This window comes from Affinirhizobium straminoryzae (genome assembly GCF_007004135.1).
In the GTDB taxonomy this organism is placed as follows: Bacteria; Pseudomonadota; Alphaproteobacteria; order Rhizobiales; family Rhizobiaceae; genus Neorhizobium; species Neorhizobium straminoryzae.
Genome location: NZ_VJMG01000008.1, coordinates 115,344 through 171,358, shown reverse-complemented (window position 1 = coordinate 171,358; position 56,015 = coordinate 115,344). Strand labels below are relative to the sequence as shown.

Below are 56,015 nucleotides of genomic sequence, written 5' to 3'. Positions count from 1 at the left end.
GCCGTTGGCGTTGCGATAGGTCGTGCGCGTCATGCCGAGTGCGCGGGCCTTCGTGGTCATCATCTGGGCAAAGCGATCTTCCGAACCGCCGACCCGTTCGGCCAGCGCCGTTGCCATGTCGTTGGCGGAGCGGGTGACCAGCGCAAGGATCGCCTGCTCGACGGTGACGGCCCCGCCCGGACGAACACCGAGCTTAGACGGCGGCTGGGACGCGGCATGGGCGGAAACGGGAACCGGCGAATCAAGGCTCAGTCGACCGGATTCGAGCGCCTCAAAGGTGAGATAGAGTGTCATCATCTTCGTCAGCGACGCGGGATAGCGAAGCGAATCGGCATCCTCGCTGTAGAGGACCTTGCCGGTCTTCGCATCGACCACGATGCCGGCATATTTCGGATCGGCAGCCGCAGGCTCTATGCCGAGCAGCAGCATTGCCATCAAGACTACGACCAAACCAGCGGCATTTTTGATTATCGAGGCACCATCCCGGGACCAGGATGTTGTGTTGACCCTATTCAGCACAGCGGCACTCACTCATTGCATGTTATTGTTATCCGGGCGCATCCCCGGCAGCATCCGTTTGCGGCACCTTAAGGGGACAGCGTTACCAAGTGGTTTATGATGAACGCCAGGTTACGATTTTCGCCGGCAATTTACCGCTCGTTGGCGTGCGTCCGGATAGGCTTGCTCGCCTTTTGCGTGTCGAAGGCGGCGTGAATGTGGTGAGGTCGGGATTTTCGGGACGGGAGCCGGGTGACGCGCTCCCGGGCGGAGCGCGGTGAGGCGCCCCCAAACGCAGATGCGGCCTCGTGGCCGCATCTCACAGTCTCGTTCATGAACTTGGGCGATCAGTCAGCGGCGCACGCTGCTGACTGCCGTGGCGCGGCCGTCCTGCAGACGCACCCAGCGTGCGGGATCATCCGCTGACTGGCGCTTGAGATAGGTGTATTCCGTTTCAGACCAGAGCATCACGCGGTTGCGCATGTTGTCGAGCACGAAATCGCCGCGATCGGTGCGGACAGTCAGGACGGCATGGCCTTCGCCATTCGGCTGCAGAACCACGGTCATCAGCAGGTCCGAGGCGTCAAAGCCCTCTTCGATCAGCATCTTGCGCTTGAGAAGGGCGAAGTCCTCACAGTCGCCGGCGGTTGTGGGATAGGTCCAGCGCTCCTCCACCCCGTAGAGTTCCTGGTCGGTCGCCGGCTGGATGGTGGTGTTGACGGTGTAGTTGACGTCGACAATCTTGCGCCACTTCTCTTCGGTCAGAACCAGCGGCCCGGCATCGCCCGAGGTGCGCCGGCACTCGCTCGGATAGTTCTGACAGAATTCGTAGTGGCCGATCGGCGGGTTGGCTGTGGCGGTAATGCGCATGCTGCCGGCAAAGGCAAAGGCCGACTGGCTGGACAGAAGTGTCAGGCACAGGGCGGCAATGCCAGTGCCGATGGGTCGTATGTGCAACATGCATGGTTTCTCCGTGGGTGGGAAAACCATGCCATACGGGGTTTGACTGACCGCCAAATTCCATAGTCAAAACAATGGCTTGTTTTAGTCGAATACCATTCGAAACAGCGCAAAATTCGCCTCGATTGCGCTGAAAATCCAATCTGTATTCGCCTAAAATGCGGAGCGAAATTTCGGCAAGTTTGAATCAGTTTGCGATGATTTGCGCCGAAGGACCTGATTCTCTTTCGCTTTTTTCATGCGAGGCCTCGTTGCCGGACGCCCTGTTCTGCCTTCCGTCGCGGTGGTGGTCAGCCTTCCGAGGCCATGCCGGCGACATGTCAGGCGACAAGATGGCGATGCCTGCCGCTTTTTCCGGCCTTTTCCGCCTTCAAAAAAATGTGCTGGATCGGGATCATTTGGGGGAGGGCTGGCGGATGTTACGGTCAGCGAACGCAAACAGCCGGCAGACAAGGTCCGCCGGCTGCCCATTCTGGTTATCTCCGTAAAATCAGAAGAAGCCGCGCAGGCTTTCCCGCGTCTGGACGCTGGCGAATTCCACGGCCACGCCTTCCGCGAAATGTCTGACCACGCGGCCGCGCAGATGATTGAGCGAAACCGGTGTGCCGATCGGCGGGCGAACGTCGATGTCGAGCGCGGCACCCGACAGCGACAGGTCGACCAGACGGCAGGGGTAGCGCATGCCATCGGGCAGCGTCAGTTCGGCGCGGGTGATGCGGGGCGCCAGGCGATCGTGACGGCGATCCTCGGCCAGGCCAAGTTCATGCCGATTGGCAAGCCAGGTCAGTTGTGCGGCAAGCTTCTCGCGCTTCCGGTCCGTCGCATTGATCGACATGATGAAGCCATCATGGGTCAGTTGCAGGACATGACCCTCAATGCGGCCAAGATGGTCAAGATAAGCGATGACGCGCTCGGCGGGCGAGGGCGTGCCAACGCAGGACATCACCACATCGCCCGGCGACATGTCGCTCGCCGTGCAGGGATATTCCTCATGGTTCGCCAGCATCAGGCGGCCCGGCATGTTGACCGAGACCCGCTGGAACTGTCGCTGCGGCATCGTGTGTGCCGTCGCCGGGGTGTTCTGGGCCGAGAACATCGCTGACTTTCGTCGGTTGCATCGATCCGAACAGATAGCGCTCGATACGTTAACATCCGGTTCCGTGGGCGAGGCAGGTGCTCGCATGCAACCGACAAGATCGGTCAAGGACAGCAAGCGGCCCGCCCGGGCGTCATTCGGGCGGGCCGTATGCGAGGATGCCGTGCTGCGTTCGGCAGGATCAGCCTTCGATGCGCACCGACAGCCCATCAGGACGATAGACAGGCGTCAGCGTATGCCCGTCGAGTGTGATCTTGTCGAAGGTGCCGACGAAATTGGCGGCGCGGATGACCGGGATTTCATCGCCCTTGGTCGGCTTGTAGCCGGCAGCAGGGACAAGTTCGAGGGTGCCGCCTTCGATTGCGGCGCCATTGGCGGCTGTAATGCCGCCATCCTTGCCGGAAACGGTGACCTCGAGGCGGCCTGCCTTGCGCACCGTCAGGCTGCCGCCGAGCCAGAGATCCCTGCTCGCCACAGCGAGGCCGCCGCCGGCGATGTAAAGGTCACCCTTGCCGAAGGCCGTCGGCGATGCGGCGACCAGCAGCCCGCCGTTGACGACCACGCCGCCGGCAAAGCTGTTGTTGCCGGACAGGATCAGGCTGCCGCTGCCATCCTTGGTCAGCTTGCCTGCGCCGGAAATGTCGTTTTTCCAGCTGTCGGCGGCGTTGAAGCCGCCCTTGGCCGCGTCCATGACCACCGCTACATCGCCGTCGAAGCTGGCATAGCCGTCGGCAGCGGCAAACAGGTTGAGGCGGCCCCACCCTTCCGCATCGCTCATGATCGGGAATCCGGAAGGCAGAGCGGTGCTCTTCAGCACGACGCGGCGCTGTTCGGCGGTGAGATAGGGCAGGCGGGTTTCCAGCAGCACTTCCGCTCCCTTCGGCACCACGACCGGCGCCCCGCTTGCGCCGATTTTCGGCAGGCCATAGGTGAATCGGGGCTGGACGAAGGCGGCGTTTTCTTCCCGATCCGCGAAGCGATCAGCCGATGCAGGAGCGGAGTGGGCGCGTGCCAGGAGGTCGGCGAAGCCCGTCGATCCGGTCTGTTTCTGCAGGAAGCTCTGCGTCTGTGCATAGGCTTCCTGCTTGAGTGTCGCATAGTCCGAGCGGTTCAGATTGTAGGAGACGACGGCAAGGGCCTGCATGCGACCGCCGATCACGTCAAAAGGCTGGTGCATGCCGGCATGGATGCGGTTCTCGCCCATGCGAACGGCGCGGGTGATCATTTCCTGATAACGCTGCGGCACGAGATAGGCCATCACAAGAGCATCGCGCCAGGCTTCCGCAGTGTGACCGCTCGGGAAGCCCCCGTCACCAGCCGGCTTGTCGCTCTTGGCAGGCACCAGCTGCGGTACGACGCGCACCTTGTCGCTCCAGCGATAGGGGCGGGCATATTTGAAATAGCGCTTTGCCGGTTCGGTCGAACCATCGGCGCTGCCGGCATCCACAAGATCCACGGCCTTGCCCATGTCGGTATTGCCCTTGGCGCTGCCGACGCCGCGATTGTTGCCCTTGTCGTCATATTTGACGGTCGTCGCATCGGCCGGCATCCCGGTGATCGTCGTGGTTTGCTGAACGCCCTTGCGCCACGCATCCGCCAGAGGGCCAAGACCATCGGTCATGCTGACGCTTTTGCCGCGGCGATCGTCCAGATAGGCTTCCAGATCGTCTTCCGGCGTGTTGGCCGTTGTGGTCTTTATCACATAATCCAGATTGGCGGCGTGCACTTCCGGATGCTTCATCGTGCCGTCGGTTGCGCTGCGCGGCAGCCCGTCCCAGTCGGACTTCGCCACCGCGGGGCAGCCGTCCTTGGCTGGTGCGTCCTGGTCCGCATCAACGAAGGGGCTGCGCGGCGTCCAAAGATCGAGGAAGCCGGACAGCAGGCGTACGCCGGCATTGGTTTCCAGCGTGGCGTGGCAGGCATCACCGCGCTGGTTGGTGGCGCCGAGATCGACATAGGCCGGAACACCGGCCGGCGGCGGTGCGCTGTCGGCATGGCCGGCACCTGCCGGCGGGGCCGGCAGCACGATCGAATCGGCAAACGCCGGGGTCAGGGCTGTCGCCAGCAACAGGCTGGCCGTGAGGGACAAGAGAACGCAGCGGTTCATCAAGAACTGTTCCTTCAGGTTTGCGGGTGCCGGCAGGTGGCAGCCTCGCGGAGCATCAGCGTCGAACCGAGCGGCGCCGGAGGGAGGAGGCCGCACGGCCGATGGCGTCCGCATCAATCTTGTGCGCTGCGGCATGGCGCTTAGTGGATGGCTGCGACAGTTTTCTGACAACCCCGCTGTTTTCCCCGATTTCTTTGGGCAAGGCCCACTGCCTTGTGATGCTGTCCGGGTTTTCGCTGAAGGGGGCCTCATGTATGTCTGGGTACTGAAGGAAAGGCTGAAGGCTCATGGATGATTCCCGTCACACCTCGCCGGACGGCGGTGAACCGCCCCGTCGCAACACGCTGCCGGAGGCCGGTGCCGACCACAGCGGACAAAGCGAGCCACCGCGCTGGCGTCCGCCGCCACAGCCGGCCTTCAACCTTCCGACCGCGCTGACCGTAACGCTTGCCCTGCTCATTCTGCTCTATTTGGTCGACGCTTACGTGCTCAACGAGGACGCGCGCGGCCTTGTGCTGTTCGAACTCGCCTTTACTCCTCTGCGCTATGTCTATCCGCTCGGACAGCAGGGGCTCGAATGGCTGTGGACGCCAGTGACCTATTCCCTGTTGCACGGGGGTGTCGAGCATATCGTGTTCAACAGCCTCTGGCTGACGGCGTTCGGGGCACCTGTGGTGCGCCGCATCGGCACGGTTCGCTACGTCCTGTTCTGGATGACATCCGCGGCGGCGGCCGCATTTTTCCATGCAGCGCTCAACTGGGGGCAGGAGACGCTGCTGATCGGTGCCTCCGGCGTGGTGTCCGCACTCATGGGAGCGGCCTGCCGTTTTGCCTTTCCGAAGGAGGGGGGCGGCATGCGGCGGATGAAGGCCCATGTGCTGCCGCGTCAGGGCATCGTCGGGGCGCTTCGCAACCGTACCGTTCTGGTCTTCACGCTGCTGTGGTTCTTCGGCAACGTGCTGATTGCGTTCGGTCTGCCGCTCGTCGGATCCGACATGGGGGCGATCGCCTGGGATGCGCATATCGGCGGTTTCCTGTTCGGCTATCTGCTGTTTGGCCTGTTCGATCCGTTACCGTCTGAATCAGAAATTGCTTAAACATCCGGAAAACCCCGGCTTTCAGCTGTTGCAAAGCCGCACGACTGCGCGCACCATCTTCTGACGGAGGGGCGGCCTTGGGTGGGAGTTGAAGGGGCGGCGCCTCCAGGACACTGGCCATAGGAGGAATGAATGCCTGTTTCCGTCAAAAACATGCTGGATGCCAAGGGACGCAACGTCGTTTCCGTCTCGCGTGAGAAGACGATCGCCGAAGTGGCGGCGATCCTGCACGAAAACCGTATCGGTGCGGTGGTCGTCACCAGTCTCGAAGGGCGCATTGCCGGCATTTTCACGGAGCGCGATCTGGTGCGGGGCGTGGCGGAAGGTGGCGCTGCCGTACTGGACAAATCGGTCTCGTCCGTCATGACCACCAATGTGACGCGCTGCCGCGAGGAAACCACCCTCAACGAACTGATGGAAGTGATGAGCAGCGGCCGCTTCCGCCACGTCCCGGTCGAGGATGCCGGCAAGCTCGTCGGCATCATCTCGATCGGTGATATCGTCAAGGCGCGCATTCGCGAAGTGGAGGCCGAGAGCGAGCAGATGCTGGCCTATATCGCCGGCTGAGGCTGCACTGCCGTCCATAAGACACCTGTCGGACGCGTCGCGCCGACAGGTGTTTGGGTTGCCGTTCATGAGACACGCGGTCTGGAGCAGTTCCAGCGAAAGTGGGGACCGGTTTCGCGTCAGGAATTGCGTAAAGCGAAAAAGATAGAGGGTTTCGGGCGATTCCGTTTTCGCCGGAAACGTTCTAGGTCGCGAAAACGTCCTGCATCCGCTTCAGCTCGGTGATCCGGGTGCGGGCTTCCTGGTACCCACGGTCGATGATTTCGCCGGCGCGGTGAAATTCCGACAGGCCGATATCGCTGAGCCGCGGATGCAGGGCAAGATCCGGCGGATCGCCGGCGAGGCGTGCCCGCGAAATGCGCTCCTGGATGATGTTGAAGGCCTGCACCATCACTCCCGTCATGCCGATATTGGCTTCGCGCACCCGCGTATGCTGCCCCTGCACGATGGGCTGCACGCTGGCACTGTGCTTGACCACGGCAGAGCGGCCGAAGATGTCATAGTTGAGGTTGACGGCGACGACGAGCGGCTGCTCGTAGGCGCGGCAGACGGAGGTTGGAACGGGATTGACCAGCGCCCCGTCCACAAGCGTGCGGTTGTTGCACTTCACCGGCTCGAAGATGCCGGGCAGCGCGTAGGACGCGCGCATGCCCGTGATCAGCGAACCATTGGTGATCCACACCTCGTGGCCGGTATTGAGCTCGGTGGAAACGGCGACGAAGGGCCGGTCGAGATCCTCGATCGCAATGTCTTCGAGATCCTCCTGCATGCGCTTGGTGAGCCGCATGCCGCCAAACAGGCCGCCGCCGCCAATCGTCAGATCGAGAAGCCCCGCGATACGCCGCATGGTGAGCGAGCGGGCAAAGCCTTCGAGCTGGTCCAGCTTCCCGGCCAGGTAGCAGCCCCCAACGAGTGCGCCGATCGAGGTGCCGGCGATCATGCCGACCTCGATGTCCGCTTCCTCCAGGGCACGCAACACACCGATATGGGCCCAGCCGCGTGCGGCACCGCCGCCCAGTGCCAGGGCGAGCTTGGCACGGCGTGGCGGGGTCGCGACTTGCGCCGGTGTTGCCGGCACGGCGGAGCCTGCCTCTGACTGTGCCAGTTGCGGTTCGGTTCTGTTCCAACTCCAGCTCAGCATGTGATGCCCCGCTCCTCCGGCTGAACGTCTCCCAGAGAGACATTCAGCGCCCGTTCCGGTTTAGAAACCGTTGATGCTTCGACGGTTACCGGAAAGGAGGCATTTTGCCTGCTCAGTGGGCACCCTCGCCATAGACGGCATGGGGATCAAAATGTCGCTGTTCATCGACGACTTCAAGGAGGGGGGCTCCGTCATCGATGCGGACGGCGCGATAAAAGCACGAGCGGCGGCCGGTGTGGCAGCTGGCATCGTGGCCGGCGACCGAGACCTTCAGCAGAACGGCATCCTGGTCGCAGTCGGTCAGGACCTCGACGACCTTCTGCAGGTTTCCGGAGGTTTCGCCCTTCTTCCAGATCTTGCCACGGGAGCGGCTGTAATAATGGGCAATGCCGGTTTGAAGCGTCAGCGCCAGCGCCTCGCTGTTCATGTGCGCCAGCATCAGCACGGCGCCGTCGCGCGCGTCGGTCACCACGGCGGTCACCAGCCCCGCCTCATCGAAGCGCGGGGTGAAGGCGCCGTCGCCTTCGAGCACCGTCTTGTCGGCGGAGGGCGCGAGAAACTCGATCGTCATGCCAGATATCCTGTCAGTCGAGGAGGCGGGCGATCACCGCCGGATCATGGTGAGGAAGCGTGCCTGTTCCGCCGCATTGTTCTGGAACTCGCCCGTGAAGGTGGTGGTCAGGGTGGTCGAGCCCTGCTTCTGGATACCACGCATCGACATGCACATATGCTCCGCATCGATCATCACGGCGACGCCGCGCGGCTGCAGCACCTCCTGGATCGCGTGGGTGATCTGTGCCGTCATGGCCTCCTGCGTCTGAAGGCGGCGGCCATAGACATCGACCACACGGGCGATCTTGGAGAGGCCGAGCACGCGGCCCTTCGGCAGATAGGCGACATGCGCCTTGCCGATGATCGGCACCATGTGATGTTCGCAATGCGAGAAGAACGGGATGTCGCGCACCAGAACCATGTCGTCATAACCGGCAACCTCCTCGAAGGTGCGGCCCAGAATCTCTTCCGGCGTCTGCTCGTAGCCGGAGAACAGCTCCCGATAGGCGGCAGCCACACGCTTCGGCGTGTCGAGAAGGCCTTCACGGGTCGGATCGTCACCGGCCCAGCGCAGAAGCAGCCGCACGGCCTCTTCCGCTTCCTGCTGGGTGGGGCGAGCCTGTTTCTGGCCGGCAGGAAAATTCTTCACGATGGCGTCCATTTTATCGTCTCCTGATGCGGTTCAAGGCCGCACCTGACCAGCCTTCGGGTTGGCATGCGGATGGGCATGTCTGGCACCCCGATGAAGCGTTACGGGCTATCTGACCTGCCGGATCTTTTTTGACAAGACAGGCTTTCCTGCTTTCGCATGGCTTTGGGGCAAAACATTGCGTCTTGATGCCTGCGTGTTCGCCCCTCATATAGAGCGGAGTTCAAGCTTGCGCCAGCAGGGTGCAATTGACACAGTGTTCGCCTTGCGCGCCCCGCGCGAACCATTACGCCCGGCGCCAGAGACCCGTGAAGGCAGACCCGCATGGACGATATCTACAACAGCCGAATCCTGGAACTCGCCGGAAACATTCCGCTGACGGGCCCAATGGATGGGGCCGATGCCAGTTCGGAAAAGCATTCCAAGCTCTGTGGCTCCAGGGTGCGCGTGTTCCTGAAGATGCAGGACGGCGCCATCGCCGCGTTTTCACATCAGGTCCGCGCCTGTGCCCTTGGTCAGGCCTCGTCTTCGGTCATGGCCCGCCACGTGGTGGGCGCGACAGCCGAAGAGGTGCGGGCGGCCCGCGAGGCGATGCTGGCCATGCTGAAGGAAGGCGGCGAAGGTCCTGACGGTCGCTTCGAGGAGATGCGGGTGCTGAAACCGGTCAAGGACTACAAGGCGCGTCATGCCTCGACCATGCTGACCTTCGATGCGGTGGTCGACTGTCTCGACCAGATCGAGGCCGGGCAGGTGGCAAGGGCGGGCTGACCCATGTGCGAGCATTGCGAGCGGCTGGAGGACGATGAAGAGGAGCGGCCGCGCAGACGCGGGCGAAACTATGCCGGCCCCTTTCGCAAGACACCTGACCGCCTGATCGGCATGGGGCTGATCCGTCTCTACCAGCTGACGCTGTCAGGCTTTGTCGGCAATTCCTGCCGTCATATCCCGACCTGTTCCGAATTCGGTTATGAAGCGGTCGCTCGCCATGGACTGTGGTTCGGCGGCTGGATGACCGTTTTCCGGGTGATGCGCTGCGGGCCCTTCGGCTCCTCCGGTCTCGACCCTGTCCCGGACAAGCGCCCGCCACTGCAGCGCTGGTTTATGCCCTGGCGTTACCGCGCGGGTTCTGGCGCTCCCCGAGGCTGAAGCGGGGCGCTCCAAAAATCTGATTAACGCTCTGTTAGTGACGTTTGCGGATTCTGCCGCGGGCCGCCCGATTCGACCGAGTCCGTCCGGATTTGCGTCGCGATTGGCGGCCATCGCGCAGGATATACAAGAACATCGCCAGGACAGGGTTTATGCAGATCTGGACATGGATGGCGCGCCGGCTCGCGCTCGGTTTGCTGCTTGCCGCATCACTCACCGCCACCGCATCGGCCGCGGGACATCAGGTGTCCTGGGCGGTCATGGATGCCCGCACGGGGCGCATCATTGCGGATGAGGGCGGCAGCACGCTGCATCCGCCTGCGTCGCTCGCCAAGATGATGACGCTCTATCTGACCTTCGAGGCGCTGCGCTCCGGCCGGTTGCACTGGGACGACAGGATCACGATGTCCAGCAACGCCGCCTCCAAGGTGCGCATGAAGCTGAACGTCAAGGCCGGCACGACGCTGACCGTGCGCGAAGCCGTCAATGGCATGATCATCATCTCCGCCAATGATGCCGCCACGGCAATGGGCGAACACCTGGCCGGCTCGGAAGCCGCGTTCGGCCGCATGATGACGGAAAAGGCACATCGGCTGGGCATGAAGAACACCATTTTCGTCACGCCGTCCGGCCTCACGGCCAAGGCCCGGCAGGTGACGACACCGGAGGACATGGCGCGGCTGGGGCTGGCGCTGAAACGCGATTTTCCCGCCCAGTATCCGCTGTTTGCCCAGCGCGCCTTTACCTTCCGCGGCCGCCAGCTGCATGGTCACAACAATCTGATGTATCGCTATGGCGGGGTCGATGGGATCAAGACCGGCTATACGGACGCATCCGGCTACAATCTGGTGTCCTCGTTGAATGCAGACGGCCACCATCTGATCGGTGTGGTGTTGGGTGGTGCGACGGCGCGCAGCCGCGACGACAAGATGGCTGCACTGCTCACCAAATATTCCAAGGCATCGGGCGCTGTTGCCCGGGCCGAAGAGGAGGACGAGGACGACCAGCCTGATGCAAAGCCGATGACGGTCGCGTCGACCTCGGCGCCGAAGGCGCATTCGGCGAAGATCCGCGGCAAGGGCAAGCGCGGCGATGCTGTCGAACTGGAGCAGGGCGACGGTGGAGAGCCGTTGGAAAAAGTCGAAGCCGGACGCTGGAAAGTGCAGGCCGGAACCTCCGCCACCCGTGACGGGGCCAATGCGCTGAAGGACAAGGTCGCAACCGTCCTGAAGAGCAGCAATCCCAAGGCCAGGGGCGAGGTGGTGCGCAGCGGCAAGGGCAAGCAGCAGATATTCAAGGTGCGTTTCGCGGGTTTTGCCTCCAGCGCCGATGCCAACAAGGCCTGCTCCGCCCTGAAGAAGAAGAAGCTGGATTGCCTGGCAATCGCCGCGCAGGGATAATCGTGCGCGGTCGGCCGTCAAGGAGAGGGTGATTCATGCCGATTCCCATGGAATACCATCACGCCGGCCGCGATTTCGAGGCCTTCATGGCTGATCTCATCGAGATTTCGATGCTTCAGACCCGCCATCAGGCCTATACGATGCTGCAGGCGGTGCTGCAGGTGTTTCGCCGCCGCCTGACATTGCCGCAGGCCATTGCCTTTGCCGATCTGCTGCCGCCGGTGGTGCGGGCGATCTTCGTCAGCGACTGGGACACGGCCGAGCCGCAGCGTCCGTTTGCCGATCGCGACACGCTGATGGCCGAGGTAAGGCTGCTCCGCCACAACCACAATCTCTCGACGCCGACGGCCATCGAGGACGTGACGGCCGCCATTCGCCGGCATGTGGACGATGCGCGGCTGGAAGCGATGCTTCGGCAACTGCCGGACGGCGCGCTTGCCTTCTGGGGTTTCAGGGCCTGAATCCGCCCCTATCACCCTCGCGTCCTTGCTTTACTCCGGCGCGTTTCGCGCGTATCAACGCGCGCGTTGGACGCCGTCTGCCGACGGCAAGATTAAACCACCCGCATTCGTTGGCGGGACTGGATGACAGGAGCACACAATGTCCGTTTCCCTGACTTTCCCCGATGGCTCGATCCGCACCTATGATGCCGGCACGACCGGCCTTGCGGTCGCCGAATCCATTTCCAAATCGCTGGCCAAGAAGGCGGTCGCCGTTGCGATCGACGGCGAACTGCGCGATCTCTCCGACCCCGTCACCGAGGGCCGGATCGAGATCGTCACCCGCACCGATGGCCGTGCGCTCGAACTGATCCGCCACGATGCCGCCCATGTGATGGCCGAGGCCGTGCAGGAGCTTTGGCCCGGCACGCAGGTCACCATCGGTCCTGTCATCGAGAACGGTTTCTACTACGATTTCAAGCGCGTTCATGCCGAGAGCGGCGAGGACTGGCCCTTCACGCCCGACGATCTGCCGAAGATCGAAAAGAAGATGAAGGACATCATCGGCCGCAACAAGCCGTTCATCAAGGAGGTCTGGTCCCGCGACAAGGCCAAGCAGGTGTTCGGCGAAAAGGGCGAACGCTTCAAGGTGGAACTGGTCGATGCGATCCCGGCCGACCAGGACGTGAAGATCTATAGCCAAGGCGACTGGTTCGATCTCTGCCGCGGTCCGCACATGGCCTCCACCGGCCAGATCGGCACCGCCTTCAAGCTGATGAAGGTGGCTGGCGCATACTGGCGCGGCGACAGCAACAACCCTGTCTTAAGCCGCATCTACGGGACCGCCTGGGCGACCCAGGAGGAACTCGACCAGTATCTGCACGTGCTGGCGGAAGCGGAAAAGCGCGATCACCGCAAGCTCGGCCGCGAGATGGATCTCTTCCATTTCCAGGAAGAGGGGCCGGGCGTGGTCTTCTGGCATGGCAAGGGCTGGCGCATGTTCCAGACGTTGACGGCCTATATGCGCCGGCGTCTCGCCAATACCTATGAGGAGGTGAATGCGCCGCAGGTGCTCGATTCCTCGCTTTGGGAAACCTCGGGTCACTGGGGCTGGTACCAGGAGAACATGTTTGCGGTGAAATCCGCCTATGCCTTCACCCATCCCGACGACAAGGATGCCGACAATCGCGTCTTCGCGCTGAAGCCGATGAACTGCCCCGGTCACGTGCAGATCTTCAAGCATGGCCTGAAGTCCTACCGTGAAATGCCGGTTCGCCTTGCCGAATTCGGACTGGTGCATCGTTACGAGGCTTCCGGCGCCCTGCATGGCCTGATGCGCGTGCGCGGCTTCACGCAGGACGATGCGCATGTCTTCTGCACCGAGGAGCAGATGGCGGCGGAATGCCTGCGCATCAACGATCTCATCCTCTCCGTCTACGAGGATTTCGGCTTCCACGAGGTGGTCGTGAAGCTCTCCACGCGTCCCGACAAGCGCGTCGGCTCCGACGCGCTCTGGGATCGCGCCGAAAGCGTGATGATGGAGGTGCTGAAGACCATCGAGGAACAGTCCGGGGGTCGCATCAAGACCGGCATCCTGCCGGGCGAGGGCGCCTTCTACGGTCCGAAGTTCGAATACACGCTGAAGGATGCGATCGGTCGTGAATGGCAGTGTGGCACCACGCAGGTGGACTTCAACCTGCCGGAACGCTTCGGCGCCTTCTACATCGACCAGAATTCCGACAAGAAGCAGCCGGTGATGATCCACCGTGCCATCTGCGGCTCGATGGAGCGATTCCTCGGCATCCTGATCGAGAACTTTGCCGGCCACATGCCGCTGTGGTTCGCGCCGCTGCAGGTCGTCGTCGCGACGATCACCTCGGATGCCGATGATTACGGCCGCGAGGTCGTCCAGACGCTGCGTGATGCGGGCCTGATCGTTGAGGAGGATTTCCGCAACGAGAAGATCAACTACAAGATCCGCGAGCATTCGGTGACCAAGGTGCCGGTCATCATTGTGTGCGGTCGCCAGGAAGCGGAGAACCGCACGGTGAACATCCGTCGTCTGGGCTCCCAGGCGCAGACCCCTATGGCGCTTGCCGATGCGGTCGCCGCCCTGACCGACGAGGCAACGCCGCCGGACGTCAAGCGGCGTCTTGCCCTGCGCAAGGCCGCTGCGGAGTGATACAGAAGACAGCCCCGGCCTTGGAAAAGGCCGGGGCTGTCAGCATTCTGACATGAACGTGCAATAATAGTGTCATCCTCATTTCGTCTGCCCGGAGAGAGGCAAGTTGCGTTTCAAGGAACTGTCTTACGCCAATGAACGGGATCCGCGCCTGAAACGGTGGCTGATCCGCTCCATCGAAGGTCTCTCCGGTCGCGACCGTTACATCCGTCTCTACGACATCTGGCGCAAGGATGTGGTTGGCAAGTCGGAGCGTGTGTTCGGCGAGATGCTGGACCTCATCAAGGTGAGGCTTGCCGTCGACGGCGCCTGGCCGCCGAAAGACCTTCCGGACACGCCTCTGGTGATCGTTGCCAACCATCCTTTCGGGATCGGCGATGGCATTGCGATCCTGGCTTTGGCCGAGCAGCTTGGTCGCCCGTTCAGGGTGCTGATCAACAACGAACTGCTGAAGGTGCCGGAAATCGCGCCCTATTCGCTGCCCGTCTGCTTCGAGGAAACGAAGGAGGCGCTGGCCATCAACATGGAAACACGCCGCGAGGCCGTGCGGCTTCTCAAGGAAGGTGTCACCATCATCATCTTTCCGGCCGGCGGGGTGGCGACGGCGAAGAAAGGGTTCGGCCGGGCCGAGGATCTCCCGTGGAAGATGTTTCCGGCCCGTCTCATCCAGGCTGCCCGGGCCAACGTGATTCCTGTGTATTTCCACGGCCAGAATGGCCGGCTCTTCCATCTGGCAAGCCGCGTGTCGCTGACGCTCAGGCTTTCCCTGCTGATCCGAGAGTTCAAGCGTCTTTCTGGCACGACGATCCGCGCGAAGATCGGTCCGTTGATGACATGGGAACAGATGGCCGCCTTTTCCGACCGCAAGGATCTGCTGGCGCAGCTCTATCACGCCGTGTTCGTGATGCGGGAAAGCCCGAAGCCGCGCTTCCGCAAGGCGGGCTGACTCCCACAAGGGAGGCTGGCGACGCCCGGAGCAATTCCGGCGAAAGCGGGGACCAGCTTCCTGCCCGCGCGATCGCCTGAAAACGGGCCGATAGAACGTTTGGGGTGATTCCGTTTTCGCCGGAAACGCTCCAGATAAGGGCGGTCAGTCGGCGTCGATGCCGCTTACCTGCTGGGCTTCCTTCATCAGTACCTCGACATCCTTGTTGCGGCCGGGGGCCACGGTGAAGTCGCGCTGGTAGATCTTGTCCTTGTTGCGTGCAATCGCGGTGTATTCGCCTTCCGCCAGCACCATGGTGGTAAAGGCGCGCACGCTTTCGCTGACCACGTCGCCGCCGGAGGTCAGCACCGACCAGGCGGTATCAGCCACCGCCTCGCCGCCTGGCTGGGACACCAGTTTCAATGTGATCTGCGCCGCACGGTGCTGCAGCGTCGCTTCCGTCAGTTTGCCGGCCTCGACCTGGATATCGGCGCGGGCGACGGAATTGACGGTGCCGTATTCGGAGACCACGTGATAGGTGCCAGCATTGAGCCGCACGATGGTATTGGCCTTGACGTCCGACATGATCAGGCCGCGCTCGCCGTCTTCCCGCGCTTCGGCGGTGTAGATCGAAAATTTCAGCTTGTCGGCGGGAATGCGCTGGTCGGAGCCGGCGACCGCGTTCAGCACGAAGCCGCCCGCATCGAGCACCAGGGTCTGCTTGACCACATCGCCATTGGCCGGCACCTGCAGCCTTTTCGTGACACCGGCCCGGCCGAAGGCCACGTTGACGAAATAGTCTCCGGGCGGCAGCAGCAGATTGGCAGAGCCGCCTTCGGCACTTGCCACCACCGGCAGCTTGCCATCCGAGCCGGGGATCGGGCTGAAGACGCGCCAGTTGAGCCCCGTCTGCATGATCGGTCCGCCCTGGGTGAGCGTTGCCTGCAGCGTGACGTCACGCACGACGGGTGCCTTGGGGGCTGGAGCGCCGGCAAAAGCGTTGAGCTTCGGCATCTTGACCGTGCCGTCCAGCTGCTTGAACGTCTTGAAGGCGTCCTCGGCGCGGGCGCCCGCAGGCACGGCACAGGTGGCGCCCAGCGAAAGCAGGAGCGTGGCCAGACGTGCGACCGCGAGGGGAGAAGATTTCATGCCGTGGCGACCGTTGACTCTTTGTTGCACAGCAGCCACTTGAAGACCAACGAGGCGGCAAATTCAAGGCCTAAAGCACGCTCTGGACGTCCATCCCGACCTTGCAGTGCGCGGGCTCCTTGCATTTGCACCGGTTGCGACCGCCACTCCCGGTGGCGTGACCGGCGGATCGCCTTCCGTTTCCGTGACCGTCAGCAGGGTGCCCATCCAGTCATGACCACCGATGTTTCCCTTTTCCAGTATCTGTCCACCCGTCGTTCCATTCCGGCCCCGCAGATGACCGAGCCCGGCCCTGACCGCACGACGATCGAATCGATCCTGACGCTCGCCTCGCGCGTGCCGGATCACGGCAAGCTCGCGCCCTGGCGCTTTATCGTCTATCGCGGCGAGGAGCGGGCACGGCTTGGTGCGGCTCTGTGCGACCTTGCTGTTGCGAAGAACCCGGCGCTCTCCCCGGAGATGCAGGCGGTGGAGCGCAGCCGGTTGACCCGCGCGCCGGTGGTGATTGCCGTCGTCAGCACCGCAGCCCCCCATGTGAAGATCCCCGTCTGGGAACAGGAGCTTTCGGCGGGCGCCGTCTGCCTCAACCTGTTCATGGCCGCCAATGCGCATGGCTTCGCCGCCAACTGGCTGTCCGAATGGGTGGCCTATGACGACGATGCCAAGGCAATCCTCGGCATTGGTCAGGGCGAGAAGGTGGCCGGTTTCCTCTATATCGGTTCCACCACCTTCCCGCAGACCGACCGGCCACGCCCGAACCTGTCCGACATCGTGACCTGGACCGGGGAAGAGGACGCCTGATGTTCTACGCCACGGATGAAAACCGCCACGGCATGGCGCATGATCCCTTCAAGGCGATCGTTGCGCCGCGGCCGATCGGCTGGATCGGCACGAAGGGCAGGGATGGCTCGCGCAATCTTTCGCCCTATTCCTTCTTCAACATCGTCTCGGATCACCCGAAGATCGTGATGTTCTCCTCGAGCGGCAGGAAACACAGCCTGAAGAACGCCGAGGAAACCGGCGTCTTTACCGCAAGCCTCGTCAGCCGTTTCATCGTCGAGAAGATGAACGCTTCCTCTGCGCCGGTAGAATATGGCGTGGACGAATTTGCGCTGGCCGGTCTGACGCCGAAGGACGGCGAACTGGTCGATGCGCCCTATGTGGCCGAGGCGCATGCGGCGCTCGAATGCCGGGTGACGCAGATCGTCGTTCCGCACGGACTTGATGGCGAGGCTTCCGAATCGGTGATGGTGTTTGGTCAGGTCGTCGGTATCCACATCAGCGAGACGATCATCCGCGACGGGCGCATCGACATGGCGCTTGCCCGCCCCGTGGCGCGCATGGGCTACATGGACTATGCCGATGGCGGCGCGGATGTGTTCCAGATTGCACGGCCGCGCGGCTGAAACCTAGACTGTCGCGGACGGACCGGGAATGGTCCGGATGGCTTTCGCAGATCGCGATCCGACGATGACACCGTCAAACCCGAGCTGCATTGCCTTTTGGCTTTGCGGCAACAGTGTTACGGCGTCCGCGCCAAACTCCACATCCTCAGGCAGGGTAGACAATGCCATCAGTCCTGCGGCGCGCGCCGACAGGAGAAGCTGCGTGCGGGCAAGCATTGTCAGATCTTGGCCGTTGCTGTCGCTGGCCGGTGATAGACTGAGGTTCTGCCGCAGACAGGCCTCATCCCAGATCAGGCCCCTCAGGCGAGGCGTCAGATGGCGCAAATCCGGCGGGAAGGCCGCACCGGCGGCCGTGTCCGCCGTCTGCGCCAAAATGGCAATCTGCCCCTCTGGCAGACCTGCGTCCAGTTCGGCGACGCTCAGAGCGACCGCCAGATTCTGGATGTCGGCCCCGCAAAGGACACTGCGAAGAATCACCGCCTGCGGCCGGTTGCGAACAGCGATATAAAGCGCCACTTCGAAATCCGGATCATTGAGCGGCGGCAGATCGACAGCAATGAAGGGCGCTTGCGCCCGCGCAGGAGGTGCGGCCGTGTGCTCATCCATTGGCGCGAGGCGAAGCCAGCAGGAGAAGGGCGACGGAGACGTTGAGGCGGTGGTGATGTCTGGCAGAGGAAGCCCCTGATTCCTAACGAATATGGTGAACGGAACATAAACCATTTCTGCCTAGCCTGTCTTGTGGGAGCGTGATGCTGCGGCATGGGTGGCTTCCCGGATATGGGACGTTGTATCGGTGATCGTCAGGGCATTTCTTCGTTGGGCGGAAACGGCAGGCGCGCATGACAGGGCGCGGGCGGCCGTCGCCCTGGCACAGGCTTTCCTGCGCCTCGGCCCGGAGGATCCGCAGCGGCGCGAAGCGGCGCTTGCCATGCTTCACCTCCTGGATGATCCGGCGCCTTCCGTTCGCAGGTCGCTTGCGGAAACGCTGGCTGCCTCGTCGCTGGCGCCGCGCGCGATCATTCTGGCGCTGGCGGAGGACCAGCCTGACATCGCCTGCCACGTGTTGACCCTCTCGCCCGTCCTCACCGAGCGTGATCTGGTCGACCTTGCCGGGCGCGGCAACCGTCTCATCCGGGGTGTCATCGCGGCTCGGCCGAACCTTGGGCCGGGAACGGCAGCCGCCATCGCCGAGATCGGTGACGCCGGCGAAATTCTCGTTCTTCTCGAAAATCCGCGAGCAGCCATTACCCGCTATGCGCTGGGCCGGATCGCCGAGCGCCTGGGGCATGATGGTGCGGTGCGCGCGAGGCTGCTGGAGCGCCGCGATTTGCCCGCCTTCGCCCGCGAAATTCTCGTCAGACGGGTCGGTGACCTGCTGGGACGCTGCCCGCTTGTCGCGGCGCTGGTCGAGCCTGCGCGCCTCGGGCATCTGCTGCAGGAGGCGGGCGACGGTGCGGTTCTTCGGATCGCAGGCGGGTGCGGTCCGGAGGATCTTGACAGACTGGTTCAGCATCTGGCGGCAAGTGGCCGATTAAGTATCGTTTTTCTGTTGCGTGCGCTGGTCGAAGGCTGGATCGATGTCTTCGCGGCCTGTGTGACCGCGCTGACCGGGCTGGAGGATCGTCGCGTGCGGTCGCTGATGGCGACGGGCCGGCATGCCGCGCTGCGCGCACTTTACGAATCCTGCGGCCTTTCCCGGGAGGTCGCCGAGATCTTCGTGCAGGCTACCCTGTTCTGGCGCCGGCGTGCGGCAGAGAAGAATCCGCTGGCGGAAGGAAGCTTGCTGGAGGAGCTCGAAAACTGCGTCCCGCGGCCGGCCGATCCCTATGCGCCCGTCAACGAGCTTCTGCAGTTGATCGAACGCATGGAGGCGACGGCCGAACGACGTCGTGGGCGGTTGATCCCGCAGCCGGATCGCTTCGCCGCCTGATCCCGCTCAGCGCAGTCTGCGCGCTACCCAGGCGTAGCCATCCTGGACCATGCGCACAGGGCTCGTCACCACATTGCCGACAGCTTCACGGCTCGGCAGGATATCCTTGACGCGGTTTATGGCCGTTTGCGCAAGGGTCTGTTCCTGCTCGCGCTCTTCCGCGGGGGTCAGCGCCTGCTGGGGTTGCTTCGGCTTTGCGGTCGGTACCGGCGCCTTGCCGGCCGGCGGACGCGCAGCCAGGGTCGGATCCTGGCATACCGCGATGACGACGGGATAGGAGACATTGGCGAAGGAGGCCAGCTCCTTCGCCGAGACGGCATTGCACAACTCGATCGTCGGCCAGCGCTGCTGCAGCGTGGCGATGTACTGGCAGTCGTTTCCGCTGTCGTCGCAGCCGAGAATCGTCATCATCACAAGGGCAGTGCGCATGGAGCATCCTTGGCAAGGTGTGAACAGCACCTTATGGGAAGGATCATGACGATCGCAAGGCGCGACAGACGACAGGAGACGCCACCATGGACGAAACCATTATCATCGGGCGCGAGGCGCCGCGTCAGGAGGGCGTGATCCGGCTGCTGGAGCTGTCCAATGCCTATGTTGCCGCGCTCTATCCCGCCGAAAGCAACCACATGCTGCCCCTGGAGGATCTGGAAAGACCGACGGTTTCCTTCTTCGTCGCGCGCAGGGGTGAAACGATTCTCGGTTGCGCTGCGCTGGTCAGGCAAGGCGAAGGCGAGGCGGAGATCAAGCGGATGTTCGTCGATGAGACGGCGCGCGGCCTGCGTCTTGGCCAGCGATTGCTGGAAACCCTGCTGGAGGAAGGCCTGCGGCTTGGCGTGACCGTGGTGAGGCTGGAAACCGGCATCCACCAGCCGGAGGCGATCGGCCTTTATAGGCGCAACGGATTTGTCGAGATCCCGCCCTTTGGCAGCTACCAGCCCGATCCGCTCAGCCTGTTCATGGAGCGGCGGCTGAACGCCGCCGCCTGAGACTTGCGCCGTCAGGCCGAGCGCCGGCCTTTCGGCAGTTCCTCGAGAGTCCCGGGGGACGCCGGGTCATGGATCGACGTGGAGAGTTCGATCTCGCGCATCCATTCGCGCCAGATGGCGACAAGCAGTGCCATCAGCACGGGGCCTATGAACAGGCCGAGGAAGCCCATGGTCTTCACGCCGCCGACAAGGCCGAAGAAGGTGGGCAGGAAGGGCAGCTTGATCGGCCCGCCGACAAGACGCGGCCGGATGGTCTTGTCGACAATGAAGAGTTCGACGGAGCCCCAGATCAGCAGTGCCGCCCCGGCAAACAGCGAGCCACGCGCCGCGAGATAGACCGATACCAGTGTGAAGGAGAGAGGCGCCCCCCCCGGCACCAGTGCCATGATGCCCGTCAGAACGCCGAGGGTGACGGGCGAGGGGACGCCCGCGATCCAGTAGGCCACGCCAAGCACGATGCCTTCGCCGATCGCGATCAGCGTCATGCCCGTCACGGTCGAACTGATCGTCGCCGGTACGACGCGCGAGATCCGCTCCCAGCGGGACGGCAGGATACGCTCGCCCAGCATGTCAATCTGGCGGGAGAAGGATGCGCCGTCACGATAGACGAAGAACAGCGCGATCAGCATGAACAGCAGCGAAAGCAACAGGTGGAAGGCGCCGTCGCCGGCGGCAATCACGGCGCGGTAGATATTGCCGATATTGGCGCCGCTGACGAGTTGCACCAACTGGCCGATGGCGCCCGGTTCACCGACGTGCCTTTCCCATTGCAGGCCAAGCCATTCGCCGGCAACCGGCAGGTCCACGATCCATTTCGGCGGAGGGGAGCCCACCCGGTTGACCTGCAGCGCCCAGCCGAACCAGTCGCGCAATTCGCCGATGGTATAGGAAATCGCGATGCCGACCGGGACGACGAGGAAGGTGATGACGAGAACGATGGCGATGGTGGCGCCGACCGTTGTATTGCCGCCGGTGCGCCGCAGGAGGTCGCGATAGAGCGGCCAGCTGGCAAAGCCGATCACGAGAGCGGCCAGCACGGGAACCACGAAGCCGTGGAAGAAATAGATGCCTGCAAAGACGATCAGGACCAGCAGCCAGCGGGCCGCCGAAATCGGCGGAATGAGGGCCATGCGCATGGGCGCAACGGGCCCGAGCCAGCGCGGTTCCTTGGTAGAGGTGTCTCTCTCGCTCACGATCGTTCAATCATCCCTGTTCATTGCCTGCCCATATGGTCCGCAAGACCGCATGGTGCAAGCCAGAATTCCCCCGTGTGTCCAGGCAGATCGTCGCTCCCGACCTGACGGAAGGCAAACCGAAGCGCATGACGGCCCGGCCCGAGCCGCTTCCGGTCCGGCACGCCTTCGGCAAGACCGTCTGCGTGATGACGTCACCCTCGCCATCCGTCGGCATCCCCCTGCCTGCAGATGACACGTGGTGCGGCACCATATCCACCTTGTGTCCGCTGCGCCAGAACTTCCGCACCCGGAGCAACGCGACCGGCTCTGTCGATGAAATTCGATCCTGTACGATCCGCTTTGCTTGCCACGGCGCCGACGATACGAAGGCAGACGCGTCGTCTGCTTACGGACCTGGCGTGATGCGCGTATGACGCAAATGCGGCACGCCTGGGAAATTTAGCGTGCGCAACTCTGGAAAGGCGAGGAGGGCTGCGCTACCTCACCATCCGTTCGAGGCGTGTTGATCCCCGGTTTGCCCCACCGCCGGGAGCGAAGCCCGAGCGGTTACATCGGTGCCTTTTGCGCGCGGCGGTCGTCGGCGAGGCGGCTGCACCACGGTCGATATGAACAGGGCGGATGCCGTGCTGCAGGTCGCGCGCAGGCCGCCGCCGCGAAGGACACTGCAATGACTACCACGTCCGAGGTCGATCTGACCAATTGCGATCGGGAACCGATCCATATCCCCGGCAGCATTCAGCCCTGTGGCGCTCTTCTGGTGAGTGATGCATCCGGTGGCATCGTCAGGCGCCATTCCGCCAATCTTCCCGAAATGCTCGGCCTGCCGTCCCTGGTCAACGGGCTGCGGCTTGACCAGGTGCTCGGCGACGAACCGGCGCATGCGCTTCGCAATGCGCTGGCGACGACAGTGGATCCCGCACGCCCTGCGCTGCGCATGGGACTTTGCCTGCCGGGGGGGCGGTTTGATGTATCCGTGCACCGCAAGGATGATCAGGCTATCATGGAATTCGAGCCGGCAAGCCCTCATTCCGACCAGCCGCTTGAAACGGCCCGGATGCTGATCAGCCGAATCCGGTCGATCGAGGACATCTCCGAACTCATCGAAAAGTCGGCGCGCCTGATCTTTGCGACGCTCGGCTACGACCGCGTGATGATCTATCGCTTCGAGCATGACGGGGCCGGCAAGGTCATCAGCGAATACAAGCGCCGTGATCTCGAAAGCTTCAAGGGACAGTATTTTCCGGCCAGCGACATTCCGAAGCAGGCACGCGCGCTTTATCTGAGCAACACCATCCGCATCATCTGTGATGCCCGCGATATCCGGATTCCGATCATTCCGGAACGGGATGAAGCCGGCCGGCCGCTGGACCTTTCCCATGCGCATCTGCGCAGCGTCTCGTCCATCCATTGCGAATATCTGCGCAACATGGGGGTCGCGGCCTCCATGTCGATCTCGATCGTCGTGGATGGTGAACTCTGGGGGCTCATCGCCTGCCATCACTACCAGCCGAAATCACTTGGCCTTTCGCAGCGTGTGGCGGCGGAGATGTTTGGCGAGTTCTTCTCGATGCATCTCGGTGCGCTGAAGCAGAAGCAGATCCTGGAAACCGCGAACGGCGCCCGTCGCTCGCTCGACCGCTTCCTGCAGCAGGCATCCGGCGCGCCCGACATCGCCATCCTGCTTCGCCAGTCGCTCGGCGATTTCGCCCGTTTCATGCCTTGCGATGGCATCGGCCTTTGGCTTGACGGGCACTGGAGCGGCGAGGGCCTGTTGCCGCCGGAATCCGCCATGGCTGGTATCGCCGATTTCGTCGGTTCGGTTTCCGGCGGCCGCATCTGGGCGACGGATCACCTCTCCCTGCACCTGCCGCAGGCGGAAGACTATGCCGAGAACGTGTGTGGCGTGCTGGCTATTCCGCTGTCGCAGCGTCCGCGCGATTACCTGTTCTTCTTCCGGCGCGAGCTGGTGAGGACGCTCAACTGGGCCGGCAATCCGGACAAGCTCTACGAGACGGGTCCCATGGGCGAGCGGCTGACGCCGCGCCGCAGCTTTGCCATCTGGAAGGAGACCGTACACCGGAAGGCCCAGCGATGGACGGAAAGCGAGCGCGAGATTGCGGAAGCCATCCGATCCGTGCTGGTGGAGGTCGTGCTCCATCATAACGAGCTTCTGGCGGACGAGCGCGGCAAGGCGGATGTGCGCCAGCGCATGCTGAACGAGGAACTGAACCACCGGGTGAAGAACATTCTGGCGGTCATCAAGGCCTTGGTCGGCCATCCCGTGGAGGAGGGACGCCGGATCGGGGATTATGTCTCGACGTTGAAGGGGCGCATCCAGGCGCTGGCCTTTGCCCATGATCAGGTGGTGCGCAGCGGCGATGGCGGTTCGCTCAAGGATCTGATGGAGGCGGAACTCAGACCCTATCGCGACGGCGAACGGCAGATCCGCCTGTCAGGCGGCCATGTCTGGCTGGATAGCCGGGGGTTCTCCGTCATGGCCCTCGTGCTGCACGAGATGGCCACCAATGCCGCGAAATATGGGGCGCTGGCGGTGCAGCGCGGACGTCTGGAGATCGGCTGGTCGCAGGACGAAGGCGGCAATTGCATTCTGACCTGGCGGGAGGCCGGCGGCCCGCCGGTGACGGCCCCGCGCCGGTCCGGTTTCGGCACCGTGCTGATCGATCGCAGCATTCCCTATGAACTCGGTGGCGAAAGCCGTATCCAGTACGATGCCGACGGCATTGTGGCGCGGTTTGTCATTCCCGCCCGTCACATTCACGGTACGGAAGCGGCGGAAGATGAAGCGGAAAGCGTCCTGAACGCCGCCTCGCCGCGCGAGATCGCCGGTATCCTGGCCGATCTCGAATTGCTGCTGGTGGAAGACCAGATGCTGGTGGCTGCCGACGTGGAATCGATGCTGTCAGATCAGGGCATTACCAAGATTACAACCGCGCCGTCGTCTGCCGAGGCGCTGCGTCAGTTGAAACGCATGACGCCTGATGTGGCAGTGCTCGACGTGAATCTCGGATCGGGCACCTCGCTGCCGATTGCGGAGGAACTGAGCCGCCTCGGCGTGCCCTTCGTCTTTGCCACGGGCTACAGTGACCAGTCCGTCATTCCTGCAAGCTTCGCCGCACCGGTTGTGCGCAAGCCCTATGAGGCGACCGCGCTCATCGGTGCCATCCTGCGCGTGCTGGCCGCCCGCGAGCCGGTGCCCAGCGCCTGAGCCGGCATCTGCTCTTCTGTCGGCGCGCAGGGACCGGCAGAATATGCGATCAGAAAGATAGGCTCAGATGTCGAGATTGTCAGCGAAAGCCGCGCGGTCCTGAATGAAGCGGAAGCGGGCGTCGGCCTTCGTCCCCATCAGGTTGTCGACGGCCTCGCGGGTTCCCTCGAAATCCACCTCGTCGATCTCGACGCGCAACAGGGTGCGTTTGCCGGGATCCATGGTGGTTTCCTTGAGCTGCGCCGGCATCATTTCGCCGAGACCTTTGAAGCGGCCGATTTCCACCTTCTTGCCCTTGAACACCGTTTCCATCAGTTCGGCCCGATGCGCATCGTCTCGCGCATAGACCGTTTTTGCACCCTGGCGAATGACATAGAGCGGCGGCACCGCCAGATAGAGATGGCTGCCGCGGATCAGCTCCGGCATTTCCTGGTAGAAGAAGGTGATCAGCAGCGAGGCGATGTGGGCACCGTCCACGTCGGCATCGGTCATGATGATGACGCGCTCGTAGCGCAGGTCTTCCTCGCGATATTTCGTACGCGTGCCGCAGCCGAGCGCCTGGATCAGATCGGCGATCTGCTGGTTGGCGGAGAGCTTTTCGCGGCTGGCGCTGCCGACATTGAGGATCTTGCCGCGCAGCGGCAGGATCGCCTGGTTCATGCGGTTGCGCGCCTGCTTGGCGGAACCACCGGCCGAATCGCCTTCGACGATGAAGAGTTCAGCGCCCTCGGCGGTGTTCTGCGAGCAGTCGGCCAGCTTGCCGGGCAGGCGAAGCTTACGCACCGCCGTCTTGCGGTTGACTTCCTTTTCCTTGCGCCGGCGCAGACGCTCTTCGGCCCGCTCGATCACCCAGTCCAGCAGCTTTGCCGCTTCTGCCGGGTTGCCGGCCAGATAGTGATCAAAGGGATCGCGCAGCGCATTTTCCACGATGCGCTGGGCTTCGACGGTCGCGAGCTTGTCCTTGGTCTGGCCGACGAATTCCGGTTCACGGATGAAGACGGACAGCATGCCGACGGCCGAGATCATCACGTCGTCGGTGGTGATCTGCTGGGCGCGCTTGTTCTGCGTCAGTTCGGCATAGTTCTTCAGGCCCTTGGTCAGCGCGATGCGAAGGCCCGCCTCGTGCGTGCCGCCCTCTGGGGTCGGAATGGTGTTGCAGTAGGAATGGACCTGCGGGTCGCCGCCATACCAGGTGATCGCCCATTCCAGGGCGCCGTGACCGCCGGTTTTTTCCGTGCGACCGGAAAAGATCTCGCGGGTGACGGTGAAATCCTTGCCGAGCGTTGCCGCCAGATAATCCTTAAGGCCGCCGGGAAAATGGAAGACGGCCTTTTCCGGGATCTCGCCGCCGGCTGGCACGACGCCCGGATCGCAGCTCCAGCGGATTTCCACGCCGCCGAACAGATAGGCCTTGGAGCGCGCCATGCGGAAGATACGGCCCGGATCGAATTTTGCGTGATCGCCAAAGATTTGCGGATCGGGATGGAAGCGCACGCGCGTGCCGCGCCGGTTGTGCACGTCGCCGAGTTCCTCCAGCCCGCCTTGCGGCACGCCGCGCGAAAAGCGCTGGCGATAGAGCTTGCGATTGCGCGCCACCTCCACTTCGAGCAGATCCGACAGCGCATTGACGACGGAGACACCCACGCCATGCAGACCACCGGATGTCTCGTAGGCCTTGCCGTCGAACTTGCCGCCGGCATGCAGCTTGGTCATGATCACTTCAAGGGTGGACTTGCCCGGCACCTGCGGATGGTTTTCCACGGGAATGCCGCGGCCGTTGTCAGTGACGGTCAGGAAGCCCGCCGCATCGAGATGCACCTCGATGAAGTTGGCGTGGCCCGCCACTGCCTCGTCCATCGAGTTGTCGATGACTTCGGCAAACAGGTGGTGCAGCGCCTTCTCGTCCGTGCCGCCGATATACATTCCGGGCCGCATGCGGACGGGTTCGAGCCCTTCCAGCACCCGGATCGAGGAGGCATCATAGCTGTCGCCACCCGCTGTCGGCGCAGCAGGTTGCGGGCGGGCGGCCGGCGCCTTGGGAGCGGCCTCGGCTGCGTCGGATGCCTTTTCGGCCGGCTTGGGAGCCGTGCTCGGAAGGCTGGCGAAAAGATCGTTCGTGTCGTCCATGGGTCCGTCTATAGGGCCTGTGAGCAAGCAACGGAAGCGCGGGATACGGATTTCCGGCTTGGAGGTGGCTATCGAATCGTCTGCGAACGTGCCAGATGGCGTGGCTTTTTCGCGATGCTCGTGCAAAGAAGCAGGCGTTGCGACAGGATGTGCGCTGCAGCGCAGTCCTTGGCAAGACCGAGTTTTGACAGGAAGTGGATGAACCGCCGCATGTCCACAGATGATTTGCCGCAAGCGCGTACCCTGCGGTGGCTTGCCGCGCTTGGGCTTGTCTTCGGCCTTGCTTCCGCTGCGGCAGCCCAGGGGACGGATGGCCCGATTCCCCCTTTCAAGGATGATCTCTTCTCTCGCCAGACCGTGCTGGAAAGCCGCGATGACGGGGCATTCGAGGTGATCGACTATCAGGAACAGCGTGACATCAACGGCCGCGACGAGGAGCCGGAACGGCGTGTCAAGTCTGCCTATGTCGATACGGCGGTCAGCCACCGGCAGCAGGTGAACGAGACGCTGTCGCTTGGCGGCATGCGGCTCGATGTTACCCGCGTCGGGCCTCTGGAAAATGCTGCCTTCACGGTGATCTTCATCCATGGCCGCGGCGGCGACCGCAGGCTGGGCGCCAATGATTTTTCCTTCGGTGGCAACTTCAACCGTCTGAAGAACCTCACCGTCACGAGCGGCGGCACCTATTATGCACCGAGCGTGCCGGGTTTCGATCCGAACGGCGCGGCCGATGTCGCCGCCCTCATCCGGTTCGTGTTCGAGAATTCGAAGGGACGCCCGGTCATCCTGGCCTGCGCGTCCATGGGGAATTTCATCTGCCAGAGCGTCTCGCGTGACAAGGAGGCCGTGCGCTATCTGAAGGGGCTGGTGGTGATGGGCGGTCCGCCGGACCCCGGCTTTCTGACGACGCCGGCCGCCAAGCTGCGCATTCCCGTCTTCTTCAGCCACGGCAGTGCGGATAAGGTTTACAAGGCAGAAGAGCAGATCGCCGTCTATCAGAAGATGATCAGCAAGGCATATCCGACGCGTTTCCGCCTGTTTCGTACGGGCGGCCATGGCACACCGGTTCGCATGAGCGACTGGCGCGAGATCCTCAACTTCATGCTGACGCAGGCGGCGCGCTGATTGACTGGAATTTTAACCAGACTTCTGAACCAAGCCTGCGATTTTCCATACCAATTCACGCGATAACCGTCTAAAACCCCGTCTGTTGAAAATGTGAGGATGCCGTTCCTTTTTCTGGAACGGCTCGGGATGAAGGAAGACAAACCGCGATGACGCCGGATGTTCGCCCGCTGGTGGCTGGAAACTGGAAGATGAATGGCACGCGGTCCTCGCTGGACCAGATCAAGGCGATTGCCGAAGGCGTGCAGGGTCCCCTTTCGGAGAAGGTCGATGCGCTCATCTGCCCGCCGGCCACGCTTCTCTACGTCTCGACAGCGCTGTGCACGGACAGCCCGCTGATGATCGGCGCCCAGGATTGCCACCAGAACGCATCGGGCGCCCATACCGGTGATATTTCGGCCGAGATGATCGCCGATTGCTACGGCACCTTTGTGATCGTCGGCCACTCCGAGCGCCGCAGCGACCATGCCGAAACAGACCATCTGGTGCGCGCCAAGGCGGAAGCAGCCTTTGCCGCCGATGTGACCGCCATCATCTGCATCGGCGAGACGGCCGATGAGCGCAAGGCCGGCCAGACGCTGGAAATCCTCAAGCGCCAGCTGGCCGCCTCGGTTCCGGACGGCGCCAATTCGGAAAACACCGTGATCGCCTACGAGCCCGTCTGGGCAATCGGCACCGGCCTGACGCCGACGGTCGAGGACGTGGAAAAGGCGCATGCCTTCATGCGCGCCGAACTGGTGGCCCGCTTCGGGGCGGCCGGCAAGGCGATCCGCATTCTCTATGGCGGCTCCGTAAAGCCTTCCAATGCGAAGGAATTGATGGGGGTTGCCAATGTGGACGGCGCACTGGTGGGCGGCGCAAGCTTGAAAGCGGCCGACTTCCTCGCCATCTACAAGGCCTATGAGGACCTTGTCGGTTAATTTGCCGCAAAACGCCGTTCAGGCGCACTTGCCCCTTGGAATGCTGGCCCGGCTCGGCTAAAGAGCCGGCCAGACTGTTTTTGATTGCCGCCAGCCGGCGCGCAGGACTGGACTGATATGCAGACCGTATTGATCGTTATCCATCTCATGATCGTGCTGGCGCTCGTCGGCGTCGTGCTGATTCAGCGTTCCGAAGGCGGCGGCCTCGGCATCGGCGGCGGTTCCGGCTTCATGTCGGCCCGCGGCACGGCCAATGCGCTGACGCGCACCACGGCGATCCTCGCCACGCTGTTCTTCATCACCTCGCTGGCACTCGGCATTCTCGCCCGTTACGATTCGCGCCCGACGGATATCCTGAACCGCATTCCCGCCTCGCAGCAGGGTAGCGGCAACGGTATTCTCGACTCGCTCGGCGGCGCAGCACCGGCAGGCCAGGCTCCGGCGAATGGCGCCGCTGCACCGGCTGCCGGTAACGGCGCTGCCGCACCGGCAGCTCCGGCTCCGGCCGATCCGAAGGCGGTTCCGACGGGCCAATAAGGCCGCGTGACGCATAAAACATCCGGCAGGCCGAAAGCCTGCCGGTTTTCTTTTGTCCAGATTTCAACAGCTTTAACGCAGGGGCGTTAGAATTCTGCTGGTGGAATCGTTCGTTTAAAGGTATCCGGTGACTCCCATGGCGCGATATGTATTCATCACAGGCGGCGTGGTTTCTTCCCTCGGAAAAGGAATTGCGGCCGCAGCCCTCGGAGCCTTGCTACAGGCCCGCGGTTACCGGGTTCGGCTTCGCAAGCTCGACCCTTATCTCAACGTCGATCCGGGCACGATGAGCCCGACGCAGCATGGCGAGGTCTTCGTGACCGATGACGGGGCGGAAACCGACCTCGATCTCGGCCATTACGAGCGCTTCACGGGGCGTTCGGCCACCAAGACCGACAACATCACGACCGGCCGGATCTACAAGAACATCATCGACAAGGAACGTCGCGGTGACTACCTCGGCGCGACGGTTCAGGTCATCCCGCATGTCACCAACGAGATCAAGGACTTCGTCGTTGAAGGCAATGACGAGTATGACTTCGTCATCTGCGAGATCGGCGGAACGGTCGGCGATATCGAGGCGATGCCCTTCGTGGAAGCCATCCGCCAGCTCGGTAACGAGCTGCCGCGTGGATCGGCCGTCTACCTGCATCTGACGCTGATGCCCTATATTCCGGCGGCCGGCGAGCTGAAGACCAAGCCGACCCAGCATTCGGTGAAGGAGTTGCAGGCACTCGGCATTGCGCCCGATATCCTTTTGGTGCGTGCCGACCGCGAGATCCCGGAGGCCGAACGCCGCAAGCTTTCGCTGTTCTGCAACGTGCGTCCGTCCGCCGTCATCCAGGCGCTGGATGTCGCCAACATCTATGACGTGCCGATGGCCTATCACAAGGAAGGCCTCGACAACGAAGTGCTGGCCGCCTTCGGCATCGAGCCGGCTCCGAAGCCGCGTCTGGAAGCTTGGGAAGAGGTCTGTAACCGCATCCGTACGCCGGAGGGCGAGGTTACGATCGCCGTCGTCGGCAAGTACACCGGCCTCAAGGATGCCTACAAGTCGCTGATCGAGGCGCTGCATCATGGCGGGATCGCGAACCACGTGAAGGTGAAGCTCGAATGGATCGAGTCGGAAATCTTCGAGAAGGAAGATCCGGCGCCTTATCTGGAAAAGGTCAACGGCATTCTGGTGCCCGGCGGCTTCGGCGAGCGCGGCGCGCAAGGCAAGATCAATGCCGCCCGCTTTGCCCGTGAACGCAAGGTGCCCTATTTCGGCATCTGCTTCGGCATGCAGATGGCGGTGCTGGAAGCTGCCCGCAACCTCGCCGGCATCGAATCTGCGTCCTCCACCGAATTCGGACCCTCCAAGGAGCCGGTGGTCGGCCTGATGACCGAATGGGTGAAGGGCAACGAGCTGCAGAAGCGCTCCGCGTCCGGTGATCTCGGCGGTACCATGCGTCTCGGCGCCTACAAGGCGGCGCTGAAGCGCGAGACGAAGATTGCCGAGATCTACGGTTCCACTGACATTTCCGAGCGCCATCGTCACCGCTACGAAGTCAACGTGGATTACAAGGACCGGCTGGAAAGCTGTGGCCTCGTTTTCTCCGGCATGTCGCCGGACGGGCTGCTGCCGGAAACCATCGAATATGCCGATCACCCTTGGTTCATCGGCGTTCAGTACCATCCGGAACTGAAGAGCCGTCCGCTCGATCCGCATCCGCTGTTTGCAAGCTTCATCGAAGCGGCATTGGAGCAGAGCCGCCTGGTCTGAGGCCTGATCCTGTAAAACATCATCGCCCCTTGTCCGCGAAGCCGGGCAGGGGGTTTTTTGTTGAAAGGGGATTGTTTGGTCGGTCGCGGCAGTCGCAACCCCTCAATCCCGCGGATCCGGATCGGCGCTCCTGCCGGTGACATGCGCATAGGCCGACAGCGCCCGGTCGCGGGCAAGGCCGTGGTCGACGACGGGTTTCGGATAGGTGGTGCCGAGCGTCACGCCAGCCTCTTTCAGCACGGCAAGCGGCGCCTCGAAGGGCTTGTGGAGATAGCGGTTCGGCAGTCCTGCGATCTCCGGCACGAACCGACGGATGTAATCACCCGCGGGATCAAATTTCTCGCCCTGCAGGATCGGGTTGAAGATGCGGAAGAAGGGGGCGGCATCCGCGCCGGACCCGGCCACCCATTGCCAGTTGGCGGCGTTCGAAGCGGCATCGGCATCCAGCAGCGTATCGCGGAACCAGGCCTCGCCCTTTCGCCAGTCGATCATCAGGTCCTTGATCAGGAAGGAGGCCGTAATCATCCGCACCCGGTTGTGCATGTAGCCGTGCCGCCACAGCTGTCGCATACCGGCATCGACGATCGGATAGCCCGTCTGCCCCGTCGTCCAGGCTGCGAACTGCGCCTTGTCAAACGCCCAGGGGAAGGCATCGAACCGATCGTTCCAGTTGGCGCTGGCAAGCCGTGGAAACTCCACCAGCAGGTGGTAGGAAAATTCGCGCCAGACCAGTTCCTTGCGAAAATGGATCATGTCTTCCGTGGCGGTCAGGCCCCGCGTTGCGTGCCAGATGCGGGCCGGCGAGATTTCGCCGAAGGCGAGGTGCGGGGAGAGCATCGAGGTTGCATCCTCAAGCCCCGGAAAGTCGCGGTCGCGCTTGTAGCGTTCGATCGGCTTGTCGATGAAGCGCCTGAGCCGCTGATGAGCGCCCGCTTCTCCCGGTTGCCAGAGGTTGTCGAATTCTACCGCCCAGTTCGGGCGTTGCGGCAGGAGATCCCAATCGGCAAGCGATTCGGAGGCGGGAACATGCGCAGGCGCGGGAATGGAGGCGGGCGCATCCACCGGCTCACGTGGCTCGCCTTCCTTTTCCAGCGCCCTCCAGAAGGGTGTGTAGACCCGGTAGGGTCCGGCCGTGCCGGTGCGCATCGTCTTCGGATCATGCAGGAGCTGGCCCTTGAAGCGACGGATCTCCAGCCCGGTCCTGTGAAGCTGTTCGAGGATGGCGGGGTCGATCTCGTCGCGCTCGTAGAGGCGATTGACGAAAAGGGATCTTGCGCCGGTCTCGCGCGCCAGTATCGCCAGCGCCTCGACCGCCGTGCCACTGCGCAGGATCAGCCGGTTGCCTTTTTCGGACAGTGCCGCGTCGAGGGCTGTCAGCGAATGATGCAGCCACCATTCCTGTGCGGCGCCCAGGGGCCCGACCTTTTCCGATTGCGGTTCGCGCACATAGACGCAGACCACCGGCCCGCCGCTCTGGACTGCTGCCATCAGCGCAGCATTGTCATCGAGACGCAGATCCTTGCGGAACCAGAGAAGGACGGGGGATCGGTCGGACACGCGGCAGCTCCGGAATTTCGAGTATTTGTCAGCCGCTTACGGATACGCCCGCGCTGCAGATCACCCGGGGAACGGCCGCAGCAGGATGATGGGGCAGGGGCTGCCCGCCGGCAATTCCGGCGCGTGCGGCGGCCGCACGATCAGCGCGTCGGAATGGGCAAAGATCTTCATCATCGAGGAATCCTGCTTGCCGTAGGCGGTCGCGACCAGATGGCCCTCCGTGTCGCGCGAAAGCGTGGCGCGCAGATAGTCCTGCCGCTGGTCGTTGGCGGAAAGCGTCGTTGCAGTCACGGCCGTCCCGCTACGGTCGGGACGCGGCTGGTGCGCCAGCCGGGCGATCAGCGGCTCCAGGAACAGCAGGCAGCAGACGAGGCTTGCCACCGGATTGCCGGGCAGGCCGAGAACCTGCATGTCTCCGAGTGCACCGACCATCAGCGGCTTGCCGGGGCGCATGGCGATGCGCCAGAAATCCAGCGCCATCCCTTTGGCCTTGAGACTTACCTGCACCAGGTCGTGGTCGCCGACGGAGGCGCCGCCGAGCGTCACCAGCACATCGACACCGGCCTCGACAGCCTTGCCGATCTGCGCCTCGATGAGGGTGCGGTCGTCGCCGACGATGCCAAGATCCAGAACCTCGCCGCCAGCTGCCTCGATCAGGGCCGCCACGCCGAAGGTATTGGAGGCAATGATCTGGTCAGGTCCGGGGGCGCCGCCGGGGGCGACCAGTTCGTCGCCGGTGGCAACCAGCGCCACCCGCGGACGTCGGTAGACGGAGACTGTCGCATGGTTCATCGCGGCCGCAACGGTCACATGGGCATGGTCGAGCCTGGTGCCGGCCTTCAGCACCACCTCGCCCTCGGCAAAATCCTGACCACGCGGACGGATATGTCGTCCCGCCGTCACGGCGAAAGTCGTGCGGATTCGGTTGTCGTCCAGCCGCTCGGCATCCTCCTGGATCAGCACCGCGTCTGCGCCCTCAGGCACCGGCGCACCGGTAAAGATGCGCACGGCTTCGCCGGGGCCGAGCGTGCTGCCAAAGGCGTGGCCGGCTGCTGACTGCCCGATCACGGTCAGTTCGGCGCCGATCTTGGCAGCGTCGGCGGCGCGCAGTGCATAGCCGTCCATCGCGGAGGCGTGAAAGGGGGGCTGTGTCAGGCGTGCGGCAAGATCTTCCGCCAGCACGCGGCCGGCTGCCTGCCTGAGGCCGATCCGTTCCGCCTCCGCCACCGGCCTGGCGCGCGACAAAAGGCGCTGGAGGGCGTCGGAAACGGGAAGGAGCGGGCCTGCCATGGTGTCATTCCTTGCTGCGTTGCCAGTCGCCGGATTTGCCGCCGCTCTTGGCGAGAAGCTGGATACCGCCGATCTGCATGCCCTTGTCCGCGGCCTTGGCCATGTCATAGATCGTCAGGCAGGCAACGGAGACCGCGGTCAGCGCCTCCATCTCGACACCCGTCTGGCCACTCAGCTTGACGGTTGCCTCGACACGCAGGCCCGGCAGGGCCTCATCCTCGGTGATCTCGACGGAGACCTTGCTCAGCATCAGAGGATGGCAGAGGGGTATGAGTGCGGCGGTCTGCTTCGCCGCCATGATGCCGGCAAGCCGCGCCGTTCCGATCACGTCGCCCTTTTTCGCATTGCCGGCGCGGATCAGCGCCAGCGTTTCGGGCTGCATGCGGACATGGCCCTCGGCGGTCGCGATCCGCACTGTCGTGGCCTTGTCGCCGACATCGACCATATGCGCTTCACCGGCAGCGTTGATATGGCTCAGGCGGGCGTCGTCCACCATCACTCGGCTGCCTGGCTTGCGGCCTCGCCGGTCAGCAGCGTGCGCGTTGCCGCTGTCACGTCGTCCTTGCGCATCAGGCTTTCGCCGACGAGGAAGGTCGAGATGCCGCTCTTCTGGAGACGCAGGCAATCGGCATGGGTGAAGACGCCACTTTCGCCGACCAGCAACCGGTCCGCGGGAACCAGTCCTGCCAGCCGTTCGCTGACCTCGAGGCTGACCTCGAAGGTGCGCAGATTGCGGTTGTTGATGCCGACGAGCGGTGAGGCAAGCTTCAGGGCCCGCTCCATCTCTTCCTCGTCGTGCACTTCGATCAGCACGTCCATGCCGAGCGCGACGGCTTCGTCCTCCAGCCGCTTGGCGACCTCGTCGGAGAGCGAGGCCATGATCAGCAGAATGCAGTCTGCCCCCCAGGCGCGGGCTTCCAGCACCTGATAGGGATCGAACATGAAATCCTTGCGCAGCGCCGGCAGTGAACACGCCGCGCGTGCGGCGGTCAGAAATTCGGGCGCGCCCTGAAAGCTCGGCGCATCGGTCAGCACGGAGAGGCAGGCAGCGCCGCCCTCTTCATAGGCCCTTGCGAGTGCCGGCGGATCGAAATCCGGCCGGATCAGACCCTTGGACGGGCTCGCCTTCTTGATTTCGGCAATCAGGCCGAAGGTGCCTGCCTGCTGCCTTTCCCGCAGCGCCCGGTAAAAACCGCGTGGGCCCGGCTGGTCGGCAGCCATGGCCTTCAGGTCTGCCTCGGAGACACGCGCCTTGGCGGCCGCGATTTCCTGCAGCTTGTAGGCTTCGATCTTCTTCAGAATGTCGCTCATGAAAACCTCGGGGAACCTCAGATGGTCTCGTTGGAGACAGCGACGAGGCGGTCGAGAACGGCCGCCGCATTGCCGCTGTCCAGCGACTGGGTGGCAAGGATCATGCCCTCCAGCACGTCGGCGGCCCTGCCGGCAACCACGAGGGACGCAGCAGCATTGCAAAGAGCGATATCACGATAGGCATTGCGGGCACCACCGAGCACAGCGCGCAATGCACGCGCATTCACCTCGCCGTCGCCGCCCTTCAATTCCTCGATCGTGGCGCGCGCGACGCCAAAATCTTCGGGCGTCAGATCGAAACTCCGGATCGCGCCATTTTCCAGTGCGGTGACATGCGTCACGCCGGTGGTGGCGATCTCGTCCATGCCCTGGCCGTGCACCACCCAGAGACTTTCGGAGCCGAGATCGCGCATCACTTCCGCAATCGGCTGCAACCAGCGCGGCGAGAAGACGCCGAGCAACTGGCGCCGGGCCCCGGCCGGGTTGGAAAGGGGGCCGAGAAGGTTGAAGATGGTGCGCGTGCCAAGCTCCACGCGGCTCGGGCCGACATGGCGCATGGCCGCGTGATGCACCTGCGCGAACATGAAGCCGATACCCGCTTCCTCGATGCACCGGCTGATCAGGGCTGGCGGGATGTCGAGCTTCACGCCAAGGGCCGTCAGGGCATCCGCCGTGCCGGATTTCGAACTCAATGCCCGATTGCCATGCTTGGCGACCCGGACACCGGCGCCGGCGACGATGATCGCTGCGAGCGTCGAAATGTTGTAGGTTCCGAGGCCGTCGCCACCCGTGCCGACGATATCGATGACATCAGACGGCGCTGCCACCGGCAGCATCTTGGACCGCATGGTGGAGACAGCACCGGCGATCTCCTCCACCGTTTCGCCGCGCACCCGCAGCGCCATCAGAAAGCCGCCGATCTGCGAGGGCGTCGCCTCGCCCGACATCAGGATATCGAAGGCGGCGCGTGCGTCCTCGCGGGAGAGCGCCTCGCCATTGGCCACCTTGGCGATGAAGGGTTTCAGTTCTCCCATGCCGGCTCCCCCTTCGTCCTGCTAGCGAACCATGGCCTGGTCGGCCAGCGCCTGATTGATCGACACGCCGTAGCGCGTCTGCAGCTGGTTGACCATCTGGTCGAGAATGTCGTCACCAGCCGCACGTGCAATCTGCTGCAGCTGCTGTTCCTCGCCGCTCAGCGCATCGGCCGGCGGATGGTTGACGGCCGTGACATGCACGAGAAGACGGCTTTCGCCATCGGCAGCCTGAGCGGTCGCATTGGTGCCGACCGGTCCGCTGAAGGCTGCCTGCACCGCTTCCCCGCCGAAGATCGGGTCCGTGCTCTGGCGCTTCAGATTGGTCTTGCTCTCGACGGCAAGGCCGAGTTCGGTGGCGATGGCGGCCATGTCCTCACCCTTGTCAAGACGGGCCTTCAGCTCGTCGGCGCGGGTCTTGAGGGCGGCGCGCTGCTGTTCCGTCGTCCAGTCGGCCACTGCCTTGTCATGCACTTCCGACAGGCTGCGGTCACGTTCCGCAATGACTTCACGCACATCGAACCACACATAACCGTCGCGGCCCAGATTGGCCGGCAGCGCTTCTGCGCCGACATCGGTGCGGAAGACCTCCGTCAGCAGACCATCCGACTTCGGAAGCGTTGCCACCGGCTTGCCGCTGCCATCATTGCCGCTGCGGTCCACGGTCACCTCGACGGCCTTCAGCTGCAGCTGCTTGGCGGCTTCCTCCAGCGAGGAGCCGGAGCCACGCAGGTCCTCGAAGCGATCATGCACCGACTGGACCGCCTGGGCCGCGGCCGAGAGGGCCAGGTTGCGGCGGATCTCGTCCTTGACCGTGTCGAAGGACTTGGTGGTTTCCGGGCGGACATTGGTGACGCGCAGAACGACCGGGCCGAACGTGCCCTGTACCACCGGCGTCACGCCACCCTGCGGGCCAAGCGCGAAGGCCGCATCGGCAATCTTCTGGTCCGGCAGCTGGTCCTTCGTGAAATCGCCGAGCATCACATCGGCTGCGGTCTTGCCCTGATCGGCCACCAGCTGGTCGAAGGTCAGGCTGCGTTCCTTCATCTGTGCCAGCGCGGCATCGGCCATTTCCTTGCTCGGGAAGGGCAGCTGTTCGATGGTGCGGGTTTCCGGCGTGCGATAGCTGTCCTTGCGGCGATCGTATTCGGTCTTCACCTGCTCGTCGGTGACGCTGGTCGGATCGGCGACATCGCCCGGCTGCAGCGTCACATAGGCGAAGCGGCGCAGTTCCGGCGCGCGGTAGCGGCTCTTGGCATTGGCAAACCAGGTGCTCAGCACGGCCTCGTCCGGCGCCTTGACGGGGTCGATATTGGCAAAGGAGAGCAGCAGATAGTTCACGTCGCGTTCTTCGTCACGATACTGCTTCAGCGCCTCGACCAGCACCTTCGGCGGCTGGAAGCCATCGGAGATGGCGTCGACGATCTGGCTGCGTACGGCAACCTTGCTGCGTTCGCTGATGTAGTCGTCCTCGCGGATGCCGGCATTACGCAGTCGGCTGCTGAACAGCTGGCGGTCGAAACGGCCGTCATTGCCACGGAAGGCCGGATCCTCGGCGATCAGGCCGGCCAGACGATCCTGTGAAAGGCCGAGGCGCATGTCCTGCGAGAGCTGATCGAGGGCAGCACCGGCGGCAAGCTGTGCGAAAGCCTGCTGTTCGACACCGAAGGCGCGGGCCTGTTCTCGGGTCAGCTGCGTGCCGAACTGGCGGCTCAGCGCGCTCAGCTGGCGCTGATAGGCAAGGCGGAATTCTTCCGGCCGGATGCGCTGGTCGCCCACGGTCATGACGGCGTTGCTGCCGGGGCTGACAATCGATGCGGAGGCTCCCCAGATGCCAAAGGAAACCACGAGGATGAGGAACAGCAACTTCGCCACCCACGAGCGGGAAGCGGATCTGAGGGAATCAAGCATCGATCGACATTACCTTGCGAAAGGATAGCTGGCGCTGCCACCGGCAGCCTTGAAGGTTTGTCTCTAGAACAAAGCGCAGCGGAAATGAAGGCATTTTGCCTCAAAAGACGCGCAAGACGCGATTGGGGCTGACGGCGGCATGACGAGTAGGACTTGGTCTCACCGTGGGCCAGGGGTGCGCCTTCGGTGCAGGGCATGGCGGCTATGATTCCCGTCTTCTCCGGTCGCGTTGCGGCGGACCGTAGGCGCGCCTCTTTCAGACCGCCCGCCATCAAAAAGGTTTCGGGATTTCTACACAAGGGCTGCCGTCTGATGTATGACGGATGAAACGAACGAAAGAAGAACATGGCAAAGAGAGCTGGTAGCGCCGATCTTCCCTTGCATGGTGGCCGGGTTCCTGCCTGGCTCGGCCAGCGGATGACCAGGCTCGGGGCGCTGATCACGGAAGCGATCGTTCAGCACTATGGCCGTGATGAATTTCTGGGGCGCATGGCAAGTCCCTTCTGGTTCCAGTCCTTCGGGGCTGTGATGGGCATGGACTGGCATTCGTCCGGCATCACCACCAGCGTGATCGGCGCGCTGAAGCGCGGGCTTGCCCCCATGGCCGGCGAACTCGGCCTGTATGTCTGCGGCGGTCGCGGCCAGCATTCGCGCCGCACGCCCGATGAACTGATGGCGATCGGTCATCGCATCGGCTTCGATGGCGCCGCGATGGCCCGCACCAGCAGGCTGGTGGCAAAGGTCGACAGCGCGGCGGTGCAGGATGGCTTCAGCCTTTATCTGCACGGCTTCATCGTCGCCGATGATGGCAAGTGGGTGGTGGTGCAGCAGGGCATGAGCGACGAGAGGCGGCAGGCCCGGCGCTATCACTGGATGTCGGAGGGCATGTCGGGCTTTCTCGATTCGCCGCATGCAGCGATCGAGGGCAGGGGGCAGGGCGAGATCGTCAACCTTGCCGATCGCCGCGCGGAGCGATCACGCAGCGGCCAGCTCGACCTGCTGGCCGGTCTCGGTCCCGACCGGATTATCCGCGAACTTTCGGCCGCCAATCGGCAGACGGCGGAACCGGTTGCCCAACCGATCTTGCCGCATCTGGTGATGCCGGACCATCATGATGTCAGGGAAAAGGACGTGAACATGCGCCGGCTGCACGGGGCGCTCGCTGCCGCCGCCGACCGGGGGCCACAGGATTTCGAGGACCTGCTGCTGACGCCTGGCGTCGGCGCGCGCACCGTGGAGGCGCTGGCACTGGTGGCGGAGGTGGTGCATGGCGCGCCCTGCCGCTTTTCCGATCCCGCAAGATTTTCGCTGGCGCATGGCGGCAAGGACCGCCACCCCTTTCCGGTCCCGATCAAGGTCTATGACGAAACGATCCGGGTCATGAAGTCGGCAGTGCGCAAGGGCAGGCTGGGGCTTGACGAGGAACTGGAGGCGCTGCGGCGGCTGGATGCGCAGGCGCGCCTGATGGAGCAGTACGTGACCGGCCCGGATCTCAAGGAAATCGTTGCCGGCGAGTTTAGCCGCTCATCCGCTTATGGCGGCCGCAGCGTTTTCGGCTGGGAAGCCGATCTTCGGGTGGTGGAGGCGGAGGCAGCCTTCACACCGAAGGCAGCTCGACGGCCGGTGTAACGCGGGCGGTGCCCTCGGGCGGGCCGCTGCTGCGATCCTGACGACGGCGGGCGATCCGGAAGGCTGCTTCGCTGATCAGCGCGACAGGCAGGGCGATGAAGAGCGGAATGAAGAAGTAGATCACCCGGAAGGCGACCAGCGCGCCGATCGAGGCCTGTTCGCCCATCACATGCCGCACCGTTACCTCCAGTACACCGAGCCCGCCCGGCGCATGGGTGATGAGGATCGCGATATTGCCGAGCACGAAGGCGGTGGCGGCCTTGAGAAAGCTGACATTCTCCGTCGCCTGCATCAGTTCCATCAGGCAGGCGGAGACGAAGGCGAAGTTCAGCGTGCCGAGGACGATCTGAGCGACAGCAAGCCGGGCTCTTGGCAACTGGAAGGACCAGCCGCGGATGCGCAGCGGCGTGCGCAGAAACGCGGCAAGCGCCACATAGGCCACCGCAAGCGCGAGGCAGAGAACGCCGAGCATCCGCACCACGTTCGGACCGAGGCGCAGGATGCCGGCGGTGTCAGACGGGTTCAGCACCATTACCAGCCCGCCGAGCACCATCAGGCCAAGGCCGACGGTGACGCCCGACAGCAGCACGATCTTCGCGACATCCTCCGTCGAGAGGCCCCAATGGGCATAGTAGCGATAGCGGATGGCACCGCTGCTGAGCCCGGCAAGACCGATCGTCTGGCCAAGTCCGAGGCTGACGAAGGAGGCGAGCGCGATGCGGGGATAGGCGAGGTCGCTCTTCACAGAGCGCACGCCGGTCCAGTCGAAGCCGGTCAGGCAGAGATAGGAGAGGGCGCAGTAGAAAAGGGCGAGCGCCATGTTCCGGCCAGGTATGGCCCGCACGGAGCGGACGATATCGTCCCAGGTGAACTTGCTGAGGCCGACATAGAGAAGATAGCCCGCCAGCGCGAAGCCGAACAGCATCATGCCCCAGGTGAGACGTTTCTTCCTTCCGCTCATGCGCATCCTCCCGTCGCGTGTGTGATGCGCTGCGGGCTGCGGAAGGAGCAATGTCGGAAAAATGCGGCCATGGATCGTCCACCAGAATGCGTGCCTGTGAACGAAGAAGATGGCGTGTTGTTCCCGCCGGCCGGGCCGGCCGACGGGAAAGTTTGCGGCAGGTTCAGTCTTCCTCGGCTGCCATCTGCGAGAGAACCTCGCCCTTGCCACGGGCACGCAGGATCAGCGGCACGATGAAGGCAAGCGCTGCGATCGTCAGAAGCACGGCGGCGATCGGCGAGGTGAACAGCACGGTAAAGTCCCCCTGGCTGATGGCGAGCGCCCGGCGCAGCTGCTGTTCGGCGAGCGGACCGAGGATCAGACCCACCACGACAGGCGCGATCGGATAGCCGAAGACGCGCATCGCATAGCCGAGCAGGCCGAAGGCGAGCAGCATGCCGAGTTCGAACACCGAGGGGTTGGCGCCGATCGTGCCAAGCGTGGCAAACAGCAGGATGCCGGCATAGAGCCACGGCTTCGGTATCGTCAGCAGGCGCACCCAGAGGCCGACGAGCGGCAGGTTCAGCACCAGCAGCATGAAGTTTGCAATCAGCAGCGAGGCGATCAGACCCCAGACGAGCTGCGGATTGGTGGCAAACAGCAACGGGCCCGGCTGCAGGCCATATTGCTGGAAGCCGGCCAGCATGATCGCGGCCGTCGCGGTCGTCGGAAGGCCGAGCGTCAGAAGCGGCACCAGCGTTCCGGCGGCCGAGGCATTGTTGGCCGCTTCCGGCCCGGCGACGCCTTCGATGGCGCCGTTGCCGAACTCCTCCGGATGCTTGGTCAGCCGCTTCTCCGTGGCGTAGGAGAGGAAGGTGCCGATTTCGGCGCCGCCGGCCGGCATGGCGCCGATCGGAAATCCGATCAGGGTACCGCGCAGCCAGGGCTTCCAGGAGCGCGCCCAGTCTGCCGCGTTCATCCAGACCGATCCCTTGACGGCTTCCACCTTGTCCGGCCCGGTATTGCCCTGGGCTGCGATGAACAGCGTCTCGCCGATCGCGAACATGGCCACGGCGAGCGTGGTGACTTCCACGCCGTCAAGCAGGTCCGGTACGCCGAAGGCAAGACGCGTCTGGCCGGTGAGCTGGTCGATGCCGATGATCGACAGGGCAAGCCCGATGAAAAGCGAGGTGAGACCGCGCAGGGTCGAATCGCCGAAGGCGGAGGAGACGGTGACGAAGGCGAGCACCATCAGCGCGAAATATTCGCGGGGGCCGAAGACCAGCGCCAGCTTGACGATGACGGGAGCGATGAAGGCAAGACCGAAGGTGGCGATCAGGCCGGCCACGAAGGAGCCGATGGCGGCGGTGGCAAGCGCCGGTCCACCGCGGCCGGCCCGTGCCATCTTGTTGCCCTCCAGCGCCGTGACGATGGAAGAGCTTTCGCCGGGCGTATTGAGCAGGATCGAGGTGGTCGAGCCGCCATACATGCCGCCATAGTAAATACCGGCGAACATGATCAGCGAACCTGCCGGATCGAGCCGGTAAGTGACCGGCAAAAGCAGCGCCACCGTCAGCGCCGGCCCGATGCCAGGCAGCACGCCGACGGCGGTTCCGAGCGTCACGCCGATCAGCGCATAGAGGAGGTTCATCGGCTGGGCCGCCACCAGCAGGCCCTGCAGCAGGAATTCAAAGGTGCTCATGGCGTGACTTTCACTGGAAGAGGCGCTCGATCGGACCGGCCGGAAGCGAGAGCTGGAGAAGACCGGCGAAGATGAGCCAGACGACGAGACAGAGCACAATGCCGACGGGCAGCGAGACCCACAGCCGGCGCTTGCCGAAGCCCGCGGCGGTTGCGGCAAACAGCACGCCGGTGGCAATCGAGAAGCCGGCGATGTTCAGCAGCAGCATCTGCGCGGCAAGCCCGCCGACGATCCAGATCACCGGCGGCAGTTCCTGCCGCTCACGCTCCGGAAAATCACCGCGGATGGCGGCAATCACCGTCCATGCTGCCAGCAGCAGCAGGATCACGCCGATGGCCATCGGCACCGTGCCGGGTCCAACCGGCGAATAGCCGCTGACTTCGCGCAGCCGCGAGGCATCCAGAAGGATGACCGCCGCGATCGCCACCAGGATGGCCGCAATTCCAAACGCCGCCCATTCCGGGCGGCGCTCCTTTGCCTGTGTGTTGAGAGGCTCTTGGCTCATTTGACCAGTCCGATGTCCTTCAGGATGGCTTCGGTTGCGGCGATTTCCTTGGAAAGCTGCGTGGTGAAGGCGTCGCCATCCAGATAGGTGTCCTGCCAGCCCTTGGTCTTCAGCGTTTCCTGCCAGGTCTTGGAGGTGGCAAGCTTCTTCACGTCAGCCGTCACGGCGGCCTTCTGCTCAGGCGTGAGGCCCGGAGCGGCGGCAACCATGCGCCAGTTCTGAACGGCCACATCCAGGCCGGCTTCCTTCAGCGTGGGGGCATCGGTCCCGGGAATGCGCTGTTCGCCGGAAGTGGCGAGCAGACGCAGCGTACCGGCCTTCACCTGGCCTTCAAACTCGCCATAGCCGGAAATGCCGACGGTGACCTGGGCGCCGAGAATGGCGGCCAGCGCCTCGCCACCGCCCGAAAACGCGATGTAGTTGATCTTGGTCGGGTCAACGCCGGCTGCCTTGGCAATCAGGCCGGCAGTGATGTGATCGACGCCGCCGGCGGAACCGCCGCCCCAGGAAACCGAGCCCGGGTTCTTCTTCAGTGCCTCGACGAGATCCTTGACCGACTTCAGCGGCGAGGATGCCGGAACCACGATCGCCTCGTTTTCGCCGGTCAGGCGTGCGATCGGGGTGACGTCCTTCAGCGTCACCGGGGCCTTGTTGGTCAGGATGGCGCCAACCATGACGTAACCGCCGACGATCAGGGCATGCGCATTGCCCTTTTGCTGGCTGGCGAACTGGGCAAGGCCGATCGTGCCGCCGGCGCCGGGCACGTTGATGACCTGCACATTCTTGGAAATGCCTTCCTGCTGCATTGTCGTCTGCAGCGAACGGGCCGTCTGGTCCCATCCACCGCCGGGAGCGGCAGGCGCCATGATGGTGTAGTCGGCGGCATAGGCGGGCAGGGCGATCGAGCCGGCAAGCAGCGTAGCGATAAATACGTGTTTCAAGGTTGTTCCTCCTGGGGGCGTCAAGTGACGCGCTGTGTTCGTTGCTGCCGGAAGGAAGAAAACAGCCACAACGGCGCCGGCTGCTGCCGGCGGGCTCCTCCTCCCCGCATTTTGTCCGGATTGGCCTCCACGAACCCGGACACCATCAAGCGATCACATTATGCTGACATTTACCTGACGTTGCCTGTCAGGGAGGCGCAGGGCGGCATTGCCCGCCCTTGAAGGAGGCTGGTGCACGACGTCAGCGAATGCGCAGCACGTCGTTCCAGCGGGCAATCAGGCGTGCGCGCTTTACCTGATCGAGATAGACCATCAGGCCGGGGCTGACCGGCACCGGCTTCAACTGGCCGCCCAGCATTTCCCGCATCGTGGTGGCCGTATTGCCTTCGGCCACCTCGGGATTCACCGCCGGGATCTGCAGTTCGCGCGTCAGAATGGTCTGTCCCTGGCGCGACATGAAGAAATCAAGGAAGCGCCGACCGAGATCCGGCGAGGCTGCGGCCTGAGGCACGAGGCCGATCCGCGACATCACCACCGTGTAATCCTTCGGCAGCACGATGCCGACTTCGGGATGATTCGAGGCCCAGTCCGCCGCATAGGAGCCGAGAATATTGTAGCCCAGCACGAATCGGCCGTCGGCGACCCGTTCCAGGATGGCCTGGCTGGTGGAATAGAGCCGCACGCCGGCCTCGCCCATGGCATCCACGACGGACCAGATGTCGTCGAACTGTTCCTGGTCGCGTGACATGAAAAGGAAGCCGACACCGGAACGCTCGATATCATAGGTGGCGATGCGGCCGTGCACGGCATCGCCCTTGCGCCGGAGATAGTCGATGAATTCCGCCCGGCTGGCCGGTGGTGGTTCGCTGATAAAGCTCGGCTTGTGGTAGACGAAAACCGCCGGCTCGAAGGTCAGCGCATAGGCCGTGTCCCTCCAGTTGGCCCAGGCCGGCCAGGAGGCGCTGAGGGCAAGCCGGCTCTGCTGGGCATAGCCGTCATTCGCCAGCTTCACCTGCAGGTCCATGGCAGAGGAAAAGGCAAAATCCGCCGTTTTCTGGCCAGAATCGGTTTCCTCGAGGATCCGTTCGTAGATCTGGCCGGTCAGCATGTCCTCGTAGCGGACGGCAATATCGGGATTGGCACGCTGGAAGGCCTCGATCATCGGCCGCGCCATAGGCTGATCGAGCGAGGAATAGACGAGGAGGCGAGGCGCATCGCTGCGGCCTGATATCGCCGGAAAATCCGTCACATCGGCCACCGCCGTCCCGGACAGGACGCAAGACAGGAAAAGTGTGGGGAAAAGCCGTTGCATCTGGCCATGATGCCCGAGCCGATGGAGGCAGGCAAGCGGGCAGGTGTGCGGGACTTGCCATGAGAACCTTGGGTTTTGCAGCCCAGGGACGGTGACAGGCTCGCGTGGCGCCTCTATCCTTGGTGGGTGAAGAGGGAGGGTTGCGTGCGCATTCTGCTGGTGGAGGACAATCAGGCACTTGCCGAAGGGCTTTCGGCCATTCTGCGCGGCAGCGGCTACGTGGTGGACGTGGTGGCCGACGGCCTTTCGGCGGAGGCTGTGGCGACGGCCGAACGCTTCGATCTGATCATCCTCGATCTCAACCTTCCCGAGATGGACGGTTTGCAGGTGCTACGCTCCTTACGTGCCCGCCAGAACCAGACGGCGGTGATGATCCTCACCGCACGTGGTGCGCCGGAGGAACGGGTGCGTGGCCTGGATCTCGGTGCCGATGACTATCTGACCAAGCCCTTCGACATTTCCGAGCTGGAGGCGCGCATTCGCGTGCTGTTGCGGCGGCAGGCAGGTCTGCGCTCCTCCCGCGTCGAGTTCGGCGGTCTGGCCTTCGATCTGACATCCCGCAGCTTTTCAGCGCAGGGCCGTCCAGTGGATATTCCTGCGCGGGAACTGGCATTGCTGGAACTGCTGTTCCTGCGGGCCGGCAAGGTGGTGTCCAAGGAGGCGATCATCGGCTCGCTCGCCGGTTTCGATACCGATCTGTCGCCCAATGCCATCGAGCAATATGTCTCGCGGCTGAGACGGCGGCTGCAAGCGCATCAGCTGACGGTCAAGACGGCGCGCGGGATCGGCTATTATCTCGATACGGCTGCCGAAACCGCGTGACGGGGGTGGCATGAGAGACGTGACATGAGAAACGTGACCCGCTCGCTGCGCGGCCGGCTGCTCGCCTGGCTGCTGGCGGCCACGGCCGTCCTCGGCTCTCTGGCGCTGGCCGATACCTGGCGCGAGGCGCGGCAGACCGCCAACGAGGTCTCCGATCGCGTGCTGGCCGGCTCCGCGCTCGCCATTGCTGAACGTGTGGTCGTGGCGGAGGATGGCTCGCTCGAGGTCGACATTCCCTATGTCGCGCTGGAAATGCTGACGTCTGCAGCACAGGATCGCGTGTTCTATCGCGTCGATGGTCCCCCCGGCATCTTCATTACCGGCTATCAGGCGCTGCCGACCCTGCCGCGCCGCGAGGGGCAATCGACGGCCTTCGATGACGCGACCTTCCGGGGCGAGCCGATCCGTGTCGCGACGCTTGCCCGCTCGGCGTCCACAGGCATTTCCTCGGTGCCCTTTACGGTCACGGTTGCAGAAACCACCATGGCGCGCCGGCAGCTGACGCGGTCGATCCTGCTGCATTCGGCGCTGCGCCTCGCGCTGATGATGTCCGGTGCTGCGCTGATCGTCTGGATCGCGGTGTCGCTGTCGCTGCGTCCGCTCTACCGGCTGAGCTCCGCCATCGCCGAGCGCAGCCCGGACGATCTCGATCCGATCGGCGAGCACGTACCGAGCGAGGTCGAAGGGCTGGTCGAGACGGTCAACTCCTTCATGGTGCGGCTGAATTCGGCGCTGGAGGCGTTGCGCCATTTCACCGGCAATGCCAGCCATCAACTGCGCACCCCGCTGGCCGTGGTGCGCACGCAGCTGGCGCTCGCCGCGCGTGCCGAGGAAGCGGGCGATCTCGCCGCTGCGATCGCCCGCGCCGATGAGGCCGTCGCCCATGCCGAGCGGGTGCTGGCGCAGCTTCTGATGATGGCGCGCATCGATGCTGCGGCACGGGCGGAGGGTTCCGCTCTGACCGATGTCGATCTCACCGGGTTTGCCCGATCTCTGACAGCCGATCACATTCCCTCTGCCGCGGAGGCCGGGATCGATCTCGGCTTCGAGGGGGAGGGCGCCGTGCTGCTGCGGGGCGAACCGCTGCTGCTCGCGGAAATGCTGAAAAACCTGATTTCCAATGCCATCCTCTACGCCGGGCGCGGCGCGGAGGTGACCGTGCGCGTGTCGGAAGACGATGCAGCCGTCTGCATCGAAGTGGAGGACAACGGTCCCGGCATTCCGCCGCACAGGCGCGCCGACGTTCTGAAGAGGTTCGAGCGCGCAAGTTCCGCAGGGCTTCCGGGAAGCGGCCTTGGCCTGCCGATCGTCGAGGAGATCGCCCGGCTGCATGGCGGCACGCTGACGCTTGAGGATGCAAGCCGCGGCGATGGATTGCGGGTGGTCATCCGCCTGATGCGGGAGAGGGCGGGCTGAAGCACAATCCGACCGGAGCGAAACGAGGATCGATAAGATTATGCTTCAAAAATAAAAGGTTAGAGCGAATATCTGATTCAGTCAGATCGAAACTCGCTCTAAGCGACAGCGCCTCACCGAGACTGCCCGGCTTCTGGCGAAAGAGTGTGCCCCATCACCGTTGCCCGTCACGCCTGACGGGGTGCTGCAGGTTGTCAGTGCACCGTGTCCTGGGCGATTTCCTCGGCCATCAGCCGAAGCGCATCGTCCAGCGCGGCCACGAGAATATCGGTGATCTGGTCGAGATCGTTTTCCTCCAGGAAGAGTGCGATCGCCGTGTCCCGAAGTTCCATCTGCCCATCCAACTCGTTCATGTTCATGCCCCTTGTCTGCGCCGTGTCCATCCCGGCGGTTGGAGCCAAGATTAGGCGCGCCACCTTGCGCCTGACTTGCGCGGCAGAGTTGCCGGCAGGCCAGAGGCGGCTGACGAACGATCCATCCGGTCGGGCTTGCTGCGCCATCGCCCCGGACGGGGCACCCTTGAATCATCTGGGGCACACATCACTGCTTCGCGCCGTCCCGTCAACAGATTCGGTTGTACCAAGCGGAAAATAGGCGCGACAGCGCAGTCACGGAGAGGTTGCCTGTGCGCGTCGCATCCATGCGCCCGGTCCGCTGTCATCTCTCTGGAACGAAGGGGTAAAATCGGATAGGGAATGCAGGTGTGCAGCGCCTGTCAGGACCGTCATGAACAACGTCATCAAGTTCCAACGCCCCAAGCCCCAGAAGCCGCCGCGTCAGGTGCCGCCGGGCCTGCGCAAGGCGCTGGTCGCTGCAGCCATCCTGATTGGCCTCGTGCTTGTCTGGGCCTATTTCCAGTTCATCGCGCCATCAAGCGGCCTTCCGACGTGAGCCTGCCGGGCGAAGCCGTCAGTTCCGATCATCCGGCCTGGCCGGTGCAGGAACAGCTCAAGGCCTACAATGCACGCGACATCGACGCCTTCATGCGCTGGTGGGCGGAGGACTGCCTCTATTACGCGTTCCCCGACCACTTGCTGGCGAAGGGCGCTGATGCGATCCGGGCGCGCCATGTCACGCGCTTCCTTGAACCGGATCTGCATGGGCGATTGCTGAGCCGCACGAGCCTCGGCAATCTCGTCATCGACCACGAAATCGTCACCCGCAACTTTCCAGAGGGAAAGGGTGAGGTAGAGGTCATTTGTCTCTACGAGGTCGCCGATGGCAAGATCGCCAAGGCCTGGTTCAAGCTGGGCGAACCGCGGCTTCATCCCACCATCTGACTTCGCCGCACACCGCCGCCGATCAACGCAAGAGGAGGTGCTGGTCGCACTCGGAAATGGAATCTGCCCCCTTGCAACACAAATGCAGGATAAGGTAGATTGAGGAACAATTTCAAGGAATTAGAGAAATCGTATACCCAATATGCTGCAAACCCATGTTTTGCGCAATATGAAATATTACGCCTTTACGATACGCGTCTGAGGAGCTTCAGAAAGAACCTCCGCGTAATCTCCATTGGCCTCGACAAGAGCGCCACCGAAGACAGTCAGGCCGTCGATTGTCATCACGCCCCGAGCCAGACTTTCACCAATATCCTGATTCGTCACCACGAAAGGCTTCGTGTGCATGCCATTGCACAGATAAAAATCAGGGCCGAGGGTAGGGTTCGCGGTTTCAACCGCCCAGATGCGCTGGCGATCCTCGTCAAAAGTCGTGACAGCAGCCGGACGGAAGAAGCGCCCGCCGACCTGGGGGACGGACTTGGACCAAGCCCAGTTCAGAGGCGCGTAACCGAACGCACCGTTCGGGGTCGCGTGGCTGGTATCCATCTCGCCATTCTTCACGATATCGACCTTTTCCGGGTCGAGCGTGTCGCGAAGATATTGCGGCAACTGCGAGACAGTTGTCGTGTGCAGGTAAGTATCGCGCTGGCGCTCGAACAGCTGTTCGGGAGTGATCTCCGCAACAATCATGATCACGCCGCCACAGGGGACAACGGGCGTCACGAGATTGAGATCAACGAACGTCGCGCCGCTCACGACGCTGTCGGTCAGATTGCCGCCATCCGTCGCGTAGCGCTTGGAGACACCGAAAACGGTCGTCTTGTCTGCGAGCAGGATAGGCTGCCGCCACTGCTGTTCAGGAATGGTGATACCATCCATCAGCAGATCGATGATGTAATTATCATGCCCGCCGTACTGCTTACGCAGCTCCGCAAACGCCTGTGTCTTCCGGGCCAGCTCGATGTTGGAGAGGGAGACGGTAATCCCGTTCGCCTGCAATTCGGCGAAAACATCAGGACGCCACGTACCACCGTCATTGCGGGACTTCACACCGATCTCAGACCCCATCCAAGGCGTGGTCCAAGAAGCATCTCCCAAGCTATGCTTGTAGGTAGCAGTCGCGCCACCGGGAGAGTTATCGGAATTGTGAATACCGATACCCTTCACCGGAAGAGCCGAGTTCACAACATTCAGCGCGACCTGACCATCGATAACGGCCTGATCAAAATCGGGCACAATGTGCCGGAAGCTGTCGTGCTGCCAGAACGCCGTTGCCAGATCAGTCTGGAGCCTGCTGCGAAGAGCCAAACCCTTCGAGCGATTCTTTGCCCGGAAATTCCAGATCTGGTTATACGCCTCGATATAGGCCGTATTGATGTTGTCGGTGGGGGCGGCGTGAAAGCCGAGATATTTATGGATCGGGATCGACCCATAAGCGCCCGCAACCATGGTTTCGATGTAGGGCGTAACCGGCCCGCCTTCCTGATTCGGGATACCCTCATAGGCCCTGTTCAGTTCGTCGAAGCCGGAAAACCGTTCGAAGGCAACGTTCGGCACAAGATACGCCTTCACCGCAACGTTGACGGCGTTCATCAGGATTTCGACGGTTTCCATCAGTTCGAAAGAAATCCGCATCTGAGACGACCGCAGTCGATCCTCGCGAAGGAGAGGGAAAGCCGCAATGGGAACCATCTTGCCAGCAGGCAAAGAGGTGAGGGCGCGGATATCCACCTGACGGGTGGACCGCTGCACCGGAATCGGAGTCGTCTTCGTGCGCGCGAGCGCCTTAATGTCAGCAGCACTTACATTCATTTCGCTTTCCTTCTCTTGACAGGTCGCACCACGCGACCAATAAACTTTTTGATTGCTTTCGCGCGGCGCTCACACGCCGAGCAACGTTTTGATGAGGACATCATGACACCCGTAGTTGAAAAGGCTATAAACCTCGCTGCATGGATATTCATCTGGTATATCCGAATATTAATCGCAGCGATCTGCCTAGGCGGAGTTGCTGGATTACTTCATGTAATCACCAGCTAGTCTTCGGAGATTTTGCCAGCGTAGGAACAGAATCGCGAATATTATTCATGTATTCGCGAGCGTATTCCGCATCAGGCTTAGTTTTCGTTTTCCGATTCCAGTAGTCAGCAAAATCCCGAGCGCCGCTAACAACGTTGCGGTATCCGCTATACAACCCATCAGCGATAACCTTCCCTGCACCATACAGGGAAGAACCTATTTCACTCTCGCCGTAGATAGTCTCAAAGGTTTCAGCATCCGGGAAAAATGGAGCATGAAACCAGCCGTATCTTTCGCCGCTCCAACCCAAGCTAGACGCCTTGGGATCGTCGCCGCCGACAATCGTCCCTTCACCCGGAGCGTTTTTCTTTGCCTTGGGAGGTGCCGCCTTGCCTGTAGACGAGAGCGGCGGGACCGGACTACGCACGAGCGACGAGCCAGCCTTAGAGGGGACATCCCCAAACATAAGGCCGCTCTTGCCCTTGGATTGCAGCTTTTCAAGCTGGTAATCGAGAAGCGCACTTTCGACCTGATTACGCTTTTGCGCGATAGGGTCGAAATGCTCATCGAGAGCAGCACCAAGGGTGCCGCCGATCTGCGAGATCGCGTCAGCCATCCCAGACAAGCCGGGATGCTGAACAGTGCTGGTGAAACCAGCACTGCCACCGTTGCGGAGCGCGGTCAGCGGGTTAAACCCCGCCGCCTCCGCAGATTGCGCCATCTTGACGTAATCAACGGTGCTTTCAGTCTTTTGCTTTTTGGACCCGAAGATGCCGCCAAGCAAAGACGATCCGATAGCGCCTACAGCGCTCCAGATACTCACGTCACACCCGCTTGCGGTTAGAGACGTAGGCCAACGCTGCATCCAGCGTAAGGCCAGCGAGGACGCCAAGCGCAGTAAGCAATTGGTCGGCAGCGTCCTGGGGGACGCCTTTCGCGATCAGGTACGCAGCAAATGCGGTACCAAGGCGCGAGCCAACAGGCTTGGCAACAGTCCAAGCCACATCAATTAGGAATTTCTTAACCATTTTATGCCTCCGTATTGACAGCGCCGAATCACTAGAATCTGATTTGCGAATCGCTGAGAAGTGGCAATTTTGCCACTGTCGAATCAATTCAACGTTTTTTCGTGCACCATGGGATAAAGGACCGCGAGCCGCCATTTCCCCGGTTATGCTTAGGACGTTCTTTACAAGTAGGCCCTAATACTTCGCGCACCTTTTCGGGTGACTTTTTCAAAGGCTCAGTGCGGGATTTTTCTTTAGTCCTAAGCGGTTGCGACAAAGAGCCAAAGTTTAACTTTGAGCTTTTGTTGCGCCTATATTCAGATACCGGGGTAGGGCGCACTGCTGCTTTATGATCAATCAGCAGGTGTCGATTAGTCGGGCGAGGCCGCGACATAATCGCGTCGCCCTGGGGGCGTCTGACGTTCGGCAGGCTGAGTGCCAATGCCTCCCTGACGAGATCGTCTCGCGTCATTCCGCCAGAAAGCCGGGCTGCATGCGGGTCACGTAATCGGCTAGGCGCTGCGTCCGCAGCATCCCCGCCAATTCGTCCGCCTCCTGTTCTGTTTCGATGATTTCGCGCTTTCGCCATAGCTCGCGACCCTCCGCAACTTCGTTTCTGAACATTTCGTCAAATTCCGCTTCGCTAAAATATCGATCGCGGTAGCCCTTATCTTCGAATTCCTCCACCAGTTCAGAGGAGGGATAATGCCAGCCCCTGACAGGGCATGGCGGACCTTGAAAGCCGCGAGGCGGATAACCCCGCCAGCGCCGAATGTATTCTTCGAGAAATAATTCAGCAGATCGCGCTCTAAGCATGAATTTCAAAGGTTTTCCGTCTTTTCCGACCGCTTCCGGGTGAGCGTAAAAGAGGTTTTGAGGTGCCAAACCTTGATCAACATACCGTTGCGCTCTATCGGCAAAGTAGCGTGCTCCAAGCGGCGGCTTTTTCGACATGGACAGGTGGCCTTGCGCCTCCGCATCGTCCAAGTCTTTCTGCACGTACTTGCAGACATACCGCACCGACGCAGGGCCTACATCGTCCCAGAACGAGAACCCATGGTGCCAGTGCGGTTGCATGTATTTGGCTGTTCGCAGCTTATGCTCAGGGACAGGCCCATGCCAAAATATGAGGGCGTGCCAGTGGGAGCGCCCTTTTGTGCCGCCATATTCGCCTACGACGAAATAGCTGCACGGAAAGCGAGCTTTCCTGAGACGTTTGAAATAATTCTGCACGTCAGAGTAAGTCAGCACATGAGCGCGCTCGTGGGAAACTTCCCCGTAGTGCTTGCCCTCAAGACCCCGCCCGTAAGTCAGGGTAATGGAGTGGCAGGCAGTGCTGGTCTTACTTTCGGCAATGCATCGACCGGTCCAATCAAGAATTTTCCGCTCTTGGCATTGCCAGCATACGCGACACCCGACGAGGGCGCCATTATCCAGTTTATTAGGTGCTATGCACATACGTCCCCGCTCGGGTGTCACTAAATGCACTTATCGTCAAGAATGTCTGTGGTGCCCGCCCTGCCTGCCTTCCTTCCTTTGATCCTTGGTTGATCCGTCAGGAAGGCAGGCAGGGCTACGCAACCGCCGAGCGTGCGGCGGTCGCGAAAGATTTTTCTACGATTTGTGGGAAATCGTCCGACCTGGCGCGCTGATTTGCGCAACAAATATCCGACTTCGAGTAATAAAATTACAAGAAGTCGTGCGCCTGGTCGAAATGGCAGGGAATATTATTCCCGGCGAACGAGCTTGCCCCGCGCATTGTACATATGCGGCGGCTCAGGCTCCATCATGCGCCAGTGAGCCAGCTCCCAGTGAGCCGGATCGTAAAGCTTCTGATCGCTCTTATCGCCGTCGCCATCCCAATCACCGCCCCAAACAATCGGAATTGAGAGGCGCTTTGCCACCTCGTTCCCGATGTGGCCGATCATGTCCCAGCACATCTCTGGCAGATCCCATCCACGATTGCAGTGGATCAGATCCACAGCAGCGAACCTATGCGGATACGGGTCAGAGCCCCGTAGACGCGACCGCCCAAGAGCATAGGCCGCGTCTTGATCCGCAGGTGTGCGCACGATGCAATGAGCGAACATTGGCACCCCGAGGGACGCCATACGACGAACCATGGCCTCCTCAAATTCGAGGATTTTCGGGTGCGCACCCTCACGGTTTGCGCGCCATTGCTGTTCGTCATATTTCGGGTTTTCGAGATATGGCCGGTTCATCATGGCGCGGAGAGCCGCGCCATGGTTCACAACTGGTTCGTTATTCACCACCGGATTGCCCGCCTGTTCCGCCCGGAGCCTGTTCAGACTGTGTATCGGATGAAACCGATCCTGAGTCCTGTTCGCGTGCCGCTGCACTTGCAGCAGCAAGAGCCGTTCGCGCAGCGAGCAATTCACGTTCGTTTTCCTCCAGACGTTCACCGACGACACCGAGCAACGCAGCCATACGCCTTTCCATATTCTGCTGCATTTTGCGTTCCATAATCTCCAGTTCCGGGTTGCGAGCGCGCCTTTCAACGATGCTCGTAAAACTGGTAGCGTCGACGGGCTCAACATCGGCTCGCGTGCCGTCCAGAGTGTCGAACCACAGCTCTCCGCCGATGGCGAACAGCTTGTACGGCCCGGTAATGTTGAACTGGATTTCATCCAGCCCCTGCACGTATGCGAGGAAGATCGCATCCTCGCAATCCTCGGTTTTCACATACAATGCGAGAGGGGAGGGGGCGTTTACACGCAATCTGACGGGCCGCAGATGCTCGACATCAGACGAAATAACGGCAGCTTCGCCATCAGGCAGGCACTGCCAATCATAAACGGAGAGGACCCTTTGCATTCCAATTTCTCCCTATGCGGCCACTCCCATCGGGAGGGCCTTCACAACCAAAAATTGGTATTTGCAGCATAAGGTAGATTATGGAACAAGTGGGCTTTGCCAAGATGATCAGGTGGTTGGCGTGGTGCCCTCAGATCGCGTCAAGTTCGAAGCTGAGGCCGTCATAGGCCGGTTCCACATGCGCCGGCGTCTCTGCCATCACAGTCTGGTAATCGAGCGGAATGTGCATGTGGGTCAGGATGGCGCGTTTCGGCTTCAGGCGCGCGATCCAGTCAAGCGCCTGTTCCAGCGACAGATGGCTCGGATGCGGCCTGTATTGCAGCGCATCGATGATGAGCACGTCGAGGTTTTGCAGGCTGTCCAGGCTTTCCGACGGAAAGTCGCTGACATCGCTGCAATAGGCCACGTTGCCGATGCGGAAGCCGAGCGAGTGAATGTCGCCATGCACCTGGCGATGCGCCCGGAACGCGATCGTGCCGCCCGGACCGCTGACGGCGATCGGTGCGGTGAGATCCTCGATCAGATTCGGCTGAACGATCGGCGGATAATTGCCGCCCGGCGGCGTCTCCAGGCAGTAGCCAAAACCCTGGCGGATCCGCTCCATGGTAAAGGCATCGGCGAAGATCGGAATGCGCTGACGCTGGGCGTGAAAGTAGCCGCGCACGTCATCGATCCCGTGCAGATGGTCTGCATGGGCATGGGTGTAGAGAACGGCGTCGAGCCGCGTTACGCCGGCCGAAATCATCTGTTCGCGAAAATCGGGGCCGGTGTCGATCACCACGGTGGTCTTGGCGCCGTCCGGTGCGACCTGCTCCACCAGAAAGGCGGCACGGCGGCGGCGGTTGCGCGGGTCGGTCCGGTCGCAGGCACCCCAATCGCCATCGAGCCGCGGCACGCCGGGCGACGAGGAGCAGCCGAGAATGGTGAAGCGCTGCCGAAACCCCTGCACCGAACCTACACCCTGGTCATCTTCGAGAAGCAACGGAATGCGTTTTCCGTCGTGATCCGCGCCATCTCCTCGTAGGAGATGCCCTTCACCTCGGCCAGCACTTCGGCCGTGTTGACCACGTAGGACGGCTCGTTGCGCTTGCCGCGCCAGCGCTTGGGCGCAAGATACGGCGCATCGGTTTCCACCAGCAGCCGGTCGAGCGGCACGGTTTTGGCGATCTCCCGGATGTCTTCCGATTTCGGGAAGGTCAGGATGCCGGAAAAGGAGATGTAGCCGCCGTGTTCCACGCCGCAATCGGCGAGCGCCTGTCCGGCGGAGAAGCAGTGCAGGATGAAGGGGAAGGCGCCCTTCCCCGTTTCGTCCCGCAGGATCGCCGCCATGTCCTCGTCGGCGCTGCGACTGTGGATGACGAGCGGCAGCTGCGT

Annotated in this window: 55 protein-coding genes (2 of these 55 cut by a window edge); 23 read left to right on the top strand and 32 right to left on the bottom strand. The window is 62.8% G+C overall.

Annotated features, from left to right (window positions below):
• The 4 genes from FNA46_RS03530 to FNA46_RS03515 form a co-directional block, all read right to left on the bottom strand.
• Positions 1 to 435: the start of a serine hydrolase gene (locus FNA46_RS03530; protein ID WP_142880954.1), read on the bottom strand. 969 nt of this gene lie to the left of the window's left edge; the window shows 435 of its 1,404 coding nt (coding positions 1-435); it begins with the start codon at positions 433 to 435; its stop codon lies off the left edge, out of view.
• Between the two features lie 414 nt (positions 436 to 849).
• Entirely contained in the window at positions 850 to 1,368 is a 519-nt protein-coding gene (locus FNA46_RS03525) for a transglutaminase-like cysteine peptidase (protein ID WP_142880970.1), read from the bottom strand.
• Positions 1,369 to 1,948: 580 nt separating this feature from the next.
• Positions 1,949 to 2,554 (bottom strand): PilZ domain-containing protein, encoded by a 606-nt coding sequence (locus tag FNA46_RS03520; RefSeq protein WP_142880953.1) that lies wholly within the window; start codon positions 2,552 to 2,554, stop codon positions 1,949 to 1,951.
• A gap of 181 nt (positions 2,555 to 2,735) precedes the next feature.
• Positions 2,736 to 4,661 carry an acid phosphatase gene (locus tag FNA46_RS03515; RefSeq protein ID WP_142880952.1) on the bottom strand — a complete coding sequence of 642 codons (1,926 nt, stop codon included), beginning with the start codon at positions 4,659 to 4,661 and terminating at the stop codon, positions 2,736 to 2,738.
• Between the two features lie 344 nt (positions 4,662 to 5,005).
• On the opposite strand from FNA46_RS03515, the gene FNA46_RS03510 reads away from it, so the two are divergent.
• On the top strand, positions 5,006 to 5,758 hold the full coding sequence (locus FNA46_RS03510; RefSeq protein WP_425468661.1) for a rhomboid family intramembrane serine protease: 753 nt from the start codon (positions 5,006 to 5,008) through the stop codon (positions 5,756 to 5,758).
• 132 nt (positions 5,759 to 5,890) lie between these two features.
• A complete protein-coding gene (locus FNA46_RS03505) occupies positions 5,891 to 6,325 on the top strand; it encodes a CBS domain-containing protein (RefSeq protein WP_142880950.1) in 435 nt (144 codons plus the stop codon).
• A 184-nt stretch (positions 6,326 to 6,509) separates the two neighbouring features.
• On the opposite strand, the gene FNA46_RS03500 is transcribed toward FNA46_RS03505, so the two are convergent.
• The 3 genes from FNA46_RS03500 to folE all read right to left on the bottom strand — a co-directional run bounded on the left by FNA46_RS03500 (position 6,510) and on the right by folE (position 8,679).
• On the bottom strand, positions 6,510 to 7,466 hold the full coding sequence (locus FNA46_RS03500) for a patatin-like phospholipase family protein (protein ID WP_142880949.1): 957 nt from the start codon (positions 7,464 to 7,466) through the stop codon (positions 6,510 to 6,512).
• Positions 7,467 to 7,578: 112 nt separating this feature from the next.
• Positions 7,579 to 8,037 (bottom strand): phosphoribosyl-AMP cyclohydrolase, encoded by a 459-nt coding sequence (gene hisI, locus FNA46_RS03495; RefSeq protein ID WP_142880948.1) that lies wholly within the window; start codon positions 8,035 to 8,037, stop codon positions 7,579 to 7,581.
• 33 nt (positions 8,038 to 8,070) lie between these two features.
• A complete protein-coding gene (gene folE / locus FNA46_RS03490; RefSeq protein ID WP_142880947.1) occupies positions 8,071 to 8,679 on the bottom strand; it encodes a GTP cyclohydrolase I FolE in 609 nt (202 codons plus the stop codon).
• A gap of 312 nt (positions 8,680 to 8,991) precedes the next feature.
• Here folE and FNA46_RS03485 point away from each other — a divergent pair, with 312 nt between their 5' ends.
• The 6 genes from FNA46_RS03485 (at position 8,992) to FNA46_RS03460 (ending at position 14,781) form a co-directional block, all read left to right on the top strand.
• Positions 8,992 to 9,435, top strand: a complete 444-nt coding sequence (locus FNA46_RS03485; protein WP_142880946.1) for an iron-sulfur cluster assembly scaffold protein — start codon at positions 8,992 to 8,994, stop codon at positions 9,433 to 9,435.
• 3 nt (positions 9,436 to 9,438) lie between these two features.
• Positions 9,439 to 9,813 carry a membrane protein insertion efficiency factor YidD gene (gene yidD / locus FNA46_RS03480; RefSeq protein WP_142880945.1) on the top strand — a complete coding sequence of 125 codons (375 nt, stop codon included), beginning with the start codon at positions 9,439 to 9,441 and terminating at the stop codon, positions 9,811 to 9,813.
• A 152-nt stretch (positions 9,814 to 9,965) separates the two neighbouring features.
• Positions 9,966 to 11,213: a D-alanyl-D-alanine carboxypeptidase gene (locus FNA46_RS03475; RefSeq protein WP_246102814.1), complete on the top strand. Its 1,248-nt coding sequence runs from the start codon at positions 9,966 to 9,968 to the stop codon at positions 11,211 to 11,213.
• 35 nt (positions 11,214 to 11,248) lie between these two features.
• Positions 11,249 to 11,674 carry a DUF2267 domain-containing protein gene (locus tag FNA46_RS03470; protein ID WP_142880944.1) on the top strand — a complete coding sequence of 142 codons (426 nt, stop codon included), beginning with the start codon at positions 11,249 to 11,251 and terminating at the stop codon, positions 11,672 to 11,674.
• 139 nt (positions 11,675 to 11,813) lie between these two features.
• Complete coding sequence (gene thrS, locus FNA46_RS03465; RefSeq protein ID WP_142880943.1) at positions 11,814 to 13,835, top strand: threonine--tRNA ligase; 2,022 nt, start codon at positions 11,814 to 11,816, stop codon at positions 13,833 to 13,835.
• A 106-nt stretch (positions 13,836 to 13,941) separates the two neighbouring features.
• Positions 13,942 to 14,781 (top strand): lysophospholipid acyltransferase family protein, encoded by an 840-nt coding sequence (locus tag FNA46_RS03460; RefSeq protein WP_142880942.1) that lies wholly within the window; start codon positions 13,942 to 13,944, stop codon positions 14,779 to 14,781.
• A 144-nt stretch (positions 14,782 to 14,925) separates the two neighbouring features.
• Here the strand turns inward: FNA46_RS03460 and FNA46_RS03455 are convergent, their stop codons facing one another.
• Complete coding sequence (locus FNA46_RS03455) at positions 14,926 to 15,909, bottom strand: hypothetical protein (RefSeq protein ID WP_142880941.1); 984 nt, start codon at positions 15,907 to 15,909, stop codon at positions 14,926 to 14,928.
• A 213-nt stretch (positions 15,910 to 16,122) separates the two neighbouring features.
• On the opposite strand from FNA46_RS03455, the gene FNA46_RS03450 reads away from it, so the two are divergent.
• Positions 16,123 to 16,710, top strand: coding sequence for a nitroreductase family protein (locus FNA46_RS03450; protein ID WP_142880940.1), 588 nt, complete (start codon positions 16,123 to 16,125; stop codon positions 16,708 to 16,710).
• Positions 16,710 to 17,315, top strand: coding sequence for a flavin reductase family protein (locus FNA46_RS03445; protein WP_142880939.1), 606 nt, complete (start codon positions 16,710 to 16,712; stop codon positions 17,313 to 17,315). Before FNA46_RS03450 ends, FNA46_RS03445 begins: the two co-directional genes overlap by 1 nt.
• Positions 17,316 to 17,318: 3 nt before the next feature.
• On the opposite strand, the gene FNA46_RS03440 is transcribed toward FNA46_RS03445, so the two are convergent.
• Positions 17,319 to 18,035 carry an aldolase/citrate lyase family protein gene (locus FNA46_RS03440; RefSeq protein WP_142880938.1) on the bottom strand — a complete coding sequence of 239 codons (717 nt, stop codon included), beginning with the start codon at positions 18,033 to 18,035 and terminating at the stop codon, positions 17,319 to 17,321.
• 73 nt (positions 18,036 to 18,108) lie between these two features.
• On the opposite strand from FNA46_RS03440, the gene FNA46_RS03435 reads away from it, so the two are divergent.
• Positions 18,109 to 19,245, top strand: a complete 1,137-nt coding sequence (locus FNA46_RS03435; protein ID WP_142880937.1) for a DUF2336 domain-containing protein — start codon at positions 18,109 to 18,111, stop codon at positions 19,243 to 19,245.
• 6 nt (positions 19,246 to 19,251) lie between these two features.
• On the opposite strand, the gene FNA46_RS03430 is transcribed toward FNA46_RS03435, so the two are convergent.
• On the bottom strand, positions 19,252 to 19,674 hold the full coding sequence (locus tag FNA46_RS03430) for a hypothetical protein (protein WP_142880936.1): 423 nt from the start codon (positions 19,672 to 19,674) through the stop codon (positions 19,252 to 19,254).
• An 86-nt stretch (positions 19,675 to 19,760) separates the two neighbouring features.
• On the opposite strand from FNA46_RS03430, the gene FNA46_RS03425 reads away from it, so the two are divergent.
• The gene (locus FNA46_RS03425; protein ID WP_142880935.1) at positions 19,761 to 20,234 is read left to right on the top strand and encodes a GNAT family N-acetyltransferase; all 474 of its coding nucleotides are present in this window, start codon (positions 19,761 to 19,763) and stop codon (positions 20,232 to 20,234) included.
• Positions 20,235 to 20,245: 11 nt separating this feature from the next.
• Here the strand turns inward: FNA46_RS03425 and FNA46_RS03420 are convergent, their stop codons facing one another.
• Positions 20,246 to 21,370, bottom strand: a complete 1,125-nt coding sequence (locus FNA46_RS03420) for an AI-2E family transporter (protein ID WP_142880968.1) — start codon at positions 21,368 to 21,370, stop codon at positions 20,246 to 20,248.
• A 134-nt stretch (positions 21,371 to 21,504) separates the two neighbouring features.
• Here FNA46_RS03420 and FNA46_RS03415 point away from each other — a divergent pair, with 134 nt between their 5' ends.
• Positions 21,505 to 21,843: a hypothetical protein gene (locus tag FNA46_RS03415; RefSeq protein ID WP_142880934.1), complete on the top strand. Its 339-nt coding sequence runs from the start codon at positions 21,505 to 21,507 to the stop codon at positions 21,841 to 21,843.
• 254 nt (positions 21,844 to 22,097) lie between these two features.
• On the top strand, positions 22,098 to 24,656 hold the full coding sequence (locus FNA46_RS03410; protein WP_142880933.1) for an HWE histidine kinase domain-containing protein: 2,559 nt from the start codon (positions 22,098 to 22,100) through the stop codon (positions 24,654 to 24,656).
• Between the two features lie 63 nt (positions 24,657 to 24,719).
• Here the strand turns inward: FNA46_RS03410 and parE are convergent, their stop codons facing one another.
• On the bottom strand, positions 24,720 to 26,783 hold the full coding sequence (parE, locus tag FNA46_RS03405; protein WP_142880932.1) for a DNA topoisomerase IV subunit B: 2,064 nt from the start codon (positions 26,781 to 26,783) through the stop codon (positions 24,720 to 24,722).
• Positions 26,784 to 26,993: 210 nt separating this feature from the next.
• On the opposite strand from parE, the gene FNA46_RS03400 reads away from it, so the two are divergent.
• The 4 genes from FNA46_RS03400 (at position 26,994) to FNA46_RS03385 (ending at position 31,130) form a co-directional block, all read left to right on the top strand.
• Positions 26,994 to 27,908 (top strand): alpha/beta hydrolase, encoded by a 915-nt coding sequence (locus FNA46_RS03400; protein WP_142880931.1) that lies wholly within the window; start codon positions 26,994 to 26,996, stop codon positions 27,906 to 27,908.
• 149 nt (positions 27,909 to 28,057) lie between these two features.
• The gene (gene tpiA, locus FNA46_RS03395; protein WP_142880930.1) at positions 28,058 to 28,828 is read left to right on the top strand and encodes a triose-phosphate isomerase; all 771 of its coding nucleotides are present in this window, start codon (positions 28,058 to 28,060) and stop codon (positions 28,826 to 28,828) included.
• 117 nt (positions 28,829 to 28,945) lie between these two features.
• Positions 28,946 to 29,365 carry a preprotein translocase subunit SecG gene (gene secG, locus FNA46_RS03390; RefSeq protein ID WP_142880929.1) on the top strand — a complete coding sequence of 140 codons (420 nt, stop codon included), beginning with the start codon at positions 28,946 to 28,948 and terminating at the stop codon, positions 29,363 to 29,365.
• A gap of 127 nt (positions 29,366 to 29,492) precedes the next feature.
• Positions 29,493 to 31,130 carry a CTP synthase gene (locus tag FNA46_RS03385; protein WP_425468659.1) on the top strand — a complete coding sequence of 546 codons (1,638 nt, stop codon included), beginning with the start codon at positions 29,493 to 29,495 and terminating at the stop codon, positions 31,128 to 31,130.
• A gap of 102 nt (positions 31,131 to 31,232) precedes the next feature.
• Here FNA46_RS03385 and FNA46_RS03380 read toward each other — a convergent pair whose 3' ends face one another.
• From FNA46_RS03380 to FNA46_RS03355, 6 genes are read right to left on the bottom strand one after another with little or no spacing between them, the layout of a single operon-like run.
• Positions 31,233 to 32,687, bottom strand: coding sequence for a cryptochrome/photolyase family protein (locus tag FNA46_RS03380; RefSeq protein ID WP_246102811.1), 1,455 nt, complete (start codon positions 32,685 to 32,687; stop codon positions 31,233 to 31,235).
• Between the two features lie 60 nt (positions 32,688 to 32,747).
• Positions 32,748 to 33,977, bottom strand: a complete 1,230-nt coding sequence (locus FNA46_RS03375) for a molybdopterin molybdotransferase MoeA (RefSeq protein ID WP_142880927.1) — start codon at positions 33,975 to 33,977, stop codon at positions 32,748 to 32,750.
• A gap of 4 nt (positions 33,978 to 33,981) precedes the next feature.
• The gene (gene moaC, locus FNA46_RS03370) at positions 33,982 to 34,473 is read right to left on the bottom strand and encodes a cyclic pyranopterin monophosphate synthase MoaC (RefSeq protein WP_142880926.1); all 492 of its coding nucleotides are present in this window, start codon (positions 34,471 to 34,473) and stop codon (positions 33,982 to 33,984) included.
• On the bottom strand, positions 34,473 to 35,288 hold the full coding sequence (trpC, locus tag FNA46_RS03365) for an indole-3-glycerol phosphate synthase TrpC (protein WP_142880925.1): 816 nt from the start codon (positions 35,286 to 35,288) through the stop codon (positions 34,473 to 34,475). Before trpC ends, moaC begins: the two co-directional genes overlap by 1 nt.
• Before the next feature lie 17 nt (positions 35,289 to 35,305).
• Positions 35,306 to 36,322, bottom strand: a complete 1,017-nt coding sequence (gene trpD, locus FNA46_RS03360) for an anthranilate phosphoribosyltransferase (RefSeq protein ID WP_142880924.1) — start codon at positions 36,320 to 36,322, stop codon at positions 35,306 to 35,308.
• Positions 36,323 to 36,343: 21 nt separating this feature from the next.
• Positions 36,344 to 38,230 carry a peptidylprolyl isomerase gene (locus FNA46_RS03355; protein ID WP_142880923.1) on the bottom strand — a complete coding sequence of 629 codons (1,887 nt, stop codon included), beginning with the start codon at positions 38,228 to 38,230 and terminating at the stop codon, positions 36,344 to 36,346.
• 345 nt (positions 38,231 to 38,575) lie between these two features.
• On the opposite strand from FNA46_RS03355, the gene FNA46_RS03350 reads away from it, so the two are divergent.
• The gene (locus FNA46_RS03350) at positions 38,576 to 39,859 is read left to right on the top strand and encodes a DUF763 domain-containing protein (RefSeq protein WP_142880922.1); all 1,284 of its coding nucleotides are present in this window, start codon (positions 38,576 to 38,578) and stop codon (positions 39,857 to 39,859) included.
• Here FNA46_RS03350 and FNA46_RS03345 read toward each other — a convergent pair.
• The 5 genes from FNA46_RS03345 to FNA46_RS03325 all read right to left on the bottom strand — a co-directional run bounded on the left by FNA46_RS03345 (position 39,828) and on the right by FNA46_RS03325 (position 45,259).
• Entirely contained in the window at positions 39,828 to 40,820 is a 993-nt protein-coding gene (locus FNA46_RS03345) for a lysylphosphatidylglycerol synthase transmembrane domain-containing protein (RefSeq protein ID WP_142880921.1), read from the bottom strand. The two genes, FNA46_RS03350 and FNA46_RS03345, sit on opposite strands and share 32 nt — an antisense overlap.
• Before the next feature lie 163 nt (positions 40,821 to 40,983).
• Entirely contained in the window at positions 40,984 to 42,501 is a 1,518-nt protein-coding gene (locus FNA46_RS03340; RefSeq protein WP_142880920.1) for a tripartite tricarboxylate transporter permease, read from the bottom strand.
• A 10-nt stretch (positions 42,502 to 42,511) separates the two neighbouring features.
• Entirely contained in the window at positions 42,512 to 43,006 is a 495-nt protein-coding gene (locus tag FNA46_RS03335) for a tripartite tricarboxylate transporter TctB family protein (protein WP_142880919.1), read from the bottom strand.
• On the bottom strand, positions 43,003 to 43,947 hold the full coding sequence (locus FNA46_RS03330) for a Bug family tripartite tricarboxylate transporter substrate binding protein (protein ID WP_142880918.1): 945 nt from the start codon (positions 43,945 to 43,947) through the stop codon (positions 43,003 to 43,005). The genes FNA46_RS03335 and FNA46_RS03330 overlap by 4 nt, the downstream gene beginning before the upstream one ends.
• A 241-nt stretch (positions 43,948 to 44,188) precedes the next feature.
• Positions 44,189 to 45,259: an ABC transporter substrate-binding protein gene (locus tag FNA46_RS03325; RefSeq protein WP_142880917.1), complete on the bottom strand. Its 1,071-nt coding sequence runs from the start codon at positions 45,257 to 45,259 to the stop codon at positions 44,189 to 44,191.
• Positions 45,260 to 45,403: 144 nt separating this feature from the next.
• Between FNA46_RS03325 and FNA46_RS03320 the strand changes: the two genes are divergently transcribed.
• Positions 45,404 to 46,081: a response regulator transcription factor gene (locus FNA46_RS03320; RefSeq protein ID WP_142880916.1), complete on the top strand. Its 678-nt coding sequence runs from the start codon at positions 45,404 to 45,406 to the stop codon at positions 46,079 to 46,081.
• A 24-nt stretch (positions 46,082 to 46,105) separates the two neighbouring features.
• Complete coding sequence (locus FNA46_RS03315) at positions 46,106 to 47,497, top strand: sensor histidine kinase (RefSeq protein ID WP_142880915.1); 1,392 nt, start codon at positions 46,106 to 46,108, stop codon at positions 47,495 to 47,497.
• Between the two features lie 194 nt (positions 47,498 to 47,691).
• On the opposite strand, the gene FNA46_RS25915 is transcribed toward FNA46_RS03315, so the two are convergent.
• A complete protein-coding gene (locus FNA46_RS25915; RefSeq protein WP_185969711.1) occupies positions 47,692 to 47,850 on the bottom strand; it encodes a hypothetical protein in 159 nt (52 codons plus the stop codon).
• A gap of 373 nt (positions 47,851 to 48,223) precedes the next feature.
• Between FNA46_RS25915 and FNA46_RS25910 the strand changes: the two genes are divergently transcribed.
• Both FNA46_RS25910 and FNA46_RS03310 read left to right on the top strand, forming a co-directional pair.
• A complete protein-coding gene (locus FNA46_RS25910) occupies positions 48,224 to 48,388 on the top strand; it encodes a hypothetical protein (protein ID WP_185969708.1) in 165 nt (54 codons plus the stop codon).
• Positions 48,385 to 48,777, top strand: coding sequence for a nuclear transport factor 2 family protein (locus FNA46_RS03310; RefSeq protein ID WP_246102809.1), 393 nt, complete (start codon positions 48,385 to 48,387; stop codon positions 48,775 to 48,777). The genes FNA46_RS25910 and FNA46_RS03310 overlap by 4 nt, the downstream gene beginning before the upstream one ends.
• Positions 48,778 to 48,954: 177 nt before the next feature.
• Here the strand turns inward: FNA46_RS03310 and FNA46_RS03305 are convergent, their stop codons facing one another.
• From FNA46_RS03305 to FNA46_RS03270, 8 genes are all read right to left on the bottom strand, one after another.
• Positions 48,955 to 50,592 (bottom strand): hypothetical protein, encoded by a 1,638-nt coding sequence (locus tag FNA46_RS03305; RefSeq protein ID WP_142880914.1) that lies wholly within the window; start codon positions 50,590 to 50,592, stop codon positions 48,955 to 48,957.
• Positions 50,593 to 50,809: 217 nt separating this feature from the next.
• A complete protein-coding gene (locus FNA46_RS03300) occupies positions 50,810 to 51,622 on the bottom strand; it encodes a hypothetical protein (protein WP_142880913.1) in 813 nt (270 codons plus the stop codon).
• Between the two features lies 1 nt (position 51,623).
• Positions 51,624 to 51,827, bottom strand: coding sequence for a hypothetical protein (locus FNA46_RS03295; protein ID WP_142880912.1), 204 nt, complete (start codon positions 51,825 to 51,827; stop codon positions 51,624 to 51,626).
• A 447-nt stretch (positions 51,828 to 52,274) separates the two neighbouring features.
• The gene (locus tag FNA46_RS03290; RefSeq protein WP_425468658.1) at positions 52,275 to 53,264 is read right to left on the bottom strand and encodes a rolling circle replication-associated protein; all 990 of its coding nucleotides are present in this window, start codon (positions 53,262 to 53,264) and stop codon (positions 52,275 to 52,277) included.
• Positions 53,265 to 53,533: 269 nt separating this feature from the next.
• Positions 53,534 to 54,079, bottom strand: coding sequence for a hypothetical protein (locus FNA46_RS03285; protein WP_142880910.1), 546 nt, complete (start codon positions 54,077 to 54,079; stop codon positions 53,534 to 53,536).
• A complete protein-coding gene (locus FNA46_RS03280) occupies positions 54,069 to 54,641 on the bottom strand; it encodes a hypothetical protein (RefSeq protein ID WP_142880909.1) in 573 nt (190 codons plus the stop codon). Before FNA46_RS03280 ends, FNA46_RS03285 begins: the two co-directional genes overlap by 11 nt.
• A 130-nt stretch (positions 54,642 to 54,771) precedes the next feature.
• Positions 54,772 to 55,623: an MBL fold metallo-hydrolase gene (locus FNA46_RS03275; RefSeq protein ID WP_246102806.1), complete on the bottom strand. Its 852-nt coding sequence runs from the start codon at positions 55,621 to 55,623 to the stop codon at positions 54,772 to 54,774.
• Positions 55,596 to 56,015 carry the 3' portion of a TatD family hydrolase gene (locus FNA46_RS03270; protein ID WP_142880908.1) on the bottom strand. The gene runs 363 nt beyond the window's last position, so the window shows 420 of its 783 coding nt (coding positions 364-783); its start codon lies beyond the right edge, outside the window — the gene reads right to left on this strand; its stop codon occupies positions 55,596 to 55,598. Before FNA46_RS03270 ends, FNA46_RS03275 begins: the two co-directional genes overlap by 28 nt.

What these genes read in the sequence shown, in the direction of transcription:
- yidD (WP_142880945.1), top strand. Translation starts at nt 9,439, where the DNA reads ATGTGCGAGCATTGCGAGCGGCTGGAGGACGATGAAGAGGAGCGGCCG.
- FNA46_RS03515 (WP_142880952.1), bottom strand. Translation starts at nt 4,661, where the DNA reads ATGAACCGCTGCGTTCTCTTGTCCCTCACGGCCAGCCTGTTGCTGGCG.
- FNA46_RS03340 (WP_142880920.1), bottom strand. Translation starts at nt 42,501, where the DNA reads ATGAGCACCTTTGAATTCCTGCTGCAGGGCCTGCTGGTGGCGGCCCAG.
- FNA46_RS03440 (WP_142880938.1), bottom strand. Translation starts at nt 18,035, where the DNA reads ATGGTTTATGTTCCGTTCACCATATTCGTTAGGAATCAGGGGCTTCCT.
- trpD (WP_142880924.1), bottom strand. Translation starts at nt 36,322, where the DNA reads ATGGGAGAACTGAAACCCTTCATCGCCAAGGTGGCCAATGGCGAGGCG.
- FNA46_RS03525 (WP_142880970.1), bottom strand. Translation starts at nt 1,368, where the DNA reads ATGCGCATTACCGCCACAGCCAACCCGCCGATCGGCCACTACGAATTC.
- FNA46_RS25910 (WP_185969708.1), top strand. Translation starts at nt 48,224, where the DNA reads ATGAACAACGTCATCAAGTTCCAACGCCCCAAGCCCCAGAAGCCGCCG.
- FNA46_RS03350 (WP_142880922.1), top strand. Translation starts at nt 38,576, where the DNA reads ATGGCAAAGAGAGCTGGTAGCGCCGATCTTCCCTTGCATGGTGGCCGG.
- FNA46_RS03345 (WP_142880921.1), bottom strand. Translation starts at nt 40,820, where the DNA reads ATGAGCGGAAGGAAGAAACGTCTCACCTGGGGCATGATGCTGTTCGGC.
- FNA46_RS03410 (WP_142880933.1), top strand. Translation starts at nt 22,098, where the DNA reads ATGACTACCACGTCCGAGGTCGATCTGACCAATTGCGATCGGGAACCG.
- FNA46_RS03500 (WP_142880949.1), bottom strand. Translation starts at nt 7,466, where the DNA reads ATGCTGAGCTGGAGTTGGAACAGAACCGAACCGCAACTGGCACAGTCA.
- folE (WP_142880947.1), bottom strand. Translation starts at nt 8,679, where the DNA reads ATGGACGCCATCGTGAAGAATTTTCCTGCCGGCCAGAAACAGGCTCGC.
- trpC (WP_142880925.1), bottom strand. Translation starts at nt 35,288, where the DNA reads ATGAGCGACATTCTGAAGAAGATCGAAGCCTACAAGCTGCAGGAAATC.
- FNA46_RS03445 (WP_142880939.1), top strand. Translation starts at nt 16,710, where the DNA reads ATGTTCTACGCCACGGATGAAAACCGCCACGGCATGGCGCATGATCCC.
- tpiA (WP_142880930.1), top strand. Translation starts at nt 28,058, where the DNA reads ATGACGCCGGATGTTCGCCCGCTGGTGGCTGGAAACTGGAAGATGAAT.
- hisI (WP_142880948.1), bottom strand. Translation starts at nt 8,037, where the DNA reads ATGACGATCGAGTTTCTCGCGCCCTCCGCCGACAAGACGGTGCTCGAA.
- FNA46_RS03455 (WP_142880941.1), bottom strand. Translation starts at nt 15,909, where the DNA reads ATGAAATCTTCTCCCCTCGCGGTCGCACGTCTGGCCACGCTCCTGCTT.
- FNA46_RS03425 (WP_142880935.1), top strand. Translation starts at nt 19,761, where the DNA reads ATGGACGAAACCATTATCATCGGGCGCGAGGCGCCGCGTCAGGAGGGC.
- FNA46_RS03295 (WP_142880912.1), bottom strand. Translation starts at nt 51,827, where the DNA reads ATGGTTAAGAAATTCCTAATTGATGTGGCTTGGACTGTTGCCAAGCCT.
- FNA46_RS03430 (WP_142880936.1), bottom strand. Translation starts at nt 19,674, where the DNA reads ATGCGCACTGCCCTTGTGATGATGACGATTCTCGGCTGCGACGACAGC.
- FNA46_RS03315 (WP_142880915.1), top strand. Translation starts at nt 46,106, where the DNA reads ATGAGAAACGTGACCCGCTCGCTGCGCGGCCGGCTGCTCGCCTGGCTG.
- FNA46_RS03325 (WP_142880917.1), bottom strand. Translation starts at nt 45,259, where the DNA reads ATGCAACGGCTTTTCCCCACACTTTTCCTGTCTTGCGTCCTGTCCGGG.
- FNA46_RS03280 (WP_142880909.1), bottom strand. Translation starts at nt 54,641, where the DNA reads ATGCAAAGGGTCCTCTCCGTTTATGATTGGCAGTGCCTGCCTGATGGC.
- FNA46_RS03335 (WP_142880919.1), bottom strand. Translation starts at nt 43,006, where the DNA reads ATGAGCCAAGAGCCTCTCAACACACAGGCAAAGGAGCGCCGCCCGGAA.
- FNA46_RS03420 (WP_142880968.1), bottom strand. Translation starts at nt 21,370, where the DNA reads ATGCGCATGGCCCTCATTCCGCCGATTTCGGCGGCCCGCTGGCTGCTG.
- FNA46_RS03475 (WP_246102814.1), top strand. Translation starts at nt 9,966, where the DNA reads ATGCAGATCTGGACATGGATGGCGCGCCGGCTCGCGCTCGGTTTGCTG.
- FNA46_RS03485 (WP_142880946.1), top strand. Translation starts at nt 8,992, where the DNA reads ATGGACGATATCTACAACAGCCGAATCCTGGAACTCGCCGGAAACATT.
- FNA46_RS03305 (WP_142880914.1), bottom strand. Translation starts at nt 50,592, where the DNA reads ATGAATGTAAGTGCTGCTGACATTAAGGCGCTCGCGCGCACGAAGACG.
- secG (WP_142880929.1), top strand. Translation starts at nt 28,946, where the DNA reads ATGCAGACCGTATTGATCGTTATCCATCTCATGATCGTGCTGGCGCTC.
- thrS (WP_142880943.1), top strand. Translation starts at nt 11,814, where the DNA reads ATGTCCGTTTCCCTGACTTTCCCCGATGGCTCGATCCGCACCTATGAT.
- FNA46_RS03450 (WP_142880940.1), top strand. Translation starts at nt 16,123, where the DNA reads ATGACCACCGATGTTTCCCTTTTCCAGTATCTGTCCACCCGTCGTTCC.
- FNA46_RS03400 (WP_142880931.1), top strand. Translation starts at nt 26,994, where the DNA reads ATGTCCACAGATGATTTGCCGCAAGCGCGTACCCTGCGGTGGCTTGCC.
- parE (WP_142880932.1), bottom strand. Translation starts at nt 26,783, where the DNA reads ATGGACGACACGAACGATCTTTTCGCCAGCCTTCCGAGCACGGCTCCC.
- FNA46_RS03520 (WP_142880953.1), bottom strand. Translation starts at nt 2,554, where the DNA reads ATGTTCTCGGCCCAGAACACCCCGGCGACGGCACACACGATGCCGCAG.
- moaC (WP_142880926.1), bottom strand. Translation starts at nt 34,473, where the DNA reads ATGGTGGACGACGCCCGCCTGAGCCATATCAACGCTGCCGGTGAAGCG.
- FNA46_RS03505 (WP_142880950.1), top strand. Translation starts at nt 5,891, where the DNA reads ATGCCTGTTTCCGTCAAAAACATGCTGGATGCCAAGGGACGCAACGTC.
- FNA46_RS03470 (WP_142880944.1), top strand. Translation starts at nt 11,249, where the DNA reads ATGCCGATTCCCATGGAATACCATCACGCCGGCCGCGATTTCGAGGCC.
- FNA46_RS03375 (WP_142880927.1), bottom strand. Translation starts at nt 33,977, where the DNA reads ATGGCAGGCCCGCTCCTTCCCGTTTCCGACGCCCTCCAGCGCCTTTTG.
- FNA46_RS03290 (WP_425468658.1), bottom strand. Translation starts at nt 53,264, where the DNA reads ATGTGCATAGCACCTAATAAACTGGATAATGGCGCCCTCGTCGGGTGT.
- FNA46_RS25915 (WP_185969711.1), bottom strand. Translation starts at nt 47,850, where the DNA reads ATGAACGAGTTGGATGGGCAGATGGAACTTCGGGACACGGCGATCGCA.
- FNA46_RS03355 (WP_142880923.1), bottom strand. Translation starts at nt 38,230, where the DNA reads ATGCTTGATTCCCTCAGATCCGCTTCCCGCTCGTGGGTGGCGAAGTTG.